The following is a 57,671-nucleotide window of genomic DNA, read 5'->3' on the forward strand; positions in this document are numbered from 1 at the left end:
CTTTGATAATTCACTTACTTTAACTTACCGCGCCCTGTTTATTTGTAAATTAATTGAGGCGACAACTATCCTGACACAGGGGGGATCACTTGATGGTATAAACTCAACAACCTTTTTATGTACATTATCACGCGCCATTCTATTTTCTGAGCTGGTATTTCTTAATGCAGCCCTAACAAGTGACTCGAATGCAATTTTTGTCAACCCCTTGTCTGTATTCTCATCTTCCCACTGCATACCTAAATACGTTAACGCTGCTTTTGACTCTATTGAAGTTAATGCTGGTCTAGATTTCTCAATGATTGACTCAGATTCCAAGAGTGGTCTTGCAATAACATCGACTAGCTGAGAGGCGCAATTATATTTATTATCATCTAGCTCGTATCTTTCCAAAAACCAACTTTTATCACGGATATCTAATGAAATACCTTTACCAAGACATTTTTGTTTTAATGTATCGCCTTTGGCACCGATTTGTTGGTTTGTACAATAAATTAGAACTCTTATTTGATCGAAGTTTTCTTCAAGACGCTTTATCGTCCTCATAACTTTAGGATCAAAGTCTTTAGACACTGAATATTGAACAGCTACATATGTCGATCCATCTGATGAAAATAACTCCGAGTCTCGTCCTCCATCACCACTTGGAGATGCCATTGTCCTAAGTGATGGAAGCTCAGATGCCAGAAAACCAGAGCTAAGCTCTTCGAAGTACTCCCAATCTGATGGTCTTGTTTTGTCTAAAGCCAACTCAAATAATTTTCTATTCATGCTATTTCCTAATTTATGACTCTAGCCTGCCATGACGCATAACGCCCAATTAACAGTCTAAAAATTGTTGGCTAAAATGTTGGGGAACGAAAACAGCCAACTGTTTTTAGTCCTTGTTTAATTTCTTGTTATGCGAAAATAAGTTGTACATACATTAAGTTGTTTTAGTACACCCATCTAAGTTGTTTACTCCATCTTTTCGCCACATACGGTCGAAAATAATCATGGACACAAAAGCTAAAAATAAGAATAAGCCCATTTGTTCAGAAGGCGTATATTACGTTGTTCGATAATTACACCAAACAACTCATTTAAAAACAGGTAACTACTATTGCTACTCAGTAGTCTTTGTTATTTAACCCCAACACGACTTCAATAATGTTATGGGACAAATATCAAATTACTGTACCTATACACAGCAATTAATTAATTCTATTTTTATTTAAGGCTTTATAGCTCTACCCTTTAAAACCTTGTATCCCTCTCACAAGGATCACCATCATTATCGCCATCCATTTTTGTATTCGGGCAGTTATTAATGAAGAATATTGCTTCGTCTTTAGATGTCATTTGGCTACAGTGCTGCCTACCATCACACGTAAAATTTTGTGTGCTTTTTGGAATAACCATTTTTGGGTATTTTTTATCAAAGGTGGCTAAATCAGCGTTGGTTATAACTGGAGTTTGGCTGCTTGAGTGAGCGTTGTATTTATTAATCGCATAAAAGCAAAGTGCAGCAATTAGCGCTATTGAGGCAACTTTACCTAAAAAGCTACTGGCAAAATTAGATTTAGCCATACGGTACGGCTGTTGTGTGTGTTTTTGGTAAGGTGCTTTAAGCTCTGTAACGCCTTCTATGCGGCAGTTAATTGCTTTGGTTTTGCCGTCGGGCTGCGTTGCTACTTCAAAGTAAATAGTGTCGCCAACTTTAGGCTTGCGGCTCATGTGTTTGAGGGCTGATATGTGTATAAACGTATCGTGTTCTAGGGTGTCTGATTTAATAAAACCAAAACCTTTGTCTGATTTCCACGACTTTAACAATCCTTTGTGCATATGTGTGCCCTTAATAACCTGTAATGCTTAAACTGCGCTTTACGCTAGTTTCATTTAGTTAACACTTGTTATTATACGTCCCTAAATTAATACCATGCAACTATTTATTCATATTACGTTAATTTTACGCTCTACCTACTAAACTTAATTATTAAGCTTAACTATTAAACTTAGCTATTAATTAAAGCACTAAAGCAAGTGCCCTAACAATGCTCATAGGACTAAAACCAAGTAAAAAATCAACCAGCTTTATTTTATGGCTAACGGATAAATGTCCTTTAAATTTTAATAATTAACCCTCAGCTCTACAGTGACTTAACAGGCTGTTTACACTGTGTTTTGTCATTAGTTATTTCTATCTGAATTAAGCTTTTTTAGTATGATTTCTCATTCGTTTTTTAGATCATTTATCTATACAATCACTCCTTTATTTTTACGCACATATTTCAAGTGATTATCTCATGCTATTAACGATTGTTTATATTATTGGTATTACAGCAGAAGCCATGACTGGCGCACTTAGCGCAGGACGAATGAAAATGGATTGGTTTGGCGTAGTGCTAGTAGCCAGTGCGACCGCAATTGGTGGTGGCAGCGTACGAGATATATTACTAGGCAATTACCCGCTTACCTGGGTTCAACACCCAGAATATTTATTAATTACCTGTATTGCCGGTATTGTGACTACATGGCTTGCTAAGTGGGTGGTTAAATTTAAAGGCATATTTATGCGCTTAGACGCGCTGGGTTTAGCTGCATTTAGTATTATAGGCTGCCAAGTGGGTCTAAATATGGGCTTGCACTATGGTATTTGTGTTGTGGCAGCCATTGTTACTGGCGTATTTGGTGGCTTATTGCGTGATTTAATATGCCGTCAAGCGCCATTGGTATTGCACAACGAGCTGTATGCTAGCGTGGCGTTAATTGTAGCGTGCTTATATTTAGCGCTGCACCATTACAATATTGACGACAACATAAGCATTATTGTAAGCCTAGTTGCAGGATACTTAATACGTATGGCATCAATACGCTTTAAATGGCGCTTACCTACGTTTAGTTTATTAGAACCGGCTAAATAGCTAAATTAGTTATATGAGACAGGCTTGAATCTGCTAGGCAATAAAGCCTGTCTTCTCTTTAATGATCTTTATTACTCTTTAATGATCTTACTATTTAATACTCACACTACATCGCTTAACGCGGTTTTAGAGCCACTGTTATTGTGTGGCATTACGCTAAAGCTGCCGTCTGTTTCGAGCACAACTGCGGCGACCTCTTCTATTGCAATAATACCTGCGCCTCGCATAGCGGCGCGAATTTCTGATTTTGTTACCCGTTGTGATTTAAGGGCTGAATCACAATACTCGCCATTACTTAACAATAACGTGGGCTTTGCTTTTACAAGCGCTGCAAATTTTGACGAGCGCACACTAAGCCAAGTAATAACATATTGAAGCCCTATCAATACTACAAAGGCTAGTATGCCCTCAGCTAACGGTACACTTTTTGAAATAATAACAGACGCTAAAATAGAGCCCAGCGCAATGGTGACTACAAAGTCGAACACATTCCACTTTGAAAGCGTACGTTTACCCGATACACGTAACCAAAACACCAGTGCCACATAACCCAGCACACCAATTATAAGTACACGTAATAACCCCTGCATGTCATCGTAAAACATAATGGCTCCTTTTCTATTTTAACGCTTAATGTAAGTGCTCGTTACTTGCTTACATTTTTTAATTTATTGCTTAACTGTAGTTATTGCGAGTGTGTGTAATACTTTGCTTATTTTTTTAGCTGCAGGGCAATTTGCTGCATTATGGCGCTCAGCTATATAAGCAAGATCGTTGTAACTTAACCACACTTGCGATTGTGCGTCTTCCCATACCAGTGCTTTTAGCGGTAAATCAATACCTATTGTTTGAGCGCACTGCATAAGAGGTGTTCCACCTTTAGGGTTACCAAATATAAGTACTTCTGTTGGGCGTAGTTGTTGCTCTACTTTTTTAGCACCGGCTGCGTGATCTATTCTTGCAAATATATTTAGCCCTTTTTGTTTTGCCAAATTCTCAAACTTATCCATAGTGGCTTTTGCACTTAATGGGCTTTTTACTGAAATTAGCCCCTCTACTGCGTTACTATTTGTGATAGTAAAGAGTAATGCGAGTCCAAAAATAATGTTTAGTGTTTTCATACTTTCTCCTTTGAATATAAGTAACTAAAATTTACAATTTTAAAAGTTAAATCGAAGAGTTTCACTTTACTATATTAAATTTACTTCTTACACGTTGAATTACTCTTGAATAACTTAAAGCGGTTTAAATTTATCTTACGGTTGATTATGATGGGTCAATAATTATTTATTCCGCTTTATTATTTTGAAAGGATCGCCATGTCTAGCTATAACGAATCTCCAGAGCAAATTGAACAAGCCACGCAAGGCTATGTAATGCAGCAAACAATGTTGCGTATTAAAGATCCAAAGCCGTCTTTAGAATTTTATCAAAATATATTAGGTATGAAGCTTTTAGGTAAGTATGACTTTCCTGGTATGAAGTTTACGCTTTACTTTTTAGGCTACGAACAAGAGCTGCCAGAAGGCGATGATAAAGCAAAAGCTGAATGGGTGTTTCGCCGCCCTGCGTTAATTGAGTTAACCCATAACTGGGGCACTGAAAACGACGATAGTTTTGAGGGCTACCACAGTGGTAACCAAGAACCTAAAGGCTTTGGCCATATTGGTATTAGCGTACCCGACGTTTACGAAGCAAGTGAGCGCTTTGCAAAATACGATGTAGAGTTTGTTAAAAAGCCAGATGATGGCTCAATGAAAGGTCTTGCGTTTATTAAAGACCCTGACGGCTATTGGATTGAAATACTCTCTGCTGAGGGAATTACCGAAATTATACTTTCTCAATAACTACTGATTTTTTTATATTAAAAACCAGCTTTTTTTGCTGGTTTTTTTGTTTTACTCGTAAAATTTATCTCTATTTATAAGCCCAAGCATCGGTTATAAACACTTGGCACTTGTTGTAACTAATAGCAGACTTTTGTGCTATTCCTCTTACTCTAAAATTAGTTAAGCCATCCGCTATTATTAGGTCTTCGTCGGTTATTGATAGCGTATCGACTAGTGCGTTTTGCTCTGATAAAAAGTCGACTTTAAACTTTATATTTTTAAACGAAAAGTCTGATTCATTTTTTATTTGCCCTATACACGCAACATACAAACCATCGGTTTCATTTTTAGTGCTTATTTGGCTTACATTAGCAGTTAGGTTTTTTTGTGCTTGTTCTTCAAGCCCTGCTACATAAATATTTTGATAAAAAACAAACCCAAAAATACCAACGATACTTAAGGCCAATGCACCAATAATTATGGGATTATTTTCTAAGTTAGAGTACTTAGCTTGAAGAGAGGTGCATTGCGGGCATTTTTTAGCGCGAGAATCAATTGAGCTAAAACACATAATGCATTCTTTAGTTTGCTGAATATCTACCATTACAATAAGCATCCTTGTTAAGTATTAAAACCACCAGCAGTGCTGACTTTTAAGGAGTTTAAGTGTACGCATGCAAAGAATATCCGTAAACACAAATAGCTTAAATAAGTAACGATTTTAGCACCCATTAAAAATAACTGTATATAAACACAGTACGCGTGTTTTTAGTATTTTAACGTAAACACAAAAAAGCCAGCGGTTAAGCTGGCTTAGTATATTTACTAATTTATATAGTTACTTACATAGCTACTTACGAAGTGCGTCTATTCGCGCATCAAGCGGTGGGTGAGATGAAAACAGCTCAGCCATACCTTTACCACTTGCAATACCAAAGGCCATCATTGAACCTTCTAATTGCGATGGGTGGTTTTGCTTTAATCGCTCAAGCGCTGAGCGCATTTTGTCTGCACCTACTAATTTAGCTGCGCCACTGTCGGCTGCAAACTCACGTTTACGGCTGTAGCTTGCAACCACTATGCTGGCAAGTACGCCAAATAATACTTGGAATAACATATCGAATAAGAAATAAGTCCAGCTACTGCCGCCCTCTTCTTCATCGCTATTAATAAAGTTATCTACTATGCCAGCCAGTACTTTTGCAGCAAATATTACAAAGGTGTTTACCACGCCTTGTATTAGCGTAAGCGTTACCATGTCGCCGTTAGCAATATGCGATACTTCATGGGCAAGTACGGCTTCGGCCTGATCTTGGGTCATGTTGTGCATTAAGCCTGTACTTACTGCCACTAATGAGTTGTTTTTACTCGGGCCGGTTGCAAATGCGTTCATTTCTGGGCTGTCGTAAATTGCCACTTCTGGCATTTTAATACCTGCTTTTTGTGCCTGCGCAGATACCGTTTGTACAAGCCAGCGTTCTGTTTCATTACGTGGCTGCGTAATTACTTGTGCACCGGTTGATTTTTTAGCGATCCACTTAGACATATACAACGAAATAAACGATCCACCAAAACCAAACACAGTGGCTATAAGTAAAATTCCGCCAAGGCTACGATGGCTCAAGCCCAGCGCACTCATTATAATTGAAAGCACTACACCTAATACCAACATAACCGCTAGGTTAGTTAATAAAAACAAAAATATACGTTTCATATTGTCCTCACAAAAATAGGTTTGATCACTAAGCGATTAATGCATTTGGAATTAAATCAGCTCAAAGCAATCACTGCGCTATGACACACTATGTCATAGCGTTAGCGCTATTCTGTGACAAACTATGTCATAACGCAAGGGTTATTTATGTGTTTATAAATATAATTTATTACAGAAAGCCTATAAATATTATTTTAAATCAGCCAATTGAAACGCAGCCTGTTAGTCCATTTTTTAAATGCTGTTGTTTACTAATGCCATTTCAACAGGAAAGTTACGCTCTTTGGCTAATACTTGAGCTACTTCGGTTATATCTGCATGGCTAGTTTTATTTAGGTATGTCCATTGGTGGTTTTCACGATGCTTATTAATATCGGGCTGATTGCTCACTAAACCTAACTTTATAAACTCTGCAACAATTTCATCGGCTGCTGTAAGGGTTGATGACGCTTTTACATTTTCAGCACGCGCATAACTAATATGCGAATATAAGCTTACATCGGCTACGCGCAAAGTGTCGTCTTCTCCTGGTATTTGTTGGCCGCCAAACAGCGCATTATTTTGTGTATTGGCATTTTTAAATGCAGGTACAAATTCGGCTACATAATCAATGGCTTTTTGGATGCGTGTTTGCAGCGCTGCTTTGTCCCAGCCATCTTCAATATAATGCAGGTACTTATTAGGTAGCTTAGGTTGTGCACTTATTGCTGTTGTATCTGCTAAGCCATCGTTAAATAGCGTAATGGCGTTGGTCATCCCGTGTATTTGAAAATACCCATTAGGATAAGGCGTTAACTGCGCCATACCTTCTGGCGTACCTCGCTTTCCATAAATAATAATTTCGGGTATTTGTCCACCCGCGCCCTGCCAATGTGTAATGTAGGATGCTTTAAATTCAACCATGCGCTTAACATTTACCCCCACCATGTCGTCAATAATCCCGGTTTGAAAGCCACACGCATTAATAAGGTAATCTACTTCAAGTGTTTGGGTAGCTGAGGATTGCGATGATTGGTATTCAATATTCCACTTTGATATTTGCTCGCGCGTATTGGTACCGTTAGTTTTTACTGGCGATACCTGTTTAACAAGTGTGTTTGTTAAAACATCAGCATGGTCGTACTGTGCAAGCGCTAATTGCGCACTGGCCGATAGCCTAAATATATTCCAACCATATTCTTGCGCCACTATTAGCGGGTATTTTATTTTTCTTAAATTTAAATGCTTAGCTACCGGTATCATCCATTCATCAAGCGTTTTGGGCTTTGTTACTTGTTGTTGATTTTTAAGCTCAAGCATTTGCTCACGACTATATAGCTGGTAGTAGTTATCGGGTTCCCCTAATACTTTGTTTTTGGCGTCTTGCTGAATAAGTTTTTTGTAGGCTTGAGTTAACTTATCTAGCCTTGGTAGTAAATCCTCAGGCGAGTCGTCATCACGCGTGGGTACTGCAAACACAGTTGGCCTTACATCGATGGTGTAAGGATAAAGGCGCAAAATATCTATACATTGCTTAAGTAAATCTATGCAGTCTTCGTCGGGTATTTCACGATATAAATTACCACCAGCATGCAAGTGACACATTGGCGGGCCATCAATTAACGACTTTTTTTTCTCAAAAATGGTTGTTTGTATGCCCAAAGCAGCTAAACGAATCGCAATTGTTGCCCCCGCTGTGCCCCCACCTAATATGCCTACACGCGTTTTTGGTAAACGACTACCTAGTGCGTCCACTTCAGATTTTTGGTGCACATTTTGGGTGTAGTTTTTAATAAATGGGTGCGTCATGGTGTGAGGGCTGTCCTTGGTGACATTATTGTAAATGTAGGCTGCGGTTATTAAAGTTGATATGTGTACTAAGGTAGGCTATTTCAAGGCTTAAATACAATAAATAAGCGCATGTATTTAATACAAATACTGCTTTGTATTTAACAAAGCAGTATTTTAACTTTTAAGAATTTAGATCGAGAGTATTGAGTAAGCTTTTGTATATTTGTAGTTTAGGTGTTTGTTCGCTGTATGGGCTTATAGCCAAAATAGGAAATGGCAAACGTGCTTTAAGCGTATCAAGGTTAGCTTGGTATTCTTCCATATTGAGATCTACTTGATTTGCAATCCAACCAACACAATTTACGCCTAAGCTTTGCATATGGGCGGCTGTAAGTAAGGCATGATTTAAGCAGCCTAGCTTCATACCAACAACGAGTATGACTGGTAGCTGCTCAGCCTTTACCCAGTCGTATAAATAGTCGGTATTATTAATTGGTAGTGCCCAACCACCCGCGCCTTCGGTAAGTAGGTAATCAGCGCCTTGTTGTTTTACGTTTTGATACGCTTCGGTAAGCTTATCAACAGTAATTGTAACGCCTACTTGCTTAGCCGCTATATGCGGCGCAATAGGTGGCGCAAAGGCAAACGGATTAATTATATCGTACTTGGCACTAACGGTTGCACTTTCCATTAGTATGAGTGCATCGGCGTTTACCAGCTGATCGAACGCCATTTCGCAGCCTGCAGCAAGGGGCTTATAGCCAATAGCGTGTTTTTTATGTTGGGCAAGTAGCTTTAGTAGCAAGCTGGTAACGTGAGTTTTTCCGGCATCGGTGTCGGTGCCTGTTATAAAAAATTCTTTCATGCGTTGCCTTTAATGTCTTTGGGCTTATTTAGTGTTTTTCTAATGATAACAATACCACATGGTAGGACACACATGCTTTGTTGTTTATTAATGGGTATGCATTACATACATGTTGTAGTGCCGACTTTGTAAGTAATCCTCGGCGTGTATTACTGTGATTTTGCGTTGTCGCACCAATAGCCTTAATAGATTTAATGGCTTTTAAAGGCGTTGAGTAAGTATCGGTATAAACCACTTTTTGTGCGCTGTTTATAACAAAACCTGCCTTTTGGACTGATTGGTTTATATAAAGCTCGCTATTAAATGTATTTATATGGCTGTTTGAATCAAGCGCTGCAAAGGCTGTTTTAATTTCATTAATTGACCCTGAAACTACTGTACTTATATACGCTTTACCACCGGGTTTTAAAGCACGATAAAGCGATTGCATTAGCTTTTCAAAATTAGCTGACCACTGCACTGCAAAATTACTATAAATTACATCAACACTGTTTGCTTGTAGCGGTAGGTTATCCATATCGGCGCAAATACGTAACGTGTTTAATGCGCTGCTTTTTAGCATGTTTATGCTTAAATCCATTGCTATAACGCTACCGAATATACTTTGTAATGAGTGCGTATTAACAAGCGGACCTGCACCTAAATCTACACATACCTTGTTTTTATTATGTTGCTGCGTGTTTATTAGTTTGAATAAGTCACTTGCAGCCTGCTTTTGTACATTAGCATGCTTGCTGTAGCCATCGGCAGCTTTTGAAAAGTTACTTTGTGTAGATTTTTTTAATGCATTGCTACTCACATTTTTATGAGTATTAACGCCATTAGAATCATTTTTTATAGCTGTAAGCGTTGCAGGCGTGTTTATATATTCCTGCTTTTGCACAGTGCTAGTATTGCTAAATTTTTGAGCAATCATGCTATTGCGCCTTTTAAGTGCTCAATAAGCGTGGTTATATCTTGCTTTGTATGAGCGGCAGTAAGTGTAATGCGCAAACGCGAGGTATTATGTGCAACCGTGGGCGGGCGAATAGCGGTAAGCCAAATACCCTGCTGCTTTAGCTTTTCAGCCGCTTTTAAAGTGTGCTCAGCGCAACCTAATACAATGGGTTGAATGGCTGTGTTTGATTCCATTACAGCAATATTATGGCTTTTAGCGAGTTGCTTAAATAATTCAATATTGGCATTTAGCTTATCGCGTTTATCATCAGCTGTTTTTATGCTTTTAATACGCGCAAGTGTATGGCTTGCCATGAGTGGCGACATGGCGGTTGAGTACGTGTAATCGCGATTAAATTGCAGCATGTAATCAATAAATTGCTGGCTGCCTAATACACACGCGCCACTACTGGCAACGGCTTTACCAAAGGTGATTACTAATATATCGGGAAGTGTAATACCCTCTTCTAAAAGTGCTTCGCAACTGCCAAGCCCTGTTTTACCCAAAGCACCAAAGCCGTGTGCATCGTCAATCATTAGCCATGCGTTGTGCTGTTTTGCAAGTGCGAGTAACTCTTTAAGAGGCGCGGTATCGCCATCCATCGAAAACACGCCTTCGCTTATAATAAGCTTGTTTTGCGCTTTTGATTTTTCGAGTCGTGAGCGTAAATGGTTCATGTCGTTGTGATTAAAACGCACTAAAGCCGCGTTAGAGTGCAAAGCACCGTCAATCAAACTTGCATGATTTAACTTATCTTGAAAAATAGCGCTGCTTTGTGCAGCGGCTTTATCTTGAAACAACGCTTTAATTACGCTGCTATTAGCGCTAAATCCTGAGTTAAATAGCATCCCTGCGCCATAACCAAATTGCTCGCATAGGTATTGTTCGAGCGATTTTTGCTGCGCCTGATAACCTGTAACCAATGCGGAGCTGTGACTCCCTAATGCGTAAGAGTCATTAAGGTTAACAGCCACATCACTAAAGCCTAAGTAGTCGTTACTGGCAAAGTTAAGGTAGGTTTTATTATTAACCGTTATGGTGCGCGCTGTTGCATGTTGCACTACGTGGCGTTTACGAAGTAACGCATTTTGCTTGCGAGCCTGCAGATGCGTATTTATAAAATCAAAAGGCATAGATATAAAAGCCTACGCTTCGTAAAACAATTCAGAGGTTGCTTTGTCGGCTACTTGCGATGAAAGCGAGGCTTCTACTGCTTCGTCTGAATAGTCGTGACGCTTTTCTGGGTTCATACCTAATTTTTTAATTAGGTTCATATCTGCATCAGCGTCTGGGTTTTCGGTGGTAAGTAGTTTATCGCCATAAAATATTGAGTTAGCGCCTGCAAAAAAGCACATTGATTGCATTTGCTCGTTCATGGCGTTACGCCCTGCCGATAAACGCACATAGCTATGTGGCATCATAATACGCGCTGTTGCAATGGTACGTACAAATTCAAAGTGATCTAAATCGTCTATGTTTTCAAGCGGTGTGCCTTTAACTTTTACAAGCATATTAATAGGCACGCTTTCTGGCTGTTGTGGCAAATTAGCTAGCTGCATAAGTAGTCCGTAGCGGTCACTTGCTTGCTCGCCCATACCAACGATTCCGCCCGAACATACTTTCATACCGGCATCACGTACGTGATCAATGGTGTTTAATCTATCTTGAAAAGTGCGGGTTGATATAATTTGCTCGTAATATTCTGGTGATGTATCGAGGTTATGATTGTAGTAATCAAGCCCTGCGTCTCTAAGTTCATGCGCTTTTTCGTTTGTGAGTTTACCCAGTGTCATACAGGTCTCGAGGCCTAACTCTTTTACTTCTTTAACCATTTGCGAAATGTATGGCATGTCTCTGTCTTTTGGATCTGACCATGCAGCGCCCATACAAAAACGCGTTGCGCCTTTTTGTTTTGCAAGGCGCGCTTGCTCTACTACTTTTTCTACTTCTATTAAGCGTTCACGCTCTAAATCAGTTCGGTAGTGCCCCGATTGCGGGCAATACTTACAATCTTCTGGGCAAGCGCCTGTTTTAATTGATAACAACGTAGAAATTTGCACTTCATTGGGATTAAAATTAGCACGGTGAACCGATGCGGCTTTAAAAAGTAAATCGTTAAATGGCATTTCAAATAATGCTTTAACTTCAGCGTGGGTCCAATCGTGACGAACAGGTGCAAGTTCCATAATACTCTCTTATTTTTTTCATAACGGTGATATTGGCTTAGTCTACGAGTTGAAGTACCATTGTCAACGAAGCCCACCAAGTTAAAGTTTACATATGAGTAAAAAGAATACAATAGACCTTGATTTTGATCGACAGCACATTTGGCACCCATATACCTCTATGACACAGCCAATTCCGGTTTACCCCGTTACCCACGCAAACCACAACATTATTCATCTTGAAACTGGCGAGCAATTAATTGATGGCATGGCCTCGTGGTGGAGCGCAATACATGGCTATAACCACCCTGTTATAAATAACGCCATGGTTGAGCAAATCAACAGTATGAGCCACATTATGTTTGGTGGTATTACGCATAATAGTGCGGTAGAACTGTGCAAAAAAATAGTAAACATAACGCCGCCTAGTTTAACTAAAGTGTTTTTAGCCGACAGCGGATCGGTAAGTGTTGAAGTAGCGATTAAAATGGCGCTGCAATATTGGTTAAGCCAAGGCATTACAACAAAACAAAAATTAATGACGCCATACAAGGGCTACCATGGTGACACGTTCGCAGCAATGAGCGTATGCGATCCTGTTAACTCAATGCATAGCTTATATAGCGGCTTTTTACCTGTGCATATTTTTGTACCTGCACCGGTGAGTAAGTTTGGTAGCGAGTTCAACCAAGCAGAAGCCCTAGATCTTGAAGAATACTTTAAAGCCCACCATAGCCAAGTAGCTGCATTTATAATTGAACCTATTGTGCAAAACGCGGGTGGAATGAACTTTTATCACCCCGATTACCTAGCCTGCGTACGCAAGCTTTGTACGCAATATAATGTGCTACTCATTTGCGACGAAATAGCCACAGGCTTTGGCAGAACAGGCAAATTATTTGCTGTAGAGCACGCTAATATAGAGCCCGATATAATGTGTATTGGCAAAGCGCTCACAGGCGGTTCAATGACGCTATCGGCCACTATAACTAGCGATAAAATAGCCATTGGCATAAGCGAAGGTGAAGCTGGCGTTTTAATGCATGGCCCTACTTTTATGGGTAATCCGCTTGCCTGTGCTGCGGCGTGTGCAAGTATCGATTTATTACTTGAGCAAAATTGGCAACAACGAATAAAGCAAATACATACCCAACTACAACAACTTAATAAATGCAGTGAACTAGATGCGGTTGCCAATGTACGTACCTTAGGTGCAATTGGTGTTGTAGAGCTTACCGATAAAGCTGGCAATGTGAATGTTGCTAAAATTCAGGCTTATTTTGTAGAGAAAGGTGTTTGGATCCGCCCTTTTGGTAAACTAATTTACCTTATGCCACCGTATATAAGTGATGATGCGAGTATAAAAACACTGTGTGATGCCATTTATAACGCTATTGAAGGCAAACACTACGTTTAAATACTCATATTAAGCGTATTAATACCCGTTAATTTGTCGATTAGTGCCAACAATGTGTAACTAACCGCTACATTTAGTGTTTTTATCTATTTTGACAGTTTGTGGTTATTGATCTCCTTAATCTTTAACTATATGATAATGTCTATCATTTACAATTACCTTTATGGACTCTTTTGCAATGAATTTATTATTTAAACCGGCTAAAACGTTAGGTGTAAGCCTTTTACTTGCTTCAGCTTTTATGGCGCAACCAGTATTGGCTAATGGCCCAATTGGCGAGCATGTAAATCATCTTCAAGAAAACATTAAAAGTTACAATGAAGAAGTTGAATGGATGATTGGCAAAGTTGACACCATGGTAAACGACTACGATACCAAAGGCGCTAAAGCAGTTAAAACTGATGATTTAATTGAATATTGGGAATCAGTTAAGTTTCATAGCGCAATAGAAACTAATTTCGTACCTGTTTACGCTTCTATTTGGCAAGGTATTTATGGCGTAAAAATGGCCATTGAAAATGGCAAACCAGCGGCTGAAGTACGTAAAGAGCAAGAAGCGATGAACATAGCCTTGTGGCAGGGTCTTGGGGCTGTTAAGCTTGCTGCAAAATTCCAGCAAAAAGGCTTGTTAGAGAGCGTTAAAGCAACTGCAACTACTGAAATGACACAAAGTGCGACAATTGACGAAATTAAGCACAAATTAGACCGTGTAGTCGCTAAATTTGCTGAGCGTTTACAAGACGAAGCAACAGATATTGTTCACGATACTTACCTGCACCTATTTGAAGGCGTAGAAGGTACGCTTATTGAACAAGACGCTAACCTAGTTGAAGTGCTGGAAAAAGACTTTAACGTAACACTGCCGCAAGCAATTAAAAATAGTAAAAGCGTAGACGATATACGCGATGTGGTAAGTGACATGCAAACTAAATTAGATCGCGCTAAAACGCTAATAGAAAAAGCTGAAAAGTCGCGTAAGGATGTATTTTAAGTGAAGCGTAGGACCTTTATACAAGGCCTAGCTGCGTTAGGGGTTGTTGGCTCATTGCCACTTCCTCTTTCTCGCGCACTAGCTGCCAATATAGCAAACCCTGTTTCGGTTGATGATTTACCAAAGCTTAAAGGCGAGTTAACGCTTTATTTAGGCCGTGGCGAAGGTGGTTTGTATGAAAACGTATTACAAGCAATCCAGAAAAAAAATCCCGACTTTAAATTAGGCATACGCCGAGGTCCAACAGCTGCACTTGCAAATACAATCGTAGCCGAGGCAAAGGCTGGTGTTAAACGTGCCGATATTTTTTGGGCGGTAGATTCCGGTGCCATTGGTTTAGTGACCGATGCAGGCCTTGCTCAAACAATTCCAACCGATTTATCTGATCAATTACAGCCACAATTTAGGTATAAAGAATGGGCACCTGTTACAGGTCGCATTCGTACATTGCCATATAACACGTCGCGTTTAACTAAAGATCAAATTCCGACAAGTATTATGGAAATTGCCGACAGCGATTTAAGCATTGGTTGGGCGCCCGCTTATGCGTCTTTTCAATCGTTTGTTACCGCTATGCGTATTTTAGAAGGCGATGACAAAACCGCTAAGTGGCTTAAAAAAGTCAAAAAACGTTCTAAAACATACGCCGGTGAACTTGGTGTAGTTATGGGTGTTGAACGCGGTGAAGTAGATATTGGTTTTGCTAATCACTACTACACACTACGCCTTAAGTCGGGCAAGCCCGATGCAAAACTCGATTTAGCCTTTACCCAAAACGATGCAGGTTGTTTAGTTAATGCATCTGGTGTGCTTGCTTTGAATGACGATCCACTTGCTACTAACTTTATGCGTTATTTACTCAGCAAAGAAGTGCAAGGTTATTTGGCAACTGAAGCTTACGAAATTCCGTTAATCAATAATATTAGCCAACCAGAGGGATTACCTTCACTTGCTGATATTTCACCGCCTAAAATAGATTTAACCCAACTGGCAGATTTACGACCTACCATCGATTTGATGAGAAATAACGGCGTTTTATAATGCGACTACCCGCTTCTTACCCAATGGCGCTGCTTGCAGCGCTCATTACGCTTACCCCTGTTTTTATATTAATGGTGCTTGCTAGTGATGCCAGTTCCGTTTTTGATAGTCATAATTTAAAAATTTTAGGTAATACCTTAGCCCTAATGGGGTTAACGGTTTTAGGTTCTATTTTAATTGGTGTGCCACTGGCCTTTATTAGTGCGTATGTGCATTTACCATTTAAAAAACTATGGCTGGTATTTTTTGCAGCGCCTTTAGCTGTGCCCAGTTATATTGGTGCGTTTACCTTATATGCGGCCTTTGGCCCAGGCGGCGAAATAAACACGTTAACCGGTATAGAAACCCCTTCTATGTATGGTTTAACGGGCGCCGCGATTGTAATGACCTTATACACCTTCCCATTTGTAATGATGACCACTCGCTCGTCCTTACTGAGCCTTGATGCAAGTATGGTTAACGCCGCGCGTACACTGGGTATGTCGATGACGCAAAGCATATTTAAAGTCATATTACCGCGTGTAGTAAACGGCATAGCCGCAGGCTCATTGCTGGTAGCGCTTTATACATTGTCAGACTTTGGTACACCCGCAATGATGCGCTTAGATACATTTACCCGTGTTATATACGTTGAATACAACGCCTTTGCGTTAGGCCGTGCAGCCATGCTCTCATTGCAATTAATGGTGATTGTTGGCTTTTTATTATTAATAGAATCGCAAATAAAAACAGACAGCGAAAAACAAGGTCGCCCACTTATTTTGTTTCCAAGCAAATTGCAGCTAAGCGCCATGTTTGCTACCTTTGCGCCAGTGTTACTATTAGCTATTGGCTTACCGCTTGCGATATTTTCGTTGTGGTTAGCTCGCGATGGCTTTACCTCGTTCGACTTTAATATTGCATGGAACTCAGCGTATGCATCAGCTATTGCCGCTGTTGTTGCCGTAATTGTAGCCGTGCCCGTTGCCCATGCAGCATTAAGTGGCAAAGCAGGTAAGGTAATGGAACGCGTTACTTATTTTGGATTTGGTATACCGGGTATAGTTATGGGCACAGCCCTTGTTTACGGTGGTTTGCAGCTTCCCTTTTTATACCAAACGCTCGCATTATTAATTATTGCTTATATGCTTCGTTTTTTACCGCTGGCGGTAGGCTCAGTTCGAACTAGCACCGAGCATTTAGATCCTAGTTTAGTAAAATCAGCTCGCGTACTGGGTGCAAGCCCTCGTGAAGTATTTACCCGAATTACGTTACCACTGACTATGCGCGGTATAATTGCCGGTGCAGCACTGGTATTTTTAGAGTCGATGCGCGAACTAGAAGCCACCCTATTGCTCGGCCCTACTGGGTTTGAAACCCTCTCTACCTATTTATGGCGTGTTTACGAAGCGGGTTATTTTGGCCGTGCCGCTATACCAGGATTATTGTTAGTAGTGATTTCTGCGTGCGCGTTAGCTATTATGCTCTCAGGCGAAAAACGCAACCAGTTAGAACATTAAGGATTTAAAAACACATGCTATCTGTAAGTCAGTTGTCTATAGATTACGGCAGTAACCGCGTAGTAAACAATTTAAACTTTTCGCTAGGCGAAAGTGAAATCCTTATGCTTGTTGGCCCTACGGGTTGTGGCAAGAGTACTATTTTACAAGCGCTTGCTGGTCTTATTCCTATTAGCGAAGGCGAAATAAACGTAGCTAAGTGGCGTGCAACGCCAAAGTTAAACGTGCCGCCAGAAAAGCGTAGCGTAGGAATGGTGTTTCAAGACTTTGCATTATTCCCGCATTTAACAGTTGAGCAAAATATTTGCTTTAGGCTAAAAGATACGGCTCCTGCCGAGTATTGGATAAACTTACTTGGACTTACTGATTTTAGAGAAAAAAAGCCCGCAACGCTTTCGGGCGGTCAAAAGCAGCGCGTAGCACTTGCGCGCACGCTTGCCCACCAGCCTGACTTTGTATTACTAGATGAGCCGCTTTCTAATCTTGATGCCGCATTAAAAGATATGCTGCGCTGGGATATAAGAAACGCACTTAAAGATGCTGGCGTTCCGGCTATTTGGGTGACGCACGACCAAGAAGAAGCACTTTCTGTTGGGGATCGTGTTGGCGTTTTAAAAGGCGGTGAAATTCAGCAAATTGATACACCTGAGCGATGTTTTAGTACGCCTAACAATCGTTTTGTAGCTCGCTTTTTAGGTGAAGCCAGCTTTATTTCAGGTAACTTTGATAACGGACAAGCCACTACCTCAATTGGTAATGCCCCAGCCCACGGCGTTGACTGTGAAAGTGGCGACGTTGATGTACTGCTTAGGCCTGACGATGTATTACTTGTTCAAAGTAGCGTTGGTAATAACGGTGAAGTTGTATGGGTACGATTTGAGGGTGGTAGCCGCTTGTGTGCTGTAAAACTTGCGTGCTCTACTATTGTAACTAGCCGAGTGAGCCATGAAGTTGTGGTAAACCCTGGTGATGCCGTACATGTATCATTAAGTACATCGCACCCGCTAGCGGTTTATAAATCTATAGACTGATTATAATGCTAATTAAGGTATTAATTTTAAACATTAATACCTTACATTTTTATTATCTAGGCTCAAAAATCAATTTAAATACGTGCGTTGTTAAAGCCCTACCACCTAAAAACTAATACTTTCTACCTTAAAAATATCACTATAATTAATAAATAGCAGGTTATATTATGAACCTCTTGCTATTAATCAACTGTTGCTGTTTACTGATCAAAGATTAATGTTCTAACAGTTCCTCTCAGATATCACTTATCAGGTTACGCCTTTTATATTAGTTAAAACCACACACGCACAGCAAAACACATCATTAAGCATTGATTTTAGCGAATTTATTAAGCAAATAAAGCTATATTCACAGCAGTACTGAACCCTAATTATCCTTTAAACGTTTATAAAGTTGTTCAGCCCTTAATGGTACAAAGGAACTAGATAGTGAATAAAATAAGTACCAAGAAAGAACTATTAGAATACTCTGAAAGTATTGTAAATACGGTTCGAGAACCACTGATTGTTTTAGACCAACATTTAAGAGTTGTGACAGCGAGCCGCTCATTCTATGAGTTTTTTCGTGCTAATCACAAAGATACCGTCGGAAAATTAATATACAACCTTGGTAATAATCAATGGAATATTCCCAAGCTACGTGAATTACTAGAAACCATATTGCCTCAAAAAACGAGCTTTGATGATTACAAAGTTGAGCACAATTTTAAAACAATTGGTTGGCGAACAATGCTGCTCAACGCAAGGCAAATTAAACGTACTCAGTCGAAAGATCGCATAATTTTATTATCTATCGAAGATATTACCGAACGTAATGCAATTCAAGAAGGACTAGTAAAAGCGAATAAAGAGCTAGAAGTGCTAACGAGTGACTTGGAAAGTGCTGCTCGAGTTAAATCAGAGTTTTTAGCAAATATGTCGCATGAACTCAGAACCCCACTTAATTCTATAAATGGTTTTTCTGAGGTGCTCTACGATGAAACATTTGGCACTTTAAATGACAAACAAAAACAGTATGTTAAAAATGTATTGGTGAGCGGCAAACACTTACTGTTACTTATTAACGAAATACTGGATATGGCAAAAATTGAAGCAGGCAAAATGACTTTGACTATCTCTCATTTGCCGATACGCCAGGTACTACACGAAATTACAGGGCTAACAGCCGATACCGCTAATCAGAAAAAATTAGATATGTGCCTTGATATTGCTGATGACTTGCCACCAATTGAAGCTGACTCTTTGAAGGTTAAACAAATACTTTATAACTTGCTTTCAAATGCAGTGAAGTTCACACCAGATGAGGGGCAAATTGGCGTAAAAACACGACATACTGATACAGAAATAGAGATAATAATTTGGGATACGGGTATAGGCATTGCTGCTGAAAATATGGAAAAAATCTTTGAAGGCTTTTTTCGTATAGAGACCCCCTACTCTAGATTAACAGAAGGTACAGGACTCGGGCTGCCTATCGCAAAAAGTCTAGTAAAGTTGCATGGAGGCGAGTTTGTTATTGAATCTGAAGGTGTTAATAAAGGCACATCAGTTCGTATCACTTTGCCAATTAAACAAAAATCTGTGGTAAAGCATAATGAAAACCAAAATAGTTGTAGTTGATGATAATGCAAATAATCTATTGCTAGAGGAAGATCTTTTACTCATGGCAAATTTTGAAGTATTTACTGCTATGAATGCAAAAGATGCGCTTTTGACAATAAAGCGTGAGACTCCAAAAATTATTATATTAGATGTTCAACTCCCAGATATGTCTGGAACAGAAGTTGCTAAAATTTTGCGAGGTGAAAAAGAAACGGCAAATATCCCTATTGTTTTTGTTACCGCTTCTGTTTTACCCGCAGATATAGACCAATTACTGTGTATACCTAACAGTGCTTATATTTCTAAACCTATAGATACACGCACATTCGCTCAACAAATAAGTTTATACATAAAGTAATAACCGATTAGGTTTAAACTTTAATACACAGGAAAGTCTAATGAAAGACGATGCTTTAATTTTGGTTGTAGATGACAACCTACAAAATATTGAACTTATGCAAGCTTATCTTGAACCCAAGGGATATAAAACAGTTACAGCAACGAGTGGGCAAGAAGCATTAGACATTTTGGCTCAACAACCTATCGATATTATTTTACTTGATATTATGATGCCGGGTATGAGCGGTTTTGAAGTAACGCGCCGTGTTAGAGAAGATGCTCTATTAAAGCTATTACCTATCGTACTTATTACTGCTTTAAGAGAGACAAAAGAGCGAGTTAAAGGAATTGATGCTGGTTGCGATGATTTTATTACAAAACCTGTAGACAAAAACGAGTTGTTATCGCGCGTTAAATCCCTTCTTAAAATTAAAGACTATAACGATTTAAGAACAAATTATCAGAGGCAATTAGAGGCTGAAGTTGCTCAAAGAACTGAATCTTTAAAACAAGCAATGCAAAGCCTAAAAAACGCATCGCTTGAAACAATAAATAGATTAACCAAAGCCGCTGAATATAAAGATGAAGAAACAGGTGCGCATATTCAACGAATGAGCTTATATTCTGAAGCCGTCGCGCGTAGTATTGGGTTAGATGAAACAACCGTTGAAAATATCTTATTTTCGGCATCTATGCACGACCTTGGTAAAATCTCAACGCCTGACCATATTTTGCTAAAAGCGGGTCAATTAGATGCAGCAGAATGGGAAATAATGAAGCAGCATACTGTTGTAGGCGCTAATATACTTTCAGGCTCTGACTCAGAAGTTATTAAGCTAGGCGAAATTATTGCCCGCTCACATCACGAAAAATGGGACGGCTCTGGTTATCCTGATGGTTTAAAAGGCACTGACATCCCTATTGCTGCACGCGTGGTTGCTATTGCTGACGTATTTGATGCTCTTTCATCTAAGCGCCCTTATAAAAAATCATTTTCACAAGAGAAAACTTTTGCCATTATTAAAGAAGGAAGCGGTAATCACTTTGATCCTGCAGTAGTAGATGCTTTTTTTGCAGTTCAAGAAGAGATTTTAGCGATTAAACAGAAGTATGCCGAAAAGTAATATAACGATAGCCTATTAGAGGTAAAACAATGAACGGACCAAACCCCAATAATCCTTCACCAATGGAAGGTTTTCCTCAAGTTGGTTTTTTAAAAAATTTTATTACTTCTGCCAATATTGAAGTAGGCGATTATACATATTATGACGATCCTGATGGCCCTGAGAATTTTGAAAAAAATGTGCTTTACCATTTCGATTTTATAGGAGATCGTCTCATTATCGGAAAGTTCTGCGCCATAGCTAAAGACGTTACTTTTATAATGAACGGTGCTAATCATCACACTTCTGGATTTTCTACTTATCCATTTTTTATATTTGGTAATGACTGGGAAAAGTCTGCACCAAAATCAAATGATTTACCCTTTAAAGGCAATACAGAAATTGGTCATGATGTGTGGATTGGTTATAACGCTACAATTATGCCTGGGGTAAAAATTGGCAGCGGCGCTATTATTGCCAGTAAATCAGTTGTCACCACCGATGTACCTGCTTACAGTGTTGTGGGTGGAAACCCAGCTAAAGTGATAAAAACCAGATTTGACGATAAAACAATAAATGCGCTGCTAGATATAGCTTGGTGGGATTGGAGCAATGATAAAATCACTGCTCACTTAGATATAATTACTCAATGTGATATATCCGCTTTAACAACACTCTAAGTACTACCACTCAAACATGTAGGCCATTTTACTTATTGTTTTAAGCGGAACATTATGCGAGTTACGTTTAGCATATAGGTGCTGCATTGACTTGTCTTTCACTTCACCCACTATCACTTCTTTTACTTGATAGCCTAAAGCAATAGCGGCTTGCGAGTACGCTATAAATTCCCACTTTTTAATATTGGTATTATCTACAATTACCAATGGCATATTTTGAGCAAGTGCATTTATAAAACGCGCTAAGTTTAAATTATGAAATTGCGACAATTTAAATTTATCGAAATGATATTCGCCCTGCTCGTTAATAAAGTAATCATCAGTTGAGCAGATTAGGTATTGGCTTTCGTCAACTCCACCTAATTCGTCAGCAAGGCTTTGCGCATAATAAGACTTACCACTTCCTGGTAGTCCTCGTAAAATAAAAACTTGTTTCATAGCATCGATTTTTTAAGTGTGAATAAATATAAATTTAATTTGTGTGTTAATAATGCCACAAAATCATTAAATTTAAGAGTAACAAATAACAATAGTGGTAATTAAACTCTAAAAACTGTTTAAAAATAAACCGCATGCATAAAAAGTTTTAAAGAGTTGCCCACAATAGTTTTTTTATTTAACTTTACTAGGTAAGATACAGGGTTCAAGTGCAGCGCCGTTTATGTGCAATTTATGCCCGAGTGCTGCGCACAGTTAAAATAAAATAGTTAGGCAACTTATATCATTGGAGTGAAGATGAGCCATTTAGCGATTTCAGAGCTATTAAAAGGCAATGTTGCGGTAGACAGCCAAGTAACAATTAAAGGCTGGATCCGTACTCGCCGCGATTCAAAAGCAGGAATTTCATTTTTAGCCGTTCATGACGGTTCGTGTTTTGATCCTATTCAAGCGGTAGTTCCTAATTCACTGAATAATTATGATGAAGTTACTAGCTTAACAGCCGGTTGTTCTGTGTCGGTTACTGGTGTTTTAGTGCAATCTGCTGGCCAAGGTCAGTCTTTCGAAATTCAAGCTAATACTGTGACTGTATTAGGTTGGGTAGAAAACCCAGATTCTTACCCAATGTCGGCAAAGCGCCATAGCATTGAGTACTTACGTGAGCACGCTCACCTTCGCCCTCGTACAAATATGATTGGCGCGGTAACTCGTGTACGTAACTGTTTAGCACAAGCTATTCACCGTTTTTACCACGAGCAAGGCTTTTACTGGATCAGCACGCCAATCATTACGGCAAGTGACTGTGAAGGCGCTGGCGAAATGTTCCGTGTATCAACGCTTGATATGCAAAACTTACCGCTTACAGACAAAGGCGATGTTGATTACAGCGAAGATTTCTTCGGTAAAGAAGCATTCCTTACTGTATCTGGTCAGTTAAATGGCGAAACTTACGCGTCTGCAATGTCAAAAATTTACACGTTTGGCCCAACATTCCGTGCAGAAAATTCAAATACATCTCGTCACTTAGCTGAGTTTTGGATGGTAGAGCCTGAAGTAGCCTTTGCTGATTTAGAAGACATCGCAAAACTTGCTGAAAATATGCTTAAGTATGTATTTAAAGCTGTACTTGAAGAGCGCCGTGATGACATGGAATTTTTTGCACAACGTGTAGAAAAAACTGCAATTACACGTTTAGAAGAGTTTGTAGAAAAAGACTTCGCACAGGTAAATTACACTGAAGCCGTAGAAATTCTTAAAACGTGTGGCAAAAAGTTTGAGTACGCTGTTGAATGGGGTGTAGATTTACAGTCTGAGCACGAGCGTTACTTAGCAGAAGAGCACTTTAAAGCACCAGTAGTTATTAAAAACTACCCGCGCGATATTAAAGCATTTTACATGCGCCAAAACGAAGACGGTAAAACCGTTGCCGCAATGGACGTAGTAGCGCCTGGCATTGGTGAGATCATTGGTGGTTCACAACGTGAAGAACGCCTTGATGTACTTGATGCTCGCCTTGAAGAAATGGGCTTAAACAAAGAAGACTACAGCTGGTACCGCGATTTACGTAAATACGGTAGCGTGCCACATTCAGGCTTTGGTTTAGGCTTTGAACGCTTGGTTGCTTATGTAACAGGTATGGGCAACGTACGTGACGTTATTGCCTTCCCTCGTACTAAAGGAAGCGCTACTTACTAATACTAAGTTAGCCGTTAAAAACCAGCCAATTGGCTGGTTTTTTTGCGTCTTTAATTTACCATATAAAAAAGCCGCAGCACTCAAAGAGCACCACGGCTTTCAACCAGAATAAATTTAAATTAGATGTTATAAAGCATTTTCTAGCTGTGGCAGTACTTCAAATAAGTCAGCCACTAAACCGTAATCAGCAACTTGAAAAATAGGTGCGTCTGGGTCTTTATTAATTGCGACAATTACTTTTGAGTCTTTCATACCGGCTAAATGCTGTATAGCACCGCTAATACCTACTGCAATATATAAGTTAGGCGCTACAATTTTACCTGTTTGCCCTACTTGCATATCGTTAGGTACAAAGCCAGCATCAACTGCTGCGCGCGATGCACCAATGGCAGCACCTAGTTTATCGGCAATGCCATTAAGTAGTGCGAAGTTTTCACCATTTTGCATACCACGACCACCTGATATAACAACGGTAGCTGCTGTAAGTTCTGGGCGTTCTGATTCGGTTTGTTCAACACTTACAAAGCTACTTAATTGCGAATCAGATACTGTATCAATACTTGTTACAGCGGCTGCTGACTGCTCGCCTTGTAAATCAAAGCTACTTGCACGCACGGTAATTACTTTTTTGCTATCAAGTGACTTAACCGTTGCGATTGCATTACCTGCATAAATAGGACGTTTAAATGTGTCTGCGTCCACTACTGCGATAATTTCAGAAATTTGTGCAACATCTAATAGCGCAGCAACACGTGGCATAAAGTTTTTGCCCGTTGTAGTGGCACTTGCAACAATATGGCTGTAGCTGTCGCTAAGCGATAAAACTAAATCAGTCATGCTCTCAGCTAACTGATGCTCATACACGCTGTTATCGGCAACTAAAACATTAGCTACGCCATCAATGCTAGCAACTTGTGAGCTCATTGCACTTAAGCTGTTGCCGGCAATAAGTACATCAACAGGAAAACCCATTTTTACTGCGGCGTTAATTGTTTTTGAGGTTTCTGGTTTTAAGGCACCGTTGTCGTGCTCTGCAATTACGAGTGTTTTCATTTAAATCACCTTTGCCTCTGTTTTTAATTTTTCTACAAGCTGTGCTACGTCTTCAACAATAATTCCTGCGGTGCGTTTAGCTGGCTCTTCTACACTTACTAATTGAATGCGCGGTGTTAAATCAACACCAAGCGAATCAGCAGCTATTACTTCAAGCGGCTTACGTTTGGCTTTCATAATATTTGGCAGTGATGCGTAACGAGGCTCGTTTAAGCGTAAATCAGTTGTAACAACCGCTGGTAAGTTAAGTGCTACCGTTTGCAGGCCGCCATCAACTTCACGGGTTACGTTTACTTTGCCATTTTCAACAACAACCTTTGATGCAAACGTACCTTGGCCGCGTTTAGTTAAAGCCGCTAACATTTGACCTGTTTGGTTGTTATCTGAGTCAATTGACTGTTTACCTAAAATAACCAGCTCTGGCGCTTCTTGTTCTACAATTTTGGCAAGAAGCTTTGCAATATGAAGTGACTCGAGCTTTTCATCGGTTTCGATGTGAATGGCTTTGTCGGCGCCAAGTGCTAATGCGGTGCGTAATTGCTCTTGTGATGCTTTGGGACCAATAGTAACGGCAACAACTTCGCTTGCAGTGCCTGCTTCTATAAGGCGGATTGCTTCTTCTATGGCAATTTCACAAAACGGATTCATTGCCATTTTTACGTTAGTTAAATCAACGTCACTTTTATCACTTTTAACGCGTGCTTTTACGTTGTAATCAATCACTCTTTTTATTGGTACGAGAACTTTCATAGGAACTCCATAATTATTTAAGCCTACAAGGTAACGTGCACGTCAACCTATTTATTTTATGAAATTAGACTACTTCCTGTTGACGTAAACGTCAACCTAAAATAACCTTTAACTATTCACAGTCTGTAACGTTTAATTTGCAAGGTTAATAATAGGCTGTACACCTTATTTAAATGTGTAGTAAACATTCAAATAAGTCCGTCATAGATAAAGAGGTTATTATGGTCGAACGTGAAACCATGGAATTTGATGTAGTTATTGTTGGTGCAGGCCCTGCAGGGCTTTCAAGTGCAATTAAACTCGCGCAATTAGCACAAGAAAAACAACAAGAGTGCATGATCTGCGTCGTCGAAAAAGGGTCTGAAGTGGGTGCACATGTACTCTCTGGCGCGGTTTTTGAAACCAAAGCTTTGGATGAATTACTACCAAATTGGCAAAAACTGGGCGCCCCTGTTACGACAAAAGTAACTAACGATGAAATTTATTGGTTTAATAACGAACAAAAAGCGACATCAATACCCCACTTTGCAACGCCTAAAACATTTCATAATGACGGTAACTACATTGTGTCTATGGGTAACATATGTCGATGGCTTGCTGAGCAAGCCGAAGCGTTAGGTGTAGAGATATTTCCAGGATTTAGTGCTCACTCTTTAATAATTGAAGATAAAGCAGTGAAAGGCATTATTACAGGCGATATGGGAGTCGATAAAGACGGTAATGAAAAAGATGGTTACATGCCTGGCATGGAGCTTCGTGCAAAATACACTATTTTTGCAGAAGGCTGCCGAGGTCATTTAGGTAAACAGCTAATTAATGAGTTTGCGCTTGATGCAGATTCATCGCCGCAGCATTACGGTTTAGGCTTTAAAGAAATTTGGCAAATTGATGAAAGTAAACATGAGCTTGGCAAAGTAGTTCATGGTACAGGTTGGCCACTAAGTGGTGACACTAATGGTGGTGCATTTATGTATCACAGCGAAAACAATCAAGTTGTTGTTGGTTTAATTGTTGATTTAAATTACTCAAATCCGCATTTAAGTCCCTTTGATGAATTTCAGCGCATGAAGCATCACCCTGTATTTAAAAGCGTACTTGAAGGCGGTGAACGTATTGCATACGGTGCACGTGCAATAGCCAAAGGCGGCTTACATTCATTACCAAAAATGCATTTTGCTGGTGGTTTAATAGTGGGTTGTGATGCAGGCACACTTAATTTTGCAAAAATTAAAGGTAACCACACCGCAATGAAATCAGGAATGATTGCCGCTGACGTTATTTTTGAAGCGCTGCAAAGTGAGTTAGCCAATACCGATTTAAATAATTATCAAACTGCGTTTGAGCAATCGTGGGCTTATAAAGAGTTATATCAATCTCGTAACTTTGGTCCTGCAATGCACAAACTCGGTAAATTTGTAGGCGGAGCATACAACACGCTAGATCAAAATATCTTTAATGGCGGTTTACCGTTTACATTTAAAGATAATACGCCCGATCACTATACCCTTGTTGATGCTAACGCCGCTGACAAAATAACGTACCCAAAGCCAGATGGACAATTAAGCTTTGATAAACTCTCGAGCGTGTTTTTATCAAATACAAATCACGAAGAATCACAGCCGTGCCATTTAAAGCTTAAAGATGCGACGATTCCTATTAACGTGAACTTAGTAAAATTTGATGAGCCTGCACAGCGCTACTGCCCAGCAGGCGTATACGAAGTGCAAGAAGTAGAAGGAAGTAAAGAGTTTGTTATAAACGCTCAAAACTGTGTGCACTGTAAAACCTGCGATATTAAAGACCCTAGTCAAAACATTACATGGGTAACGCCAGAAGGCGCTGGCGGGCCAAACTACCCTAATATGTAGCTAAATTATGCGCAGAGTGGCTAACTAAGCACATTTTTTACATACAAATTATAAACATATCCTAAATTGCAGGGGCTTCGGCCCCTTTTTTACGTTATGCTTATGATAGTTTTAATAAATGTGAGTGTTAACTATGCCGTCGTCAAAAGTTGTTTTTCGTTTTTTAGCCGAGCCTACCGATGTAAATTTTGGTGGTAAAGTTCATGGTGGGGCCGTCATGAAATGGATTGACCAAGCTGGTTATGCATGTGCTGCTGGTTGGAGTGGTCATTATTGTGTAACAGTTTCGGTAGCGGGTGTTAAATTTAGACGCCCTATTCTCGTGGGTCAAATTGTAGAAGTAGAAGCTAAAATTGCCCATACGGGTAGAAGTAGCATGCAAATATTTATTCAAGTTAGATGTGGCGATCCTAAAACACAAAATATGGTTGAAACAAACCACTGTGTTATCAGCTTTATTGCAATGGATGAAACGGGTTACCCAATTGAAGTGCCTTCGTTTAAAGCTGTAACAGAAGAAGATATTAAATTAGAAAACTACGCTATAAAAATGAAAGAAATAGCAATTGAAACAGAAAACTTGCTTCATAAAGTTTAAACTCCAATTAACACTTTAGAAATGTACCTAATAGGTATGTAAAATACTCATAATGTTTTGTAAAACATGCAACTTGCCTTTGAAAGTAAAATCATCGAAAAGTTCACTTTGTTTGTAAAACAACCTAAATGCCATAATAACTAATACAAAAGTAGCTATTATGGCGTTTTAATACCCTCTTTTAAAATTGGCATGTTCGCTGCAACTAGTTAATTGTCGTTTGATAAAATTAATCAAACATTTAAATTATTTTAAAGGAGCTATTCAATGATTAAAACACTTTCTCTTTCTGCACTTGCTTTAGCAACAATGGGTTTTAACTCTGCAGCACACGCTGACATTTCTGATTTCGATTCTCCACGTATTTATACAGGTATTGGTTACGGTCAATATTCTTTTGAGTTTGAAGATAGCGACAACGACACTGACTTTGACGACGATGCACAAATGCTTAAAGGCTATGTTGGAGCACAATTTAACGAGTACTTGAGCTTAGAGCTTGCTTATCAAGATTTTGATGAAGTAAGTGATATTAGCAGTAAAGCTGAAGTTGATGGCGTATCGCTTGCCGCACGTTTAGGGTACCCAATAACAGAGAGCTTTTCTGTATATGCAAAAGGTGGTTGGCTTGAATGGGATGCAGATTACACACAAGACTTACCAGTAGGTAGTGTATCAGCCTCTACAGATGGTGGTGATGCATTTTACGGCGCAGGTATTGAATATGCACTTACAACAAATGTTCAATTTCGTTTAGAGTACGAACGTTATAAACTTGATGACGATATTGACCCAGATATGGATGTAGCATCTGTATCAGTTCAATACATGTTTTAATTAGTCTTTAGCATGTATAAAAGGTAAGCCCAAGGGCTTACCTTTTTTGTTTTAGGCTCTTTTTAAATATATTAAGATAAACCAATCAGTCTAATAAACAACTTTAAACCGTTTGGTCTATAAGCAATAAACTTACTTACATTAATGCCATAAACGCTAAATACGGGTAGAATAGCGCTCTATTTTATTTGTACCCGAGTACTATGAGCGATTACACCATTTCGGCTATTGGCCACATTGAATCTCCTTATAAACAAAAGTTTGCTATACCTAGGCAACCTCGTTTAGTGCCACAAGCTAAAGCAAAGCTTATATTTGCCCCCGATTTTAATCGCGAAGAATTTGTACGCGGGCTGGATGAGTTCACTCATATATGGTTACTATTTCGTTTCCACGAAACAGCAGATAAAGGCTATTCAGCGATGGTACGCCCTCCTCGCTTAGGTGGTAATGAGCGAAAAGGCGTATTTGCAACGCGCGCTACATTCAGACCCAACGCAATAGGTATGAGCGCTGTAAAGCTTGAAGGTATTGAGTATAAAAATGGCCAGCTTAGTTTATTACTCGCTGGTATTGATTTACTTGATGGCACACCGATTATTGATATAAAACCGTATTTGCCGTACTCAGACTCTATGCCTGATGCCAGCGCTGGTTTTGCCGATACTCGTCCAGAAACCGAGATGACGGTTGAATTTAGCCCTCAAGCAATCGAGTTTATTAATGCACAAACCCAGTACCCAGACTTACAAGATTTTATAGCCAATGTATTAAAGCAAGATCCTCGCCCCGCATACAAAAAACAAAAAGAAGGTGAGCAAAGCTATGGGATGACTTTGTACAACTTTAATATTCGTTGGCAGGTTAATGACTCGCATAACGTAGTAACAAACATAGAAAAAAACTAAATAACTCACTTAGCGCTTTAGTGTAAAAGCATCCGCTGGTAAACTTAAGCTCTATTAAAAGAATATAATTACTCTATTTCGGAAAAAACATGCGTACAAGCCAATATATACTCGCAACACTTAAAGAAACGCCATCAGATGCTGAAATCGTATCGCATCAGTTAATGCTTAGAGCCGGTATGATCCGTCGCGTCGCTTCGGGTTTATACACTTGGTTACCCTCTGGTTTACGCGTGCTACGTAAAGTAGAAAACATTGTACGTGAAGAAATGGACAAAGCTGGTGCCATTGAAATGCTAATGCCTGTTATTCAACCTGCTGATTTGTGGGAAGAGTCTGGTCGTTGGAATGAATTTGGTCCTGAGCTTATGCGCTTTACAGACCGTCATAACCGTACGTTTGCACTTGGTCCAACACACGAAGAAGTAATAACTGATTTCGTACGTAAAGAAATAAGCAGCTACAAGCAGCTACCAGTTACTTTATACCAAGTACAAACTAAAGTACGCGACGAACGTCGTCCTCGCTTTGGTGTTATGCGCGCCCGTGAATTTACAATGAAAGATGCGTACTCTTTTCACTTAAGTGAAGAATGTTTAGATGCAACTTATCAAGCAATGCACAAAGCATACTGTAATATTTTTGAGCGCTTAGGCCTTGATTACCGCCCTGTACTTGCAGATACAGGCTCTATTGGTGGTAGCTTGTCTCATGAGTTTCATGTACTTGCTGAATCGGGCGAAGATGCCATTGCATTTAGTGATGGCAGCGATTACGCCGCTAATATTGAAAAAGCAGAAGCGCTGGCACCAAGCGAGCCGCGCCCTGAAGCATCAAAAGAGCTTAAAGCGTTTCCAACGCCTGATGCTAAAACAATTAACGAACTTAAAAAACACTATGGTGTTAAGCCACATCGCGGAGTTAAAACGTTAATCGTTTATGGTACGCCTGATGAAAACGAAGTACGTGGTTTAGTAGCCTTAGTACTGCGTGGCGATCACGAATTAAACGAGTTAAAAGCTGAAAAACACCCATTAGTAGACTCTCCGCTTGAAATGGCAACAGAGGCAGATATTGTTGCTGCTATTGGTGCAAAACCAGGCTCATTAGGGCCTGTTGGTCTTTCAATGCCTATTATTGTTGATAGAACAGCTAACATACTTGCTGATTTTGTTGCCGGTGCTAATAAAGACGACGAGCATTACAGCGGTATTAACTGGGATCGTGACGTAACTGATTATGACGTTGCTGATATTCGTAATATTGTTGAAGGCGATATGAGCCCATGTGGCCAAGGCGTTTTGCAAATTAAACGCGGTATTGAAGTGGGTCATATTTTCCAACTTGGCACTAAATACTCAGAAGCCATGAAAGCCGGCGTATTAAACGAAGGTGGTAAAAACCAAACCATGACGATGGGTTGTTACGGTATTGGTGTTTCACGTATTGTTGCTGCTGCTATTGAGCAGAACAACGATCAATACGGGATCATTTGGCCGAAATCAATCGCGCCATTCGACTTAGCAATTGTTCCTATGAACATGCACAAATCGCATCGTATTCCTGATATTGCAAATAACCTTTACCAAGGTTTAAAAGATGCAGGTTTAGACGTGTTATTTGATGACCGTAAAGAGCGCCCTGGTGTTATGTTTAATGACATGGAGCTAATTGGTGTGCCATTTACGCTAGTAATTGGTGAGCGTAACCTTGACGAAAACAAAGTTGAGCTTAAAAACCGTCGTACTGGTGAAAAGCTAATGATTGATATCGATACAGCAATTGATGCAATTAAAGCAGCTGTTAAAGGTTAAGCTAAAAATACTTATAAGTAATTTTAAAACCGCTTTTTAAAGGCGGTTTTTTTATATCTAAATTTTACATGTGTCATTTAGCTTTAGTATTATTGTCGTTTAGTTGTTATTTGTATTCCCTAAAGTATTTAACCTGAACTCTGGATAATAAATCTATCTCGAGCAGCTATTTTCAGCGCTAACTGCGTTGAATTTACTTGCAATAGGCTCGCTATTGACCCGTAAATTCGCCTTGTTTTCACTGAAAATCTCTGGCTAGAGAAAATAAATTTAAATATCACCATGATTCAATACCTTAGTAAATCTCTTAACCAGAGTTCAGGTTATTTAACTATTACACTCGATACTTTAGAGAATGAAAATGAGTAATGGCGCAGACACTGAGGAGCAACACTACCCTACTATTTAGATATCTGATGTTCATTTAGGTTACAAAGACTGTAAAGCCGATTACTTACTCGATTTTTTAACTCGGTAGAATCCGACACTCTTTATTTAGTAGGTGACATTATTGATTTATGGTCAATGAAACGACAGTTTTATTGGCATCCCTCGCATTATCAAGTGTTGAGTTGTATACAACAAAAAGCAGCTAACGGTACACGCGTCATTTATATTCCCGGTAATTATGATGAAACGTTTAGGAACTATATAATACCAACCTGCATAAATCTCTGATCAATTTAACGAATTAAATTGCACTATAACGTCGTTAAAAAATTTTTATTTAGAACAACTAGATACAAAAATTTTTGCCTAGTTTTAGCGTGATTTTCTTAACGTTAAATAGACCTCATATATAAGCAGATTGGTATAAATCAAACATTATTTGGTATTGAAATCCACCAGCAGTTTATTCACACCACTAAAGCTAATAAACGTTTTTTACTCGTACATGGCGATGACTTTGATTCTGCAACGCGCTACAACAAATTGATTAGTATAGCGGGTGATGCAGGGTACGACTTACTCTTGTTTTTAAATCGCTGGACCAATCGTATACGAAAGCTATTTGGTGGTAATACCAATTCGCTTAATTAAGTGATCTATTCTGAGGTGAGAAAATCGTGTCGATAACCAGGCAAAAATTTCGTTATTTAGTTGTTCTCGGCAATTGCTCCTGCATTGCTCTACCTCCTGCATCCATGCAGTCGTATATCAGAAATTTTTAACGCAGTTAGCGTCAGATTTAATCCCTCAAATTGATTAAGTATTATTGCGGATTGGTATAATTACTACTCGCTCGCATCATGGATAAAAGCTCGCGTACACAAAGCACGTGAAGCGATTAAAGCGTTTGAGAATGCCGCAATTCATGAAGCTAAAAAACAAAACGTAGACGGTATTATTTGTGGACACATTCATCATCCCAAAATAAAAGTAGATGATGGGATTGTGTATTGCAGCGATGGGGACTGGATTGAGAGCTGTACGGCGCTTGTAGAGCAGCAAGATGGAAAAATTAAATTACTGCACTGGTCAGATACACAAACCGTACTCGATAGCGTCGACATAACAAAGTTAAATATATCAACTGATACTAAACCAAAAAAATCAGCTGCATAAGCAGCTGATTCTCATTTTATGGTGTTTAACTTGTCCAAGTGATTAACTTATCTTTTAGCGTTACTGGCTTGATTGGTTTAGTAATATAGTCGTTCATGCCTGCAGTTAAACAGCGCTCTCTATCACCTTCCATCGCACTTGCTGTCATCGCAATAATAGGTATGTAAGTGTAGTCTACCCCGGCCTTAGCATTTCTTATTTCACTTGTTGTATCGTAGCCATTTAAATTAGGCATTTGGCAATCCATTAAAATAACATCAAAAGCTTGCTCTGTGTTTTCTCTCAATGCTTCTAATGCTTCTATACCGTCTGACGCACAAGTAATTTTTACTTTAGTGCGTTTTAAAATCGCCTTAGCTACTTCAATGTTTATCATATTATCGTCTACTAGTAATATATGATAAGCAGATAAATCAGGCTCTACTTGCTCTTCTGTTATGCCTTTAGGTGGCGCTATAATGCAGTCATTACTAGCACCAAATAAGCTGGCTAATTTATAGCTAAATTGATCTTGGGTAAGCGGTTTATTTAAAATATGACTACCTTCCGGTAACACCATTTTTGTTGGTTTGTCGGTCACCATGTCGCGTAAAATTAAGACGTACTTTTTATTAAATTGTTTACAGTGATCAATTAACGCATCAATTTGAGGATGCTCATCATCAATTAACAATAAGTCAGCTTCAAACTCTTTGTGCTCACTAAAGTAATCAAGCCTAACTATATTCTCAGCATTTACTTTACAGGTAAGTAGTAATAAATCGCATACGTTTTTATAAACGTTATCGCGCGCTATTAACGCCGCTACGTTAATGCTAGTAGCAAGCTCAATACCAGTATTTAGTTTTTTCTCTTGTGCTACGTGTAGCTCAACTGTTGCGGTAAACGTACTACCAGCGCCCTTTTCACTTATAACAGTAATATTACCACCCATTAGCTGAGCAAGTTTTTTACATATGGATAAGCCCAAGCCCGTACCACCAAAGTGGCGGGTTGTACTTGAGTCTTCTTGTGTAAACACTTCAAATAGTTTGTCTATGTTCTCTGGCGCTATACCAATACCCGTATCTTTTATAGTAAAGCTCATTAGTAGCTTTGAGTCGGTAATGTACTTAGAGCCAACAGTTAAACTCACTTCACCTCGGTGGGTAAATTTAAATGCATTATTAACTAAATTAATTAAAATTTGTTTAAGGCGATGGCTATCACCAATAACCATTCTGTCTATTACATCCTTAGTATCTAAAAATACTTCAAGACCTTTGCGCTGGCCCTGTAACGCTAAAGAGCTAATCATATCGCTACATACTGTAACAACATCAAATGTATGATTATCAATATCGAGCTTACCCGCTTCTATTTTAGAAAAATCGAGAATATCGTTAATCAGATTCATCAATGAGTTAGCACTGCTGTTGGCTAGCTTTAAGTAATGATATTGTTGTTCACTTAAACCATCTTCTTTGAGCATTTCAAGCATACCCAAAACGCCATTCATCGGTGTGCGTATTTCGTGAGATATATTTGCTACAAAATCACTTTTTGCTTGGCTAGCTGCTAATGCTTGGTCAATTGCGCGCTCTAACTCAATAGTCCTTTGTGATACTTTTAGCTCTAAAGTGCTATTTAATCCTTCAAGCTCTGATTGAGTATTTTTTAATGAGCTAATATTTCTCAAAATGGCCGCAACTTGGTAACGGTTATTGTAAACATCAAAAATACTGCTTAGCGTAATTGAAAAATATTGTTTGTTGCCATAACCATCTGTGTAGATAGCTTCAAATGGCATTTTTGATCCGTTTGAAATAGTCTCTTCAATACAATTATTGTCAGCGTCATTTAAATTAAACAACGAAACAAAATCAGGACTATTACCAGTAATTGAAGTACCAAAAATCTCTTTAGCTGTATTATTAAAGTGTACAACCTGACCGTTTTGCTCAATTGTAAAAATAGCATCGAGCGAATTTTCAATTACTTTGCTATTTTGCTCTTTTAAAGAATGTATTAGCAATTTACGATTTATAAAGCGTTGGTATAAAAAGGCGATAACTAAAAATATACCAAAAAACATGACCAGCATAACAATAAAGTTTTGACGTCTTTCATTCACTTTTTCAAACAAAGTTTTAGTATTAACACTTACAGCAAGATCTAAAGGTAACATGGCAATATCACTATCAAACGAAATACGCTTTTTTAATGTATAAGCAATTGGATAATTACTTAGCGGTAAAGTACCTTGCTCTGCCATTGTAGTGTCAGTTGTAAACTCTTCAGCCCACGTTTTAGCTTTATTAAATTCAAAACCAAAGCGTAGTTGAGGGTTTGGATGATATAAAAATTCACCTTCATTGTTCATAAGGTAGATTTGTATTCCTTGAGGGGATTCTACCGTTAAGCTTTTTATTAATTTATCTGCAAAGTAGTTAGTGACTAATATTGCAAATATTTTATTTTTTTCATCAAAAACTGGTTTAGCTACACGAAAAGTACTGATGTAAGGTTCTTGTATTTGTCCATTTTCACGATTGTAGTTAATTGGTGAAATATAAACACTTTTCTTATCAAGCATACTCGCTTTGATTATGTAGTCGCGTTGGCCTTTCTGTTGTAATTGCAGGCCTTGTAAGCGATTAATCTCTCCGAGTTGATTTCTATCAACCCTGACAACCTCTTGGCCACCATCTTCGAGCGTAATATAGCGGGCTTGCAATATACTGTCATCAGTTTGCATAAAGCCTGTAAATATACTTGCTAAGCGCTCTTGCCAAATATCAATAGGTGTTCCAAGAATTGGATCAATGAGTTTATTTTCTTTTGCGCGAGTAATACCTTGAATAGGAGGCGTTGCATCTAAAAAGCGGATTGCGGTAACACTATCTTTAAGATGTTTTTTTAGTGAAAGGCTTTTTGTTTCAAGCTCACGCTTTAACTCTATTTGAGCTGAATGGTAAACATCACTTCTTACTTTTTGATCGAACAGGTATAGAGAAGGCAAAGCTATAAGAACAAATATTATTGTTGCAACTAGCATTAATTTATTATTTTTTGTTACATCCAACAAAATATTTCTTTTTAACATTTACCTTCACCATAAATTTTTATTGTTATTAGTATAGAGCATTAAAGTAAAAAATGGACCCTCTAACTAATTAGTTATCGTTATAATTTTTATAATAAAAAGACTAAATCATTAGTTTTTTTAAAGCGAACTTCTTATATGAATTATAAATGAATAAGAGCGATAATATTGCTAGATATAATTTATAAAAGAACTGGTTTCATGATTGATCGGTTTAAAATATAAAAGGTAGCAATTGCTACCTTTTATGAGTTTTTAGGTCACTAAGTATATATTATCTAAATAATACATCTTCTCGATTAAACCATTTAACGCAAAATGCCAGTAGCCCAGCTGCAATGATTGCTGTTGCTAAAAATATTAAGCCTACAAAGGTGTAATCAACTGTCCCTTTTACTATTTCTTTAATTGCTAATGCTACGTTTGTAACAGGAATGAATGCTGTTTTAGCAGTAAGCTCCATATTTGGCATTATTGAAATAATAATAGGGAAAAACACGCCCATGCTAAGTGGGGCCATATAATTTTGTGCTTCTTTAAACGTACGTGCGTAGATAGATATAGCCAAGGCTAAAGCCGAAAATATAGCTGCAACAGGTAATAGCAGTACAAATATCATCAGTAAATCGGTTACCGCTAATGTACTAAATGCCGCTTTAATAAAATCAAGATCAGCAAATGCTAATGCCAGTGCTATCCAACAGCCCATACTTAAGACCGTTATGGTTGTGGAGGCAATGGATGTAGTTAACAAGGTTATAAACTTACCAAGTACGAGCTCTGTACGCGTAATAGGTGTAAGCAGAAGTGTTTCTAGTGTGCCACGTTCTTTTTCGCCTGCGCCTAAATCAATAGCCGGATAAGTTGCTCCCATTAATACCAGAGGTATAAGTAAGTAAGGTAGGAAGCCGCCAATTTTTTCGCCTAGATTTTCACGTTTATCGGCTGTATCTACTTTTATTACTTCAATTGGGTTAAGAATAGATTTTTGTACAGACTCTTCAATACCAAAACTGATTAGCTTTTGAGTTTGGAGCACGTCACTGTATTCTTTTGCGAGTTCTTTAACTCGTTCGAATAAAAAGTTGATAGATTTTGAATCGTTAAACACAACCTGCCACTGGCTTTGTTCACCGCTATCTAAAGTTTGCTCAGCATGGCTTGGTAAATAAATACCCATATCAATATCGCCAGCTATAACGCCTGCTTTAAGCTCTTCGATGTTATTAAAGGTTTTAGCACCTTTATAAAGCTCAAAACTTTTGTGATAAAACACTTTGTCAGTAAATTCTTGTGCGTATTCACCGTTAATAATAGCGTATGTATTTACTTTTTGTTCTGCGTCCATTGCTGCTTGTGAGCTTATAAATGCCATTACGGCAAACAATAATGGAAATATAGCAACAGGTAGCGCTACAACAAACAGTAGCGTTTTTTTATCGCGAAGGAGTTCTCTTAATTCCTTTTTAAATACTTCAAACATCATGTTTCTCCGTTAATATATTCATAAAGGCTTGGTTTAGCTCTTCGCTATTACCTGCTTGTTTAAATTCTTCTACTGTCCCGTCAAAGCAGCTAACGCCTTCGTTAATTACAGCAACTCGGTCACATAAAAGTGCAACTTCATCTAAATGATGGGTAGAAAAAATAACAGGTGTACCTTGCGCCTTTAAGCCTTTAATAAATTGAATAACGGTTTGAGTTGTCATTATATCGAGCCCAGTTGTTGGCTCATCGAGCACCACTACTGCTGGGCGATGTACAACAGCACGCGCTATATTAGCTTTTTGCTTCATACCAGTTGATAGGTTTTCAGCACGTTTATCAATAAACTTATGCATATCAAGCAATGTGAATAGCTCATCACAACGCGATGCAATATCGTTTTTGCTCATACCGTGAAGCTTTGCAAAATATTCTATGTTTTCTTTTACCGTTAAGCGACCATACAAACCGGTAGAGCCCGATAAAAAACCGATAGACTTACGCCCCAGTAGCGGTTTTTTTACAATGTCGTTTCCAGCAATTGTTATTGAACCTTCATCTGGCTTTAATGCGGTTGAAATCATTCTAAGTGTTGTTGTTTTACCTGCGCCATTGGGTCCTAGTAATCCAAGTACCTCACCCTTCGCGCAGCTAAAGCTGACGTCTCTTACTGAGTGAAAATAGTCTTTATCTTCACGAGGATCGATGTCGTCTATTTTATTTTTTTTGTGATCTTTAGTTAGCTTAAATTTCTTTTTAAGCCCAGCAACTTCTATCATATTCGTATCCTTCGTTTCGCTCTAAAATAATCTGTATTGTTATAAAAAGAGTCGTCTTTGTTTTCATCATGCCAGCCAGGCACGCCTAATAAAGGCAGTGGTGAAAGCTGTTTATTATCGGCTAAGCAGTTATCTATTTTAATCATCTCATAAAGGGCTTGGTCTAGGTACTGATATTGCGTTACTAAATCTTTACAAAATATTTCATCTGGTACACAAACAAACAATGCTTTACCCGTTAAACCTATATAAGGTTTAGTGAGCATTTCATAATTAGCATGGCCAAACATAAACGCTTTAATGCTTTTTCCCCATTCACTTTTATGCTTAACAAATGCTGTTTTCCATTGGTGATCGCGAAGCAACTCTTGCCATTTAGTATCGCTTATTGCCAGTACAACGCCACATTCGTCAAAGAGCGTTAATGCATTACGATGTTTGGTACGCTTTTGCAAACCATGCTCAGCTATATCTTGTACATGTCGCTGGTTTATAAGGGCTTTAGTTTTAGGAAATAAACACCAAATAAAGCCACCAAACAAGTCATGCCAATTTTCGCTTCGTGTAGGTACAACGCCAGTTTCAAAAATAACCTGTTCGTAATAACGATCGCCAAAATCTACCTTTGCATCATCTTCAAAAGTAATAGGAATATTATTCGCATTAATAGCGGTTAAAAATGGAGTAAACCACTGCGGCGCAGGCCAATCTGTTAGTTCGTTAACTTTAAACAGCTCACGTAAGTGCGAAAATGCACCGGTTTCTAAACTGCTGATTTGCCACTGCTCGGGGGGAGTAAAACGCTTCATTTAAACCTTTAACAATTTATGCCTATAATTTACGAGAAGTTTACCGCAAAAACTGGTTCTACTTAATAGAAGTTAATATACTAATCACAACTTAAAACAAAAAAAGAGCTGACATGAAACATTATTTCTCTCTCACACTCCTTGCCACTGCTGTTTTAGCAGGCTGTGCAACAACAAGTATTACGCCTACTGATGTAACCAATGGTTATAACAGTATTCAAGCTGATGAACTGGCTAAACATGTAAAAGTACTCGCTTCGGACGAATTTGGTGGCCGTGCTCCTTCATCGCCTGGCGAAAAGCTAACGCTTGATTATTTAACTGCGCAGTTTAAAGCTTTAGGTTTGGCTCCTGGTAACGGCGATAGTTACTTACAAGAAGTACCGTTAGTTTCTTTAGAAGCAGATTCGAACATGGTGCTTAATATTGGTGGTAAAGATTACCAATACAAAAAAGACATGGTTATGGGTAGTAGCCGAATTAGCGCACAAGAAGGCATAGAAAACTCAGAACTTGTATTTGTGGGTTATGGCGTTAATGCACCTGAATATAACTGGAATGACTACGAAGGCTTAGACGTTAAAGGCAAAACAGTGGTAATGCTGGTTAACGATCCGGGCTTTGCAACAAAAGATCCCGCTTTATTTACTGGCGATGCGATGACCTATTATGGTCGTTGGACATACAAATACGAAGAAGCGAGTCGCCAAGGTGCCGCTGGTGCAATTATTATTCATGAAACAGCACCCGCATCTTACCCGTGGTCGGTTGTTGAAAACTCGTGGAGCGGCGAGCAGTTTGGTTTTCAAAAAGAAAACAACAATATGGACCGTGTTGCAGTTGAAGGCTGGGTTACAACTGACGTAGCAAAAGAACTTTTTGCTAAAGCCGGTTTAGATTTTGATACTGCGAAAGTAAACGCAGCTAAAGGTGCTTACCATGTTGATATGGGTGACTTAACCGCTTCTGTTAGTATTAAAAATACGATTAAAAAGTCGGTGTCGTACAACTTTATTGCTACTTTACCAGGAAGTGAGCAACCAGATGAGCATGTTATTTACTCAGCTCACTGGGATCACTTAGGTACAGATAAAACGCGTAAAGGCGATCAAATTTATAACGGTGCTCACGACAACGCAACTGGCACAGCCGGGCTAATTGAAGTAGCCGAAGCCTTTACTAAATTACCTAAGCATCCTAGCCGCTCAATGACCTTTTTAGCGGTAACTGCTGAAGAGCAAGGTTTATTAGGCTCTAAGTACTATGCAGCTAATCCAGTCATTGCAGCTAATAAAACAGTGGCTAACATAAACATGGATAGCTTAAATTTATTAGGCAAAGTAAAAGACATGAATGTGGTTGGTATTGGTAAATCACAAATGGATGAGTTTTTAGAAACTGCGGCTAAAGAGCAAGGCAGAACAATATCTGGCGATCCTAAACCATCATCAGGTGGCTATTACCGCTCTGATCACTTTGCATTTGCTAATATGGGTATTCCAGCCATGTACGCAGGTGGCGGTACTGTTGCTGCTGATGAAGAAACAGCTAACTACCGTAAACGTATGAGCTTAGTACTTCGCGGTTGTTACCATCAACCATGTGACCGTTACCGCGATGAATGGGATTTATCGGGTGCGGTTCAAGACTTGCAGTTATTTTATAAAGTAGGTTTTGATATTTCTGAGCAAGAGCAATGGCCAACATGGAATGCAAATTCAGAATTTCAACGCAAGTAGCCCTATTTAATCACAGTCTTAAATTCAAGTTTAAAGCGACTTGAGTTTAGCTATCGAAAAACTCAAACAGAGTAATCGATTTAAATAGATGCAAATGATATTGATTATCATTTAACTAAAATATACAGTGTGACCTAGTTAATTTATTAGGTCGCATTGTATGATTTCACTCCCTCACATTGGTTTTATTACTCCTGCCTCAAAACGATTTTTGAGCCAAAATAAACGCTTACTGCTGCCTTTATTTATTTTAACTTGCCTTGCAATACCGCAATTACGCGAAATAACAATGACCGCACTGAGAGATGCCTTTTTTCAGGTGAGTGTATTTGTTGCTGCAACCCTTTTAATTTATTACTACGCTATAGAACACTTACCTCAATTAGAGCTTAGTTATTTAAGCGCAAAATCACCGGTTCTAGAAATAAGCTTTGCCGCTATTTTAGGGGCATTACCAGGCTGTGGTGGTGCAATTATTGTGGTAACTCAATTTACAAAAGGCCAAGCAAGCTTTGGTGCTATTGTTGCCGTATTAACAGCCACAATGGGCGATGCTGCATTTTTATTACTTGCTACGCGCCCTACTGAAGGCTTGTTAATTATGGGAATAGGGTTAGCTGTTGGTACATTTAGTGGTTTACTGCTTAATGCAATTCACAAAAGTGATTTTTTACGCCCTACAGCGCAAGAACAAAAGCACCAAATCAAAATACTCTCAACTAATATTATTAAAATCAGTAAACCTGTGTGGATGATAGCAATTATCCCAAGCCTTATTATTGCCTTTTTAATCGCCTTTAATATTGATTTTAGTCAGTTTGGTAAGTACACAAATACAACTATTAGTATTTTTGGCGCTGTTATGGCTTTATTTATTGTTAGTATTTGGGCACTTTCGTCAAGAGGTGAAAGCTATCAAGAAGTAACGTCAGAAGACGATGCATGTAACCCCACCTCTAAAATAATAAAAGTATTACAAGATACCCATTTTGTAACGGCATGGGTTGTAGCCTCTTTTATGCTATTTGAGATTTTGGTTAACATTGCAGGACTTGATTTAAAAACGTGGTTTGTACATTACGCCTATTTAGCCCCATTAATTGCAGTGCTTATTGGATTTTTACCCGGCTGTGGCCCGCAAATAATTGTTACAACGCTTTATATTCAAGGCATTATTCCCTTTAGTGCTTTAGCAGGAAACGCAATTTCTAACGATGGTGATGCGTTATTTCCAGCAATAGCAATGGCGCCCAAAGCTGCAGTTATAGCTACACTTTATACGTCTATTCCCGCATTAATAGTTGGTTATGGGTTGTATTTTTTTGCTGAAATTTAAAAGAATGAGAAATAAAAAAACAAAAAAGCTCAGCAATTGCTGAGCTTTTAACATGTTAAGTTATTCTTACTTATACAGTAGTTGGTTCTACTGCTAATTCTTTTGGATTTGGACCAAAATCGTTTTCACCCTGATGTGAATCCAATACGTAGAAAACCAGTAATACAATAGCACCAATTAAAGGGATCAATGCTATTAACTGCCACCAGCCTGAACGACCTGTGTCGTGTAAACGTCTAGCTGCGATACTTATCGATGGTATTAACATAGCTAAACTAAATAAAGTAGTAACTATAGGAGCTGTACCTATAACACCATCAACAACTGCGCATACAACGTAAAATATTGCATAAAAAAGTATGAACATCCAAAAGTCTTTACGACGTGTACGACCACTAAAATCTGTATAACGACGCATTGCTTCCATAAAGTATTCCATAAAATTTCCTTAGTGTTATTTTTTATATTCCCTAACGGGGTTAGTCTAATTACTTTTTAGTAACATTTGTATCTTAATTAAAAACAGCGCACATTAAAACAAAAAACCAGCTAAAAGCTGGTTTTTATCACATATTAGCAATTTAGCTATTAACTCATAGCCATCATCATTGCAGATGGGTTTTCTAGATACGATTTCCATAGGTTATTAAAGCGAGCAATAGTGCCGCCATCAATAACGCGATGATCGCCAGACCAACTCACTTGCATAATAGCTTTACTCACAACCTGCCCACTTTCGTCAAAACGCGGTAAATGCTGCAGTTTACCTAGCGCAACAATCGCCACTTCAGGCTTATTAATAATAGGGCTCGCAATAGTGCCACCAATCGCACCAATATTAGAGATGCTAATTGTCCCACCTTTTAAATCATCCGGTGCAACACGTCCTTCTCGCGCTGAATGAGTTAAGCGTGTTAAATCATTTGCCACATCAACAATGCTCTTACTCTGACACGATTTAATATTAGGCACTAATAAACCAATTTTTGAATCAACCGCTATACCAATATTATGATCGTTATAATAAGTAAGCTCTGAGCATTCATCGTTCACTTTTGAATTAAGTACTGGGTATTCTTTCATAGCTAGCGAGAGTGCTTTTACAAAAAATGGCATCATTGTGAGCTTAACGCCCTGTGCTTTGTACTGCTCTTTTAAAGCGCTACGCAAAGCTATAAGCTGTGTTAAATCTATTTCGTCACTGAACGTAAAGTGCGGAATAGTTGAAACCGATGCCACCATTTGCTTAGCCATAGCCGCTTTAATGCCTTTAATAGGCTCTACACGCGTATCACCAACCTGAGATTGTTGTGGCTCTGGCGCTACACGGCGCTCATTACTTGTAACTGCATTATTTAGCGGTGAAGTATCAATGGTATTTGGCACTTCGCCTTTTACAAACTCTTCAATATCTTGCTTGTAAATACGTCCATTTTTACCACTACCTGGTACACAGGTTAAATCAACATCAAGTTCGCGTGCTTTACGACGAACCGCAGGTGATGCCACCGCTTTTTGGTTGATAATTTTAGTAGCTTGCTGCGTTTTAACAACCGGTGCTGTTTTTTCAACTACAGCATTAGTTTGTGCCTTTACGACTGCTTGGTTTATATCAACATTTGGCTTAGCTGCACTGCCCGCAATTGTCATTTGAAACAACGGGCTATGTACTTTGGCTATTTCGCCTTTTTGATAATATAACTTTTGCACTGTACCTGTATATTTTGCCGGAATTTGTACTAATGCTTTGTCGGTCATTACGTCACAAACCGCTTGGTCTTCTTCTATTTTGTCGCCTTCAGCAACTAACCAATCAACAATCTCACACTCAACAATACCTTCACCAATATCCGGTAATATAAAGTCTTCTAACAAATCAGTTGGGCTAGTGTTTGTTTGCGTCTCAGTTATAACGTCTTCTTGAACAGCTTCATTATTTACACTTTCACCGGCTACATCCATAGCAAACAACGGCGCATGTACTTTAGCAATTTCACCTTTTTGATAATAAAGCTTTGAAATTACGCCATCATGCACTGCCGGAATTTGTACTAATGCTTTGTCTGTCATTACATCACAAATTGGCTGATCCTCAGATACGGTATCGCCTTCTTGTACTAGCCATTCAACTACTTCGCACTCAACAATGCCTTCACCAATATCGGGTAATATAAAATCTTTAGCCATGGTAACCCCTAAAAATCCATTGATTGTTTAATTGCAGCCAACACTTTTAGTGCATCCGGTACGTATTCTTTTTCAAGTGCCAGCGGGTATGGCGTATCTAGACCACATACACGTAAAATTGGCGACTCTAAATGCAAGAAACACTCTTGTTGTATTGTCGCGGCTATTTCTGCACCAAAGCCATTGGTTATAGGCGCTTCATGACTCACGATTAAACGGCCGGTTTTAATAACCGATTTAGCAATCGTTTCAACATCCCATGGTAAAATACTACGAAGGTCAATAACTTCACAGCTTATACCTTGCTCACTTGCTTGCTTTGCTGCATCTTCAATAATCTCCATTTGAGCACCCCACGCTAAAAGCGTAATATCGGTACCCTCTTGAACTACTTCAGCCGTGCCTAATTCAATGCTGTAATCTTCTTCTGGCACTTCGCCAGTTGATGCACGATATAAACGCTTAGGCTCAAAAAATATGACCGGGTTATCGTCTTTAATTGATGCACGTAATAAACCTTTAGCTTGATAAGGGTTACGCGGTACAACTACCTTCAAACCTGGAGTATGTGCAAAATACGCTTCTGGTGATTGTGAATGGTATAAACCACCGGCAATACCACCGCCATAAGGTGTACGAATAGTTAAGTTACCCACGTTAAACTCATTACCACTGCGATAACGGAATTTAGCGGCTTCATTTACTATTTGATCAAACGCCGGGAAGATATAATCAGCAAATTGAATTTCTGCCAATGCTGGTGCACCAAAAGCAGCTAGGCCATTAGCAAAACCTAAAATACCTTGCTCGGTTAAAGGCGTATTAAAAACACGATGTTTACCGTACTTTTCTTGCAAGCCCGATGTTGCTCTAAAAACACCACCAAAGTAACCAACATCTTCACCAAAAATACAGGCTTGAGGGTGTTCGTTCATTGTAATGTCGAGCGCAGAGTTAATTGCGTGTAGCATGTTCATTTTAGCCATTACTTAATTCTCCCTGCTGTTATTGGGTAGGCATCTGGATGCTGTTTTATATGTTCTTTTAGTTGCTCGTACTGGCGTTGCAATAATGGAATAGGTGTATCGTAAACGTCAGATACCAATTCTTCTAAAGCGGGCTTTGCAACAACTTCAGCACGCTTAAGCGCGGCTAAAATTTCTTCACGAATCGACTCTTTTGCTTTTATATCGTCATCTTCGTTTAGCCAGTCTTGCTTAACAAGCCATTTTCTAAACTTATCAATAGGGCAAGTTTGATGATTCGCTTCTTCATCTTTAGAGCGATAACCACTTGGATCATCCGATGTAGAGTGAGCGCCTAAACGATACGCAATCGACTCAATTAATACTGGTTCACCTTGTGTAGAGGCTATTTCGCGTGCTTTTTTAGTCGCAGCATATACAGCAAGTGCATCTGTGCCATCAACACGAATTGTTTTAATTCCATAGCCCACGCCACGAGATGCAATACCGTCACCTTTAAATTGCTCATCAGCAGGGGTTGATATTGCATAGCCGTTATTACGTGCAAAAAATATAACCGGCGCTCTGTGAACTGCTGCCATATTTAAACCAGCATGAAAGTCACCTTCAGATGCAGCGCCTTCACCAAAATAACAAATAGTCACGTTATCAATTGTGCTGGCAAGCTCACCTGTTTTAGCGTCGATGTGTTTGATTTTTTGACCATATGCATAACCTGTTGCCTGTGGTATTTGTGTACCTAACGGCGACGAAATAGTCATATAATTTAATGCTTTAGAACCATAGTGAATTGGCATTTGACGACCTTTGCCTAAATCCAATTCGTTTGAAAACATTTGGTTCATAAATTGATCGAGTGTAAAACCACGATAATGAAGAGCGGCTTGTTCGCGATATTGCGCCATAATCATATCGTCTTGATCAAGCGCCGCAGCAGAGGCTGTAACGGCCGCTTCTTCGCCTAAACACTGCATATAAAAACTTACGCGGCCCTGGCGCTGTGCGCCTTGCATACGTTCATCAAGCAAGCGAATAAAACGCATGGTTTCGTATAATTTAAGTGCGGTATGTTTTGAAATATCAGGTGCGTTTGCACTAGGATGAATGTCGCCGTCCTCAGTTAAAATACTAAGGGTTGGAATATTAAGCGCATTACCATCTATAAATTCTAGATCATGATTAATATTCAGCGATACGTTATTGGGATTACTCATAACCTACCTTCTTTTGTTGTCGGAAAAACAGCGCCCCTGTGGATTATTATTATGGGTGATGGTTGCGAATAAACTTTGCAACATCTGCACTGTCTTTAATTAAAGCTGCCAACACTTTACGTTAACGTAAAGTGTTATTCAACAGATCTGTGACGAAAGAAAAGTAAATACTGATTAAAAAACTGGCAAGTTAACGATACGCTTACTTTAATTAATAGTAATCATATAGTTAACTTAAGGTTACCAGTGGTCTGATGAGTGCTGTTAGACGAAATTGCTATCTATTTGCATTGGTATAACAGTGAGAAGTGCACGTTGCCCTAAAGCGACTTGCGCATTTGGAAAAATAATTGCCTCCCCTTCAACATCTGCATAATAAGGCGTATCGCCATCTGTAGCGAGTAGCTCACCCTTCGCAAAGCCCGTAAAGTTCTGTGCATCGTCAGAAAAAGGAAAACTAAAATCGTTCTGCGTTCTATTAATTGTGCGATGGACAGCAAACAATTCAAAATCGTTTGAATTGAATTTTTGATATTCAACTTCATTTTGACTAATTAATGCAGTTAAGGTTTGCTTTGTTTTTTCAAAGCGAGCCATGTCGTTTTCACCAAATGGCTTAACTTGGCCCAGCTCTACAGTAAACGAATCAGCACCATGTACAAATGATGAGTAATAGCTAAATGTTGTTGCTGGAGATTTCATCATAAGCACGGTATTTACACCACAGCTCAATAAAAATTGTAACTGCGATTTTTTCCAAGGCTTACCATGCAAATAGGGATATACAGCAAATTTTTCGTTTTTAGAACCACGAATAGCCGTATGTAAATCGTAATGGCATCGGCTGCTGCCCTGCTCACCACGTGCATAAAAGTCGCTTACGTACTGCTCAAGCTTTGCAGCACGGGTACGCTCATTATTCATAGGTACACCTTCAACTGTATGGTGACCGTTAAATAATCTATTTAGGTTCTCTTCTACAAAACGCAGGCCAATATTAATTGATTGTGGATTGCCGTAAATAAACAAAGCGCGCTGTTTAAGTATCAGCTCACCTTTTATAATTTGTTTAATGAGTGAGTCACAAATTTCAATTGGCGCGGTTTCGTTACCGTGTACAGCACTTGAATACACTACGTCTTTTGTTGTTGTAACGGCCGGTTGAAATTCAATAACGCCAGTATCGTGAATAGTAACTTGGGTGCCATTATTTAAAGTAAATTCACCAGCATCTAAATGCCATTCGTTATTACGGCTAAGCGTTAAAAAATCGCCAGTTTGTTTTAATTCATTTAAGTAAGATGGATTGGCTGACATGCAATAAGCCCTTTAAAAAATAATGTGAGAGTAGACTCTTATGCATATATTTTATAAATACATAAGGTATAAAAACAAAAACGGCTGAATAAATCAGCCGTTTTAAAAATCATTAGATTGAGTTAGCTAATAACTGAATCTACAAGCTTTTTAGCTTCTTTTTCAAGTAGCGCTAAATGCTCTTCACCTTTAAATGATTCAAGGTATATTTTATAAATATCTTCGGTACCTGATGGACGGGCTGCAAACCAGCCATTTTCAGTAACCACTTTTAAACCACCAATGGCAGCATCGTTACCTGGTGCATGAGTCAATTTTTGCAAAATAGGCTCGCCAGCAAGTGTATCTGCTTTTACATCAGAAGCACTCAATGCTTGTAAACGTGATTTTTGACCGCTTGTGGCTGGTGCATCTAGGCGTTTATAAATTGGAGAACCAAACTCTTGTTCTAATTCTTTATAAAGCGCTGATGGCGTTTTACCTGTCACAGCAAGTATTTCTGCAGCGAGTAGACCCATAATGAAGCCGTCTTTATCTGTACACCATACAGAGCCATCAAAACGTAAGAATGCAGCACCTGCGCTTTCTTCGCCACCAAAGGCAAGCTTGCCTTTGCTTAAGCCTTCAACAAACCATTTAAAGCCTACTGGTACTTCTTTAACCTTACGGTTGTTACGAGCAGCTACTTTGTCGATCATAGAGCTAGAAACCAATGTTTTACCAATTTCTACGCTTGAGTTCCAATCACGGTGTTTAAGTAAGTAATCGATTGCGACTGCCAAAAAGTGGTTTGGATTCATCAAACCATCTGGCGTTACAATACCGTGACGATCGTAGTCAGGGTCGTTACCAATAGACACATCAAAATCATCTTTTAGTGCAATAAGATTTGCCATTGAATAAGGTGATGAACAATCCATACGAATTTTGCCGTCTTTATCAAGTGGCATAAAAGCAAAACGTGGATCAACAACATCATTAACTACGGTTAAATCTAAATTATATTTTTTTGCAATGACTGGCCAAAAATTAATACCTGAACCACCTAGTGGATCGATACCAATTTTAATACCTGCATCGCTAATTGCTTTTAAATTAACGATATTTGCTAAGTCATCAATATAAGGAGTCATTAAATCTTCGTAGCGGATAAAGCCAGAACGCGATGCCTTAGCGAATGGGAATAACTCAACTTCAACTAAATCTTCTAGTAAAAGTTGATTAGCTCTGTCTTCAATCCATTTAGTGACGTCGGTATCTGCTGGTCCGCCATTAGGTGGGTTGTATTTAAAGCCACCATCTTCAGGAGGGTTATGCGAAGGCGTAACAACAATCCCGTCTGCTAATTCATTTGGGTGTAGCTTATTGTGGCTAACGATTGCATGGCTAATCACTGGTGTTGGCGTAAAATCACCATCTTCTTGTGTGATCACTTGCACTTCATTCGCAACAAGTACTTCTATTGCAGAGTTAAATGCGGCTTCACTCAATGCGTGTGTGTCTTTGCCTAAAAATAACGGACCAAATATGTCATTTTGTTTTCTGTAATCACAAATAGCCTGAGTAATCGCTAGAATGTGTGACTCGTTAAATTTAACATCGTAAGAACAACCACGGTGGCCTGAGGTACCAAAGGCAACACAATGCTCTGGATTTTGTTCAAGATCAGGTTCATTTAAGTAATACGCAGATACTAATTTAGGTACGTTAACCAGTGCCGATTGTGGAGCAGTTTTGCCTGCGCCTGAGTGAATAGCCATTATATTTCCTTACAGGTAATCGCGAATTTTTTCAGCTTGCTCTGCACTATATCCAAGGCAAAGAGCAACTTCATGAAGCATCATTTTTTTACGCGTTGTATTAGAATTAGTCATAACCCAATATTCACTATCGGTTATGTTTTTAGGATTCATACTACTACCGCTATTTACTAAAGCTTCTTTACTAGTAGCAAAGTAAACACGGTCACGCCCTTTTATGTCTAATACCGCAGAAAAATCAGTTTTATGTGTGCGGTAAAATGCACTTAAAATAAACAAAAAGCGTCCAACAACACCTTTTTGCATTGCCAGCTCTTCTTTATTTAATACATTAAAAACATTATCGCTTTTTTGCTTCACGGGTGCGTGAGCTACAGGCGTTTGTTTTTTTGAAGTCTCAGCAGCAGATGGCTCTGAGCTTTTTAATGTGGCGGTAGACGTAGTCGCAGTTTGATTATTTTGAGTTAGTTCTACGTTTGCGGTTTGAATTTTTTCGCCGCTCAGATTTAATAAACGACGTAAAATAGTGGATGCACTTTCACCAATACTTTGCGTATTGCTAGCAATATATTGATATAACTCGTCGTCTATGTCGATTTGTTTCATGTTCTTCCTGTCATTACGGGTCACATTTTTTTCTCCCGTGTGATTATACCCAAACCAATCAGAAATGCGAGTTACAACAAGCACTCCCGTAAACATATTAATATTTACCTCATTGTTGTTGATTTAACAAACAAAAGCCCAATTTAATAAATAGTCGCTGTATTTTTTGCTTTTTAGAGCAATGCTCGGCAAACTATGGCGAAATTTTCAGGAGGCGGGTATGCAGTTAAATTACAAGCAACAAGGGCAAGGTCCTAATGTTATTTTGATACATGGGCTTTTTGGATCATTAGAAAACCTAAATGTAATAGCAAAACCATTAAGTGAACACTTTACTGTTATTAACGTTGATTTACGTAACCACGGGCTTTCTCCTCATAGTGATGAAATGAACTACCCAGCAATGGCACAAGATATTGTTGAGTTATTAGCACATTTGAACATAGATAAAGCACATTTAGTTGGGCACTCTATGGGTGGTAAAGTGGCAATGGAATTAGCGCTTACACATCCTGAACTTGTAAATAAGCTTGTTGTACTTGATATAGCACCTGTTAGTTACCCTGCTCGGCACACAAAAATATTACAGGCATTAAAAGCGGTTTCAGCACAATCAATTGACGATAGAAAACAAGCTGATGCTCTAATGCAGCCTTACATAGAAGAGCTGGGAGTTCGACAGTTTCTACTTAAAAGCCTCGCTAAAAATGAGGAAGGTCATTTTGCATGGCGATTTAATTTAAATGTGCTTGACGAAAAATATTCTACAATTACATCCAATGTTAATGAAAACAATTCTTGTTTATGCGATACTCTTTTCATTAAAGGTAATGATTCTGACTATATTTTGCCCGAGCATCGTACTGCAATTAAAGCTCGCTTTAAAAATACCAAGGCTAAAATAATTCATGGCGCAGGCCATTGGCTTCATGCTCAAAAGCCACTTGCCGTAAATAAAGCGATAAACGACTTTTTAACTGCGGTTTAAAGCAATTTTAATCGCGTGTTTTTGATTTTGCGCACTAAATATATGAATAATTATATGCTATAGTACGCGCCGTTTAATTTAAAGGTTATACGTTGATGGTCAGTCAGTTAATTAACGAATTTGATACCCTAGGGTTGTATTTTGGCTTAGCCGGTATTTTCATATTCATCGGCATGGCAATTAAAGACGTACTAAAAAGTGGCAATGTGCCTAAGTTCGGACAATACATTGTCTGGGGTGTGCTCTTTTTAGGTTGTTCAGGCTTTATTGCTAAAGGTCTTATTCAAGTATTTTGGCAAGGCGCAGGTGTAGGTTAAGCATGGCGAAGTCAGAAACAGATAGAACTACACTCGATTTATTTGAATACGAAAAACGCCCAGGCAGACCTAAAACCAATCCCCTTTCACGGGATATGCAGTTAAAGGTAAATAAACGTAATCAAATAAAAAGAGATAAAGCACGTGGCTTAAAGCGTGTTGAATTTAAAGTTTCATCGCAGTTATATCAAGCATTGAGTGATATGGCAGATGCACAAAATATTAGCCGCAGTGCGCTGATTGAAACGATTTTACAAGAAAGATTGGCTATTGATACATAAAAGGTTTTAAATCCATGGCAAGTGTAGGCATTTTTTTCGGAAGTGACACAGGTAACACAGAACACGTAGCAAAAATGATCCAAAAAGAATTGGGTAAAAAGCTAGTGGCTGTTCATGATATTGCAAAAAGCTCTAAAGAAGAGATTGCTGAATTTGATTTAATCTTATTCGGTATCCCTACTTGGTACTACGGCGAAGCACAATGTGACTGGGATGACTTTTTTCCAGAACTTGAAGAAGTAGACTTTGAAGGTAAACTTGTTGCTATTTTTGGTTGTGGAGACCAAGAAGATTACGCTGAGTACTTTTTAGATGCGATGGGCATGATCAACGATATCGTTACTGAACGTGGCGCTATTGTTGTTGGTCATTGGCCGAGCGAAAGCTATGACTTTGAAGCATCTAAAGGCATGGCTGATGATAAGCATTTTGTAGGTTTGGGTATCGACGAAGACCGTCAACCAGAACTTACAGAACAACGTGTTAAAGCATGGTCTGCTCAAGTATATGAAGAAATGTGTTTAAGTGAATTAGCTGACTAATTTACTGCATATATCGCTAGCTGTTTAAATAATTATCAAACAGTTAGCGTTTTAAGCTTTAGTGGCAATATAAATCAATTGTTCTTTGCACTTAACGCTTAGGCACGTTATCCTGTTTGTTGCTAATGTGTCGTGTACATCTTTGCAAGATGTCTAGTATAACCAAATAAAATTGAGACAGATTTAATGACTGATCATAACTTGGAACTTAAAAAAGCCGGTTTAAAAGTAACTTTACCGCGAATTAAAATATTAGAGATTTTACAATCTCCAGATAACCAACACATCAGCGCTGAAGATGTTTACAAAATTCTTTTGGACCTAGGTGAAGAAATTGGTCTTGCAACGGTATATCGTGTACTTAACCAATTTGATGATGCAGGTATTGTAAGCCGTCATCACTTTGAAGGTGGAAAGTCTGTATTTGAACTTTCTGGAAGCACTCACCACGATCATTTAGTATGTTTGAAATGTGGTAAAGTTGTAGAATTTGAAGATGAAATGATTGAACGTCGTCAATTAGAAATTTCTGAAGCAAATGGTATAACACTGACAAACCATTCTTTATATTTATACGGTGAGTGTAACGATAAAGCAGCGTGTAAAGAATTTAGCGACGCAAACAGCTAATACCGCTTTTAAAGTAAAAAAAACCTGCTAATTGCAGGTTTTTTTGTGTCTAAAATACGCTTGTAATGAATATCCCCAGTAAATACTGGAGATATTTAGATATTATTTATTGAGTTTTAGACCATGAATCGCGAAGACCCACTGTTTGATTAAATACAACATTCTCTGATTTAGAATCACGAGAGAAATAACCTGTACGCTCAAACTGAAAGCCCTGCTCTGCTTGTGAATTAGCAAGCGATGGCTCTAACTTGGCGTTTGCTAAAACTACCAGTGACTCTGGGTTTAATGTTGTTTCAAATTCATCAGCGGCTGCTGGGTTTGGCACACTAAACAAACGGTCGTATAAACGAACTTCTGCTGTAATAGACTCCGGCGCTGAAACCCAGTGAATAACACCTTTTACTTTACGTCCATCACTTGGGTTTTTACCGAGTGTTTCTGTATCGTAAGTACAAAAGATAGTTGTTATTTCACCGTTTTCGTCTTTTTCAACACGCTGTGCTTTAATAACATAAGCACCACGTAAGCGTACTTCTTTATCAAGTACTAAACGTTTAAATTTGTTATTTGCTTCTTCTTTAAAGTCTTCTCGTTCAATGTAAATTTCGCGAGTAAACGGTACATCACGACGACCCATTTCTTCTTTATTTGGGTGATTTGCCACAGATAAAACTTCAACCTTGTCTGCATCGTAGTTTTCAATAACAACTTTAACAGGATCGAGCACAGCCATTGCGCGTGGTGCATTTTCGTTTAAGTCTTCACGGATACACGCTTCTAGCATGCCCATTTCGACCATATTCTCTTGCTTTGTCACACCAATACGTAAACAAAACTCACGAATAGAACCAGGCGTATAACCACGACGACGTAGACCTGCAATTGTAGGCATACGTGGGTCATCCCACCCCTCTACATGGTTGTTTACCACTAAGTCGCTTAGCTTGCGCTTAGACATAATTGTGTATTCAAGGTTTAAGCGTGAAAACTCAATTTGTTGCGGATGACATTCCAAGCTGATGTTATCAAGTACCCAGTCATACAAACGGCGATTATCTTGAAACTCAAGTGTACATAATGAGTGCGTTATACCTTCTAGCGCATCAGAAATACAGTGTGTAAAGTCGTACATTGGGTAAATGCACCACTTGTCAGCTGTTTGGTGATGATGGGCAAAACGTACGCGATAAATAATTGGATCGCGAAGCACCATAAATGAGCTTGCCATATCAATTTTAGCACGCAGAACACATTCACCTTCTTTGAATTCACCAGCACGCATTTTTTCAAATAACGCTAGGTTTTCTTCAACTGATGTATCTCTGTAAGGGCTGTTTTTACCTGGCTCTTTTAATGTGCCACGATATTCACGTGCTTGATCGGCTGTTAAAAAACAAACGTACGCTAAGCCTTTTTCAATTAACTCAACAGCGTAGCCATATAAAGTATCAAAATAATTAGAAGAATACTTTATATCGCCATCCCAATTGAAACCTAACCACTGAACATCTTCTTTTATAGAATTAACGTAGTTAATATCTTCTTTTTCTGGGTTTGTATCGTCGAAACGTAGGTTACATAAACCATTGTAATCTTTTGCGATACCAAAATTTAAACAAATTGATTTGGCATGACCAATATGCAAAAAGCCATTTGGTTCAGGTGGGAAACGTGTATGCGTAGTGGCATGTTTTCCACTTGATAAGTCTTCATCAATTCGGGTTCTAATAAAGTTACTTGGGCGATTTTCAGTTTCCGCCATAGGAGTGCAGTCCTCTAAATATTACGTAATAACAAAACTAATGCATTATTACAAAAACATACACTAACATACAGCAATAGATTAAGGTTTATTTTAGATATTGGTTAACTTTAATTCACCTGAACGCTTGTTTATGAATAAAATTTGTTTTAACGCAATATTTAAGTCATCAAAGCCAATTATAGTGGCCTAATAACCTACTTTATAAGGATTAGAAGATGGCTACACTTAATCAACATCGTGTATATATTCCAACCAATGCGCGCGCCAATCACTACTTACTGGCCGAAATAACGCCTGATGAAGCATTTTTTAATAGCTTTAGTAATATTAACTGCTGTTATAAGCGCATTGCTCGTCAGTTATTTGCATGTTGCGATGAATATGAAATTTATAATGTGCATTTACTAGCGAACGATAAACTACCCGTTGTGCGTTTTCATGATGAGTCATACCAGCTAGAAACCGATAAGCAAATGCTGTTTTTTTATAATCCTCGTTATCACGAAGCACATAAACTGCATTACACACCAGACAAAAAAAGTAAAAAAATACGTTTGTTGTTTTTAGCCACGGGTGACGATTTACGTGCAAATTCGGCCTTGTTCCACAATAAAGTACAAAAAGTATTAAACCTGCTACAAGAACAGTTATTTTTAAATCAACCTCAATTTAAACTTAGAGATCACCAGCATTTAACTTACGATTTATTTGCTAAAGATAAAGGTAATAAAGAGAGCTACGGATATAAACTAAGAAGCCTCTACCCTCGTTACCAGTCAAGGCACTGCAATATACCGGGTGACTATGCTGAAATGACTTATGCAACATTTACTATCCCGGTCTCTCGTGCAATCAAAACACAATTTCAAACATTGATGAACAATAACGATTTTGATAAGTTTTATGATTATTTTGCTTATGCATTTATTCGTGCGTGTCAAAATAACAAACTAAACCATGGTGCGATGGTAGCTAATGGTGCTACGCCTATTGTTCGAAATAGTAAAATAGATAAAAGCGAAAGTAATACAGAGTTACAAAAGCTAAGCTTTGATATCGAATCAAAAGATAATCAAATCAAGTATTTTTATGAAGCAAGTAAATTAGTAGAAACACTTCACTTTGTTATTGTTGCGACGAGCCAGGATAAGCATGAAATGGGGTATGGTCGGTTTATGAACCAAGTAGAAAAAACTATTCACGCATTATCCGATGAGCTTACTATAAATAAACAGCGCCAAGATTTATCAGTGCGCTTTTTTCAGCATATTAGTTATCCATTCTAAATATTTTTCGCCGATAACAAAAAGGCCCGCATAAGCGGGCCTTTTTAAAAGAAACAAGCGATTACCAGCCTGTTTTCTCTTTAAGTGCTTTACCAATATCAGCAAGTGAACGTACAGTTTTTACGCCCGCAGCTTCTAATGCAGCAAATTTTTCATCAGCAGTACCTTTACCGCCTGCGATGATTGCGCCAGCGTGACCCATACGCTTACCTTCTGGTGCAGTAACACCAGCAATGTAAGATACTACAGGTTTAGTTACGTTAGCTTTGATGTACTCTGCAGCTTCTTCTTCTGCAGTACCACCAATTTCACCAATCATTACGATTGCTTCAGTTTGTGGATCTTTTTCGAACATTTCTAAAACGTCGATAAAGTTAGTACCTGGAATTGGATCACCACCAATACCAACACACGTAGACTGACCAAAACCAGCATCAGTAGTTTGCTTAACTGCTTCGTACGTTAAAGTACCAGAGCGAGAAACAATACCTACTTTACCAGGTTTGTGGATATGACCAGGCATGATACCAATCTTAGTTTGACCAGGAGTAATAACACCTGGGCAGTTAGGACCGATCATACGAGTACCTGTTTGATCTAGTTTGATTTTAACATCAACCATATCAAGTGTAGGGATACCTTCAGTAATACAAACTATTAGCTCGATACCAGCATCGATAGCTTCTAAGATTGCATCTTTACAGAAAGGAGCTGGTACGTAGATAACTGAAGCAGTTGCGCCAGTTTCTTTTACAGCATCACGAACTGTGTTGAATACAGGAAGACCAAGGTGCGTTTGACCGCCTTTACCTGGGCTAACACCACCAACCATTTGTGTACCATACTCAAGCGCTTGCTCTGAGTGGAAAGTACCTTGGCCACCAGTGAAACCTTGACAGATAACTTTTGTATCTTTATTGATTAATACAGACATTATTTGCCCTCCGCAGCAGCAACAACTTTTTCAGCAGCGTCTGTTAGTGATTCAGCAGCAATGATATCTAGACCAGAGTTCTTAAGAACTTCACGACCTAATTCAGCATTAGTACCTTCTAAACGTACAACTACTGGTACGGTTACGCCAACTTCTTTAACTGCACCAATGATGCCTTCAGCAATCATGTCACAACGTACGATACCGCC

At 38.7% G+C, this 57,671-nt stretch carries 53 protein-coding genes and 3 pseudogenes (1 of these 56 running past the window's edge); 28 read left to right on the forward strand and 28 right to left on the reverse strand.

Annotated elements, in window-relative coordinates:
* Nucleotides 1-24: 24 nt before the first annotated feature.
* Both GQR55_RS04335 and GQR55_RS04340 read right to left on the reverse strand, forming a co-directional pair.
* On the reverse strand, nucleotides 25-771 hold the full coding sequence (locus GQR55_RS04335) for a hypothetical protein (protein WP_206012027.1): 747 nt from the start codon (nucleotides 769-771) through the stop codon (nucleotides 25-27).
* A gap of 465 nt (nucleotides 772-1,236) precedes the next feature.
* Nucleotides 1,237-1,824: a cold shock domain-containing protein gene (locus GQR55_RS04340; RefSeq protein WP_166419586.1), complete on the reverse strand. Its 588-nt coding sequence runs from the start codon at nucleotides 1,822-1,824 to the stop codon at nucleotides 1,237-1,239.
* 461 nt (nucleotides 1,825-2,285) lie between these two features.
* Here GQR55_RS04340 and GQR55_RS04345 point away from each other — a divergent pair, with 461 nt between their 5' ends.
* Complete coding sequence (locus tag GQR55_RS04345) at nucleotides 2,286-2,903, forward strand: trimeric intracellular cation channel family protein (protein ID WP_165728663.1); 618 nt, start codon at nucleotides 2,286-2,288, stop codon at nucleotides 2,901-2,903.
* Nucleotides 2,904-3,004: 101 nt separating this feature from the next.
* Here the strand turns inward: GQR55_RS04345 and GQR55_RS04350 are convergent, their stop codons facing one another.
* Both GQR55_RS04350 and GQR55_RS04355 read right to left on the reverse strand, forming a co-directional pair.
* Complete coding sequence (locus GQR55_RS04350; protein WP_166419587.1) at nucleotides 3,005-3,508, reverse strand: YetF domain-containing protein; 504 nt, start codon at nucleotides 3,506-3,508, stop codon at nucleotides 3,005-3,007.
* Between the two features lie 63 nt (nucleotides 3,509-3,571).
* Entirely contained in the window at nucleotides 3,572-4,024 is a 453-nt protein-coding gene (locus GQR55_RS04355) for a DUF302 domain-containing protein (RefSeq protein WP_166419588.1), read from the reverse strand.
* A 198-nt stretch (nucleotides 4,025-4,222) separates the two neighbouring features.
* On the opposite strand from GQR55_RS04355, the gene gloA reads away from it, so the two are divergent.
* Nucleotides 4,223-4,750 (forward strand): lactoylglutathione lyase, encoded by a 528-nt coding sequence (gene gloA, locus GQR55_RS04360; RefSeq protein ID WP_166419589.1) that lies wholly within the window; start codon nucleotides 4,223-4,225, stop codon nucleotides 4,748-4,750.
* A 70-nt stretch (nucleotides 4,751-4,820) separates the two neighbouring features.
* On the opposite strand, the gene GQR55_RS04365 is transcribed toward gloA, so the two are convergent.
* The 7 genes from GQR55_RS04365 to bioB all read right to left on the reverse strand — a co-directional run bounded on the left by GQR55_RS04365 (nucleotide 4,821) and on the right by bioB (nucleotide 12,204).
* Complete coding sequence (locus GQR55_RS04365) at nucleotides 4,821-5,336, reverse strand: hypothetical protein (protein WP_166419590.1); 516 nt, start codon at nucleotides 5,334-5,336, stop codon at nucleotides 4,821-4,823.
* Between the two features lie 246 nt (nucleotides 5,337-5,582).
* Nucleotides 5,583-6,446, reverse strand: a complete 864-nt coding sequence (gene htpX, locus GQR55_RS04370; protein WP_166419591.1) for a protease HtpX — start codon at nucleotides 6,444-6,446, stop codon at nucleotides 5,583-5,585.
* A gap of 234 nt (nucleotides 6,447-6,680) precedes the next feature.
* Entirely contained in the window at nucleotides 6,681-8,234 is a 1,554-nt protein-coding gene (locus GQR55_RS04375) for an FAD-dependent oxidoreductase (RefSeq protein WP_166419592.1), read from the reverse strand.
* 163 nt (nucleotides 8,235-8,397) lie between these two features.
* Nucleotides 8,398-9,081, reverse strand: coding sequence for a dethiobiotin synthase (gene bioD, locus GQR55_RS04380; RefSeq protein ID WP_166419593.1), 684 nt, complete (start codon nucleotides 9,079-9,081; stop codon nucleotides 8,398-8,400).
* A 28-nt stretch (nucleotides 9,082-9,109) separates the two neighbouring features.
* Nucleotides 9,110-9,997, reverse strand: a complete 888-nt coding sequence (locus GQR55_RS04385; RefSeq protein ID WP_166419594.1) for a methyltransferase domain-containing protein — start codon at nucleotides 9,995-9,997, stop codon at nucleotides 9,110-9,112.
* Nucleotides 9,994-11,151: an 8-amino-7-oxononanoate synthase gene (locus GQR55_RS04390; protein WP_166419595.1), complete on the reverse strand. Its 1,158-nt coding sequence runs from the start codon at nucleotides 11,149-11,151 to the stop codon at nucleotides 9,994-9,996. The genes GQR55_RS04385 and GQR55_RS04390 overlap by 4 nt, the downstream gene beginning before the upstream one ends.
* A 12-nt stretch (nucleotides 11,152-11,163) precedes the next feature.
* Nucleotides 11,164-12,204, reverse strand: a complete 1,041-nt coding sequence (bioB, locus tag GQR55_RS04395) for a biotin synthase BioB (protein ID WP_166419596.1) — start codon at nucleotides 12,202-12,204, stop codon at nucleotides 11,164-11,166.
* Between the two features lie 94 nt (nucleotides 12,205-12,298).
* Between bioB and bioA the strand changes: the two genes are divergently transcribed.
* The 9 genes from bioA to GQR55_RS04440 all read left to right on the forward strand — a co-directional run bounded on the left by bioA (nucleotide 12,299) and on the right by GQR55_RS04440 (nucleotide 21,886).
* Nucleotides 12,299-13,600 carry an adenosylmethionine--8-amino-7-oxononanoate transaminase gene (gene bioA, locus GQR55_RS04400; protein ID WP_166419597.1) on the forward strand — a complete coding sequence of 434 codons (1,302 nt, stop codon included), beginning with the start codon at nucleotides 12,299-12,301 and terminating at the stop codon, nucleotides 13,598-13,600.
* Between the two features lie 178 nt (nucleotides 13,601-13,778).
* Nucleotides 13,779-14,591 carry a hypothetical protein gene (locus GQR55_RS04405; protein ID WP_166419598.1) on the forward strand — a complete coding sequence of 271 codons (813 nt, stop codon included), beginning with the start codon at nucleotides 13,779-13,781 and terminating at the stop codon, nucleotides 14,589-14,591.
* Nucleotides 14,592-15,632: an extracellular solute-binding protein gene (locus GQR55_RS04410; protein WP_166419599.1), complete on the forward strand. Its 1,041-nt coding sequence runs from the start codon at nucleotides 14,592-14,594 to the stop codon at nucleotides 15,630-15,632.
* A complete protein-coding gene (locus GQR55_RS04415; RefSeq protein WP_166419600.1) occupies nucleotides 15,632-17,131 on the forward strand; it encodes an iron ABC transporter permease in 1,500 nt (499 codons plus the stop codon). The genes GQR55_RS04410 and GQR55_RS04415 overlap by 1 nt, the downstream gene beginning before the upstream one ends.
* Before the next feature lie 14 nt (nucleotides 17,132-17,145).
* A complete protein-coding gene (locus tag GQR55_RS04420; protein WP_166419601.1) occupies nucleotides 17,146-18,162 on the forward strand; it encodes an ABC transporter ATP-binding protein in 1,017 nt (338 codons plus the stop codon).
* Between the two features lie 429 nt (nucleotides 18,163-18,591).
* Nucleotides 18,592-19,782, forward strand: coding sequence for a PAS domain-containing sensor histidine kinase (locus GQR55_RS20330; RefSeq protein ID WP_166419602.1), 1,191 nt, complete (start codon nucleotides 18,592-18,594; stop codon nucleotides 19,780-19,782).
* Nucleotides 19,757-20,122: a response regulator gene (locus GQR55_RS04430; protein ID WP_166419603.1), complete on the forward strand. Its 366-nt coding sequence runs from the start codon at nucleotides 19,757-19,759 to the stop codon at nucleotides 20,120-20,122. The genes GQR55_RS20330 and GQR55_RS04430 overlap by 26 nt, the downstream gene beginning before the upstream one ends.
* A 40-nt stretch (nucleotides 20,123-20,162) precedes the next feature.
* Nucleotides 20,163-21,227, forward strand: a complete 1,065-nt coding sequence (locus GQR55_RS04435) for an HD domain-containing phosphohydrolase (protein ID WP_166419604.1) — start codon at nucleotides 20,163-20,165, stop codon at nucleotides 21,225-21,227.
* A 29-nt stretch (nucleotides 21,228-21,256) separates the two neighbouring features.
* Nucleotides 21,257-21,886: a Vat family streptogramin A O-acetyltransferase gene (locus tag GQR55_RS04440; protein WP_166419605.1), complete on the forward strand. Its 630-nt coding sequence runs from the start codon at nucleotides 21,257-21,259 to the stop codon at nucleotides 21,884-21,886.
* 3 nt (nucleotides 21,887-21,889) lie between these two features.
* On the opposite strand, the gene GQR55_RS04445 is transcribed toward GQR55_RS04440, so the two are convergent.
* Nucleotides 21,890-22,324 (reverse strand): ATP-binding protein, encoded by a 435-nt coding sequence (locus GQR55_RS04445; RefSeq protein WP_166419606.1) that lies wholly within the window; start codon nucleotides 22,322-22,324, stop codon nucleotides 21,890-21,892.
* Between the two features lie 297 nt (nucleotides 22,325-22,621).
* On the opposite strand from GQR55_RS04445, the gene asnS reads away from it, so the two are divergent.
* Nucleotides 22,622-24,019, forward strand: coding sequence for an asparagine--tRNA ligase (gene asnS, locus GQR55_RS04450; protein ID WP_166419607.1), 1,398 nt, complete (start codon nucleotides 22,622-22,624; stop codon nucleotides 24,017-24,019).
* Nucleotides 24,020-24,145: 126 nt separating this feature from the next.
* On the opposite strand, the gene GQR55_RS04455 is transcribed toward asnS, so the two are convergent.
* Entirely contained in the window at nucleotides 24,146-25,072 is a 927-nt protein-coding gene (locus tag GQR55_RS04455) for an FAD-binding protein (protein ID WP_166419608.1), read from the reverse strand.
* Nucleotides 25,073-25,822, reverse strand: a complete 750-nt coding sequence (locus tag GQR55_RS04460) for an electron transfer flavoprotein subunit beta/FixA family protein (protein WP_166419609.1) — start codon at nucleotides 25,820-25,822, stop codon at nucleotides 25,073-25,075.
* 221 nt (nucleotides 25,823-26,043) lie between these two features.
* On the opposite strand from GQR55_RS04460, the gene GQR55_RS04465 reads away from it, so the two are divergent.
* The 8 genes and pseudogenes from GQR55_RS04465 to GQR55_RS04500 form a co-directional block, all read left to right on the forward strand.
* Nucleotides 26,044-27,690: an electron transfer flavoprotein-ubiquinone oxidoreductase gene (locus GQR55_RS04465; RefSeq protein WP_166419610.1), complete on the forward strand. Its 1,647-nt coding sequence runs from the start codon at nucleotides 26,044-26,046 to the stop codon at nucleotides 27,688-27,690.
* A gap of 133 nt (nucleotides 27,691-27,823) precedes the next feature.
* On the forward strand, nucleotides 27,824-28,288 hold the full coding sequence (locus GQR55_RS04470; RefSeq protein WP_058550106.1) for an acyl-CoA thioesterase: 465 nt from the start codon (nucleotides 27,824-27,826) through the stop codon (nucleotides 28,286-28,288).
* Nucleotides 28,289-28,555: 267 nt separating this feature from the next.
* Nucleotides 28,556-29,125, forward strand: a complete 570-nt coding sequence (locus tag GQR55_RS04475; RefSeq protein WP_166419611.1) for an outer membrane beta-barrel protein — start codon at nucleotides 28,556-28,558, stop codon at nucleotides 29,123-29,125.
* 203 nt (nucleotides 29,126-29,328) lie between these two features.
* Nucleotides 29,329-30,033: a tRNA (N6-threonylcarbamoyladenosine(37)-N6)-methyltransferase TrmO gene (gene tsaA, locus GQR55_RS04480; protein ID WP_165728686.1), complete on the forward strand. Its 705-nt coding sequence runs from the start codon at nucleotides 29,329-29,331 to the stop codon at nucleotides 30,031-30,033.
* An 89-nt stretch (nucleotides 30,034-30,122) separates the two neighbouring features.
* On the forward strand, nucleotides 30,123-31,847 hold the full coding sequence (locus GQR55_RS04485) for a proline--tRNA ligase (RefSeq protein ID WP_166419612.1): 1,725 nt from the start codon (nucleotides 30,123-30,125) through the stop codon (nucleotides 31,845-31,847).
* A 409-nt stretch (nucleotides 31,848-32,256) separates the two neighbouring features.
* Nucleotides 32,257-32,501, forward strand: a pseudogene (locus GQR55_RS20150) (UDP-2,3-diacylglucosamine diphosphatase); the annotation flags it as partial.
* A 159-nt stretch (nucleotides 32,502-32,660) separates the two neighbouring features.
* Nucleotides 32,661-32,870, forward strand: a pseudogene (locus GQR55_RS20155) (UDP-2,3-diacylglucosamine diphosphatase); the annotation flags it as partial.
* 207 nt (nucleotides 32,871-33,077) lie between these two features.
* Nucleotides 33,078-33,413: pseudogene (locus GQR55_RS04500) on the forward strand (UDP-2,3-diacylglucosamine diphosphatase); the annotation flags it as partial.
* A gap of 25 nt (nucleotides 33,414-33,438) precedes the next feature.
* Here the strand turns inward: GQR55_RS04500 and GQR55_RS04505 are convergent.
* From GQR55_RS04505 to GQR55_RS04520, 4 genes are all read right to left on the reverse strand, one after another.
* Nucleotides 33,439-36,498, reverse strand: a complete 3,060-nt coding sequence (locus tag GQR55_RS04505) for an ATP-binding protein (RefSeq protein ID WP_166419613.1) — start codon at nucleotides 36,496-36,498, stop codon at nucleotides 33,439-33,441.
* 274 nt (nucleotides 36,499-36,772) lie between these two features.
* A complete protein-coding gene (locus GQR55_RS04510; protein WP_165727903.1) occupies nucleotides 36,773-37,981 on the reverse strand; it encodes an ABC transporter permease in 1,209 nt (402 codons plus the stop codon).
* Complete coding sequence (locus GQR55_RS04515; protein WP_166419614.1) at nucleotides 37,974-38,762, reverse strand: ATP-binding cassette domain-containing protein; 789 nt, start codon at nucleotides 38,760-38,762, stop codon at nucleotides 37,974-37,976. The genes GQR55_RS04510 and GQR55_RS04515 overlap by 8 nt, the downstream gene beginning before the upstream one ends.
* Nucleotides 38,759-39,571 (reverse strand): DUF3025 domain-containing protein, encoded by an 813-nt coding sequence (locus GQR55_RS04520; RefSeq protein ID WP_166419615.1) that lies wholly within the window; start codon nucleotides 39,569-39,571, stop codon nucleotides 38,759-38,761. The genes GQR55_RS04515 and GQR55_RS04520 overlap by 4 nt, the downstream gene beginning before the upstream one ends.
* Before the next feature lie 113 nt (nucleotides 39,572-39,684).
* On the opposite strand from GQR55_RS04520, the gene GQR55_RS04525 reads away from it, so the two are divergent.
* Nucleotides 39,685-41,310 carry a M28 family metallopeptidase gene (locus tag GQR55_RS04525; protein ID WP_166419616.1) on the forward strand — a complete coding sequence of 542 codons (1,626 nt, stop codon included), beginning with the start codon at nucleotides 39,685-39,687 and terminating at the stop codon, nucleotides 41,308-41,310.
* 160 nt (nucleotides 41,311-41,470) lie between these two features.
* Nucleotides 41,471-42,646 carry a putative manganese transporter gene (locus GQR55_RS04530; RefSeq protein ID WP_166419617.1) on the forward strand — a complete coding sequence of 392 codons (1,176 nt, stop codon included), beginning with the start codon at nucleotides 41,471-41,473 and terminating at the stop codon, nucleotides 42,644-42,646.
* A 70-nt stretch (nucleotides 42,647-42,716) separates the two neighbouring features.
* Here GQR55_RS04530 and GQR55_RS04535 read toward each other — a convergent pair whose 3' ends face one another.
* The 7 genes from GQR55_RS04535 to seqA form a co-directional block, all read right to left on the reverse strand.
* On the reverse strand, nucleotides 42,717-43,085 hold the full coding sequence (locus GQR55_RS04535) for a DUF805 domain-containing protein (protein ID WP_166419618.1): 369 nt from the start codon (nucleotides 43,083-43,085) through the stop codon (nucleotides 42,717-42,719).
* A gap of 149 nt (nucleotides 43,086-43,234) precedes the next feature.
* The gene (locus tag GQR55_RS04540; protein WP_166419619.1) at nucleotides 43,235-44,833 is read right to left on the reverse strand and encodes a dihydrolipoyllysine-residue acetyltransferase; all 1,599 of its coding nucleotides are present in this window, start codon (nucleotides 44,831-44,833) and stop codon (nucleotides 43,235-43,237) included.
* Between the two features lie 8 nt (nucleotides 44,834-44,841).
* Complete coding sequence (locus GQR55_RS04545) at nucleotides 44,842-45,819, reverse strand: alpha-ketoacid dehydrogenase subunit beta (RefSeq protein WP_166419620.1); 978 nt, start codon at nucleotides 45,817-45,819, stop codon at nucleotides 44,842-44,844.
* Complete coding sequence (locus GQR55_RS04550; protein ID WP_166419621.1) at nucleotides 45,819-47,033, reverse strand: thiamine pyrophosphate-dependent dehydrogenase E1 component subunit alpha; 1,215 nt, start codon at nucleotides 47,031-47,033, stop codon at nucleotides 45,819-45,821. Before GQR55_RS04550 ends, GQR55_RS04545 begins: the two co-directional genes overlap by 1 nt.
* A 264-nt stretch (nucleotides 47,034-47,297) precedes the next feature.
* Nucleotides 47,298-48,350 carry a succinylglutamate desuccinylase gene (gene astE / locus GQR55_RS04555; protein ID WP_166419622.1) on the reverse strand — a complete coding sequence of 351 codons (1,053 nt, stop codon included), beginning with the start codon at nucleotides 48,348-48,350 and terminating at the stop codon, nucleotides 47,298-47,300.
* Nucleotides 48,351-48,472: 122 nt separating this feature from the next.
* Entirely contained in the window at nucleotides 48,473-50,110 is a 1,638-nt protein-coding gene (gene pgm / locus GQR55_RS04560; protein WP_165727886.1) for a phosphoglucomutase (alpha-D-glucose-1,6-bisphosphate-dependent), read from the reverse strand.
* A gap of 9 nt (nucleotides 50,111-50,119) precedes the next feature.
* Nucleotides 50,120-50,716 (reverse strand): replication initiation negative regulator SeqA, encoded by a 597-nt coding sequence (seqA, locus tag GQR55_RS04565; RefSeq protein ID WP_024589204.1) that lies wholly within the window; start codon nucleotides 50,714-50,716, stop codon nucleotides 50,120-50,122.
* A 220-nt stretch (nucleotides 50,717-50,936) separates the two neighbouring features.
* Here seqA and GQR55_RS04570 point away from each other — a divergent pair, with 220 nt between their 5' ends.
* From GQR55_RS04570 to fur, 5 genes are all read left to right on the forward strand, one after another.
* The gene (locus GQR55_RS04570) at nucleotides 50,937-51,704 is read left to right on the forward strand and encodes an alpha/beta fold hydrolase (protein ID WP_007586854.1); all 768 of its coding nucleotides are present in this window, start codon (nucleotides 50,937-50,939) and stop codon (nucleotides 51,702-51,704) included.
* Between the two features lie 95 nt (nucleotides 51,705-51,799).
* Nucleotides 51,800-52,021, forward strand: a complete 222-nt coding sequence (locus tag GQR55_RS04575; protein ID WP_002962930.1) for a DUF2788 domain-containing protein — start codon at nucleotides 51,800-51,802, stop codon at nucleotides 52,019-52,021.
* Nucleotides 52,022-52,023: 2 nt separating this feature from the next.
* On the forward strand, nucleotides 52,024-52,302 hold the full coding sequence (gene ybfE / locus GQR55_RS04580) for a LexA regulated protein (protein ID WP_002962928.1): 279 nt from the start codon (nucleotides 52,024-52,026) through the stop codon (nucleotides 52,300-52,302).
* A gap of 14 nt (nucleotides 52,303-52,316) precedes the next feature.
* Nucleotides 52,317-52,844 carry a flavodoxin FldA gene (fldA, locus tag GQR55_RS04585; RefSeq protein WP_007586856.1) on the forward strand — a complete coding sequence of 176 codons (528 nt, stop codon included), beginning with the start codon at nucleotides 52,317-52,319 and terminating at the stop codon, nucleotides 52,842-52,844.
* 186 nt (nucleotides 52,845-53,030) lie between these two features.
* On the forward strand, nucleotides 53,031-53,474 hold the full coding sequence (gene fur, locus GQR55_RS04590) for a ferric iron uptake transcriptional regulator (RefSeq protein ID WP_166419623.1): 444 nt from the start codon (nucleotides 53,031-53,033) through the stop codon (nucleotides 53,472-53,474).
* A 106-nt stretch (nucleotides 53,475-53,580) separates the two neighbouring features.
* Here the strand turns inward: fur and glnS are convergent, their stop codons facing one another.
* Nucleotides 53,581-55,239 (reverse strand): glutamine--tRNA ligase, encoded by a 1,659-nt coding sequence (gene glnS, locus GQR55_RS04595; RefSeq protein WP_166419624.1) that lies wholly within the window; start codon nucleotides 55,237-55,239, stop codon nucleotides 53,581-53,583.
* A 218-nt stretch (nucleotides 55,240-55,457) separates the two neighbouring features.
* Here glnS and GQR55_RS04600 point away from each other — a divergent pair, with 218 nt between their 5' ends.
* A complete protein-coding gene (locus GQR55_RS04600; protein WP_166419625.1) occupies nucleotides 55,458-56,528 on the forward strand; it encodes a DUF3083 family protein in 1,071 nt (356 codons plus the stop codon).
* Between the two features lie 61 nt (nucleotides 56,529-56,589).
* On the opposite strand, the gene sucD is transcribed toward GQR55_RS04600, so the two are convergent.
* Both sucD and sucC read right to left on the reverse strand, forming a co-directional pair.
* The gene (gene sucD / locus GQR55_RS04605) at nucleotides 56,590-57,462 is read right to left on the reverse strand and encodes a succinate--CoA ligase subunit alpha (RefSeq protein ID WP_007586864.1); all 873 of its coding nucleotides are present in this window, start codon (nucleotides 57,460-57,462) and stop codon (nucleotides 56,590-56,592) included.
* Nucleotides 57,462-57,671, reverse strand: partial view of an ADP-forming succinate--CoA ligase subunit beta gene (sucC, locus tag GQR55_RS04610; RefSeq protein WP_007586870.1) — the final stretch only. Its footprint extends 957 nt past the window's final position; only the last 210 of its 1,167 coding nucleotides appear in the window; its start codon lies beyond the right edge, outside the window — the gene reads right to left on this strand; it ends in the stop codon at nucleotides 57,462-57,464. Before sucC ends, sucD begins: the two co-directional genes overlap by 1 nt.

This window comes from Pseudoalteromonas sp. Z1A8, from assembly GCF_011378855.1.
Lineage (GTDB): Bacteria > Pseudomonadota > Gammaproteobacteria > Enterobacterales > Alteromonadaceae > Pseudoalteromonas.

Coding starts and splice junctions, on each gene's coding strand:
- fldA (WP_007586856.1), top strand. CDS start 52,317: ATGGCAAGTGTAGGCATTTTTTTCGGAAGTGACACAGGTAACACAGAA.
- GQR55_RS04390 (WP_166419595.1), bottom strand. CDS start 11,151: ATGCCTTTTGATTTTATAAATACGCATCTGCAGGCTCGCAAGCAAAAT.
- GQR55_RS04340 (WP_166419586.1), bottom strand. CDS start 1,824: ATGCACAAAGGATTGTTAAAGTCGTGGAAATCAGACAAAGGTTTTGGT.
- pgm (WP_165727886.1), bottom strand. CDS start 50,110: ATGGCTATTCACTCAGGCGCAGGCAAAACTGCTCCACAATCGGCACTG.
- GQR55_RS04435 (WP_166419604.1), top strand. CDS start 20,163: ATGAAAGACGATGCTTTAATTTTGGTTGTAGATGACAACCTACAAAAT.
- GQR55_RS04350 (WP_166419587.1), bottom strand. CDS start 3,508: ATGTTTTACGATGACATGCAGGGGTTATTACGTGTACTTATAATTGGT.
- GQR55_RS04475 (WP_166419611.1), top strand. CDS start 28,556: ATGATTAAAACACTTTCTCTTTCTGCACTTGCTTTAGCAACAATGGGT.
- GQR55_RS04470 (WP_058550106.1), top strand. CDS start 27,824: ATGCCGTCGTCAAAAGTTGTTTTTCGTTTTTTAGCCGAGCCTACCGAT.
- GQR55_RS04355 (WP_166419588.1), bottom strand. CDS start 4,024: ATGAAAACACTAAACATTATTTTTGGACTCGCATTACTCTTTACTATC.
- asnS (WP_166419607.1), top strand. CDS start 22,622: ATGAGCCATTTAGCGATTTCAGAGCTATTAAAAGGCAATGTTGCGGTA.
- GQR55_RS04510 (WP_165727903.1), bottom strand. CDS start 37,981: ATGTTTGAAGTATTTAAAAAGGAATTAAGAGAACTCCTTCGCGATAAA.
- GQR55_RS04530 (WP_166419617.1), top strand. CDS start 41,471: ATGATTTCACTCCCTCACATTGGTTTTATTACTCCTGCCTCAAAACGA.
- GQR55_RS04575 (WP_002962930.1), top strand. CDS start 51,800: ATGGTCAGTCAGTTAATTAACGAATTTGATACCCTAGGGTTGTATTTT.
- GQR55_RS04520 (WP_166419615.1), bottom strand. CDS start 39,571: ATGAAGCGTTTTACTCCCCCCGAGCAGTGGCAAATCAGCAGTTTAGAA.
- ybfE (WP_002962928.1), top strand. CDS start 52,024: ATGGCGAAGTCAGAAACAGATAGAACTACACTCGATTTATTTGAATAC.
- GQR55_RS04570 (WP_007586854.1), top strand. CDS start 50,937: ATGCAGTTAAATTACAAGCAACAAGGGCAAGGTCCTAATGTTATTTTG.
- bioD (WP_166419593.1), bottom strand. CDS start 9,081: ATGAAAGAATTTTTTATAACAGGCACCGACACCGATGCCGGAAAAACT.
- GQR55_RS04535 (WP_166419618.1), bottom strand. CDS start 43,085: ATGGAATACTTTATGGAAGCAATGCGTCGTTATACAGATTTTAGTGGT.
- fur (WP_166419623.1), top strand. CDS start 53,031: ATGACTGATCATAACTTGGAACTTAAAAAAGCCGGTTTAAAAGTAACT.
- GQR55_RS04430 (WP_166419603.1), top strand. CDS start 19,757: ATGAAAACCAAAATAGTTGTAGTTGATGATAATGCAAATAATCTATTG.
- GQR55_RS04365 (WP_166419590.1), bottom strand. CDS start 5,336: ATGGTAGATATTCAGCAAACTAAAGAATGCATTATGTGTTTTAGCTCA.
- GQR55_RS04600 (WP_166419625.1), top strand. CDS start 55,458: ATGGCTACACTTAATCAACATCGTGTATATATTCCAACCAATGCGCGC.
- GQR55_RS04525 (WP_166419616.1), top strand. CDS start 39,685: ATGAAACATTATTTCTCTCTCACACTCCTTGCCACTGCTGTTTTAGCA.
- GQR55_RS04515 (WP_166419614.1), bottom strand. CDS start 38,762: ATGATAGAAGTTGCTGGGCTTAAAAAGAAATTTAAGCTAACTAAAGAT.
- GQR55_RS04540 (WP_166419619.1), bottom strand. CDS start 44,833: ATGGCTAAAGATTTTATATTACCCGATATTGGTGAAGGCATTGTTGAG.
- GQR55_RS04420 (WP_166419601.1), top strand. CDS start 17,146: ATGCTATCTGTAAGTCAGTTGTCTATAGATTACGGCAGTAACCGCGTA.
- GQR55_RS04505 (WP_166419613.1), bottom strand. CDS start 36,498: ATGTTAAAAAGAAATATTTTGTTGGATGTAACAAAAAATAATAAATTA.
- glnS (WP_166419624.1), bottom strand. CDS start 55,239: ATGGCGGAAACTGAAAATCGCCCAAGTAACTTTATTAGAACCCGAATT.
- sucD (WP_007586864.1), bottom strand. CDS start 57,462: ATGTCTGTATTAATCAATAAAGATACAAAAGTTATCTGTCAAGGTTTC.
- GQR55_RS04385 (WP_166419594.1), bottom strand. CDS start 9,997: ATGATTGCTCAAAAATTTAGCAATACTAGCACTGTGCAAAAGCAGGAA.
- GQR55_RS04335 (WP_206012027.1), bottom strand. CDS start 771: ATGAATAGAAAATTATTTGAGTTGGCTTTAGACAAAACAAGACCATCA.
- GQR55_RS04485 (WP_166419612.1), top strand. CDS start 30,123: ATGCGTACAAGCCAATATATACTCGCAACACTTAAAGAAACGCCATCA.
- astE (WP_166419622.1), bottom strand. CDS start 48,350: ATGTCAGCCAATCCATCTTACTTAAATGAATTAAAACAAACTGGCGAT.
- GQR55_RS04415 (WP_166419600.1), top strand. CDS start 15,632: ATGCGACTACCCGCTTCTTACCCAATGGCGCTGCTTGCAGCGCTCATT.
- bioA (WP_166419597.1), top strand. CDS start 12,299: ATGAGTAAAAAGAATACAATAGACCTTGATTTTGATCGACAGCACATT.
- htpX (WP_166419591.1), bottom strand. CDS start 6,446: ATGAAACGTATATTTTTGTTTTTATTAACTAACCTAGCGGTTATGTTG.
- GQR55_RS04405 (WP_166419598.1), top strand. CDS start 13,779: ATGAATTTATTATTTAAACCGGCTAAAACGTTAGGTGTAAGCCTTTTA.
- bioB (WP_166419596.1), bottom strand. CDS start 12,204: ATGGAACTTGCACCTGTTCGTCACGATTGGACCCACGCTGAAGTTAAA.
- GQR55_RS04375 (WP_166419592.1), bottom strand. CDS start 8,234: ATGACGCACCCATTTATTAAAAACTACACCCAAAATGTGCACCAAAAA.
- GQR55_RS04460 (WP_166419609.1), bottom strand. CDS start 25,822: ATGAAAGTTCTCGTACCAATAAAAAGAGTGATTGATTACAACGTAAAA.
- GQR55_RS04455 (WP_166419608.1), bottom strand. CDS start 25,072: ATGAAAACACTCGTAATTGCAGAGCACGACAACGGTGCCTTAAAACCA.
- GQR55_RS04545 (WP_166419620.1), bottom strand. CDS start 45,819: ATGGCTAAAATGAACATGCTACACGCAATTAACTCTGCGCTCGACATT.
- GQR55_RS04550 (WP_166419621.1), bottom strand. CDS start 47,033: ATGAGTAATCCCAATAACGTATCGCTGAATATTAATCATGATCTAGAA.
- GQR55_RS04465 (WP_166419610.1), top strand. CDS start 26,044: ATGGTCGAACGTGAAACCATGGAATTTGATGTAGTTATTGTTGGTGCA.
- GQR55_RS04445 (WP_166419606.1), bottom strand. CDS start 22,324: ATGAAACAAGTTTTTATTTTACGAGGACTACCAGGAAGTGGTAAGTCT.
- tsaA (WP_165728686.1), top strand. CDS start 29,329: ATGAGCGATTACACCATTTCGGCTATTGGCCACATTGAATCTCCTTAT.
- GQR55_RS04345 (WP_165728663.1), top strand. CDS start 2,286: ATGCTATTAACGATTGTTTATATTATTGGTATTACAGCAGAAGCCATG.
- seqA (WP_024589204.1), bottom strand. CDS start 50,716: ATGAAACAAATCGACATAGACGACGAGTTATATCAATATATTGCTAGC.
- gloA (WP_166419589.1), top strand. CDS start 4,223: ATGTCTAGCTATAACGAATCTCCAGAGCAAATTGAACAAGCCACGCAA.
- GQR55_RS04440 (WP_166419605.1), top strand. CDS start 21,257: ATGAACGGACCAAACCCCAATAATCCTTCACCAATGGAAGGTTTTCCT.